General features: G+C 65.3%; 49 protein-coding genes and 4 pseudogenes (2 of these 53 only partly in view). 24 read left to right on the top strand and 29 right to left on the bottom strand.

All coding sequences use genetic code 11. The features are described 5' to 3' along the window. A protein-coding gene (gene hmpA, locus AC3WL2_RS11255; RefSeq protein WP_102682488.1) for an NO-inducible flavohemoprotein crosses the window boundary here: on the bottom strand, positions 1-821 show its 5' portion. It extends 358 nt beyond the left edge of the window; the window shows 821 of its 1179 coding nt (coding positions 1-821); the start codon lies at positions 819-821; the stop codon falls past the left edge of the window. Positions 822-975: 154 nt separating this feature from the next. Between hmpA and norR the strand changes: the two genes are divergently transcribed. Beyond that, entirely contained in the window at positions 976-2526 is a 1551-nt protein-coding gene (gene norR / locus AC3WL2_RS11250; RefSeq protein ID WP_102682489.1) for a nitric oxide reductase transcriptional regulator NorR, read from the top strand. 226 nt (positions 2527-2752) lie between these two features. Next, the gene (locus AC3WL2_RS11245) at positions 2753-3652 is read left to right on the top strand and encodes a chemotaxis protein (protein WP_102682490.1); all 900 of its coding nucleotides are present in this window, start codon (positions 2753-2755) and stop codon (positions 3650-3652) included. A 382-nt stretch (positions 3653-4034) separates the two neighbouring features. Here AC3WL2_RS11245 and AC3WL2_RS11240 read toward each other — a convergent pair whose 3' ends face one another. Beyond that, on the bottom strand, positions 4035-5762 hold the full coding sequence (locus AC3WL2_RS11240) for an anti-phage dCTP deaminase (RefSeq protein ID WP_102682491.1): 1728 nt from the start codon (positions 5760-5762) through the stop codon (positions 4035-4037). 180 nt (positions 5763-5942) lie between these two features. Here AC3WL2_RS11240 and AC3WL2_RS11235 point away from each other — a divergent pair, with 180 nt between their 5' ends. Then, a complete protein-coding gene (locus AC3WL2_RS11235) occupies positions 5943-6254 on the top strand; it encodes a hypothetical protein (RefSeq protein WP_102682492.1) in 312 nt (103 codons plus the stop codon). After that, a complete protein-coding gene (locus tag AC3WL2_RS11230; protein WP_102682493.1) occupies positions 6251-6985 on the top strand; it encodes a YkgJ family cysteine cluster protein in 735 nt (244 codons plus the stop codon). The genes AC3WL2_RS11235 and AC3WL2_RS11230 overlap by 4 nt, the downstream gene beginning before the upstream one ends. 78 nt (positions 6986-7063) lie before the next feature. Here the strand turns inward: AC3WL2_RS11230 and AC3WL2_RS11225 are convergent, their stop codons facing one another. Continuing rightward, positions 7064-8170 (bottom strand): methyl-accepting chemotaxis protein, encoded by a 1107-nt coding sequence (locus tag AC3WL2_RS11225; RefSeq protein WP_371918129.1) that lies wholly within the window; start codon positions 8168-8170, stop codon positions 7064-7066. 195 nt (positions 8171-8365) lie between these two features. Further along, a pseudogene (locus AC3WL2_RS11220) lies at positions 8366-8635 on the bottom strand (PAS domain-containing protein); the annotation flags it as partial. A gap of 233 nt (positions 8636-8868) precedes the next feature. On the opposite strand from AC3WL2_RS11220, the gene AC3WL2_RS11215 reads away from it, so the two are divergent. The 6 genes from AC3WL2_RS11215 to AC3WL2_RS11190 all read left to right on the top strand — a co-directional run bounded on the left by AC3WL2_RS11215 (position 8869) and on the right by AC3WL2_RS11190 (position 17122). After that, a complete protein-coding gene (locus tag AC3WL2_RS11215) occupies positions 8869-10032 on the top strand; it encodes an efflux RND transporter periplasmic adaptor subunit (RefSeq protein WP_102682495.1) in 1164 nt (387 codons plus the stop codon). After that, on the top strand, positions 10029-13118 hold the full coding sequence (locus AC3WL2_RS11210) for a multidrug efflux RND transporter permease subunit (protein ID WP_102682496.1): 3090 nt from the start codon (positions 10029-10031) through the stop codon (positions 13116-13118). Before AC3WL2_RS11215 ends, AC3WL2_RS11210 begins: the two co-directional genes overlap by 4 nt. Before the next feature lie 9 nt (positions 13119-13127). Then, positions 13128-13799: a heavy metal response regulator transcription factor gene (locus tag AC3WL2_RS11205; protein ID WP_102682497.1), complete on the top strand. Its 672-nt coding sequence runs from the start codon at positions 13128-13130 to the stop codon at positions 13797-13799. Positions 13800-13847: 48 nt separating this feature from the next. Continuing rightward, positions 13848-15251, top strand: coding sequence for a heavy metal sensor histidine kinase (locus AC3WL2_RS11200; protein ID WP_102682498.1), 1404 nt, complete (start codon positions 13848-13850; stop codon positions 15249-15251). A 130-nt stretch (positions 15252-15381) separates the two neighbouring features. Continuing rightward, positions 15382-15606: a hypothetical protein gene (locus AC3WL2_RS11195; RefSeq protein ID WP_102682499.1), complete on the top strand. Its 225-nt coding sequence runs from the start codon at positions 15382-15384 to the stop codon at positions 15604-15606. A 205-nt stretch (positions 15607-15811) separates the two neighbouring features. Continuing rightward, complete coding sequence (locus AC3WL2_RS11190; RefSeq protein WP_102682500.1) at positions 15812-17122, top strand: OprD family porin; 1311 nt, start codon at positions 15812-15814, stop codon at positions 17120-17122. A gap of 105 nt (positions 17123-17227) precedes the next feature. On the opposite strand, the gene AC3WL2_RS11185 is transcribed toward AC3WL2_RS11190, so the two are convergent. Further along, positions 17228-17479, bottom strand: a complete 252-nt coding sequence (locus AC3WL2_RS11185) for a DUF3077 domain-containing protein (RefSeq protein ID WP_102682501.1) — start codon at positions 17477-17479, stop codon at positions 17228-17230. Then, a complete protein-coding gene (locus tag AC3WL2_RS11180; RefSeq protein ID WP_102682502.1) occupies positions 17476-17715 on the bottom strand; it encodes a hypothetical protein in 240 nt (79 codons plus the stop codon). Before AC3WL2_RS11180 ends, AC3WL2_RS11185 begins: the two co-directional genes overlap by 4 nt. A 461-nt stretch (positions 17716-18176) precedes the next feature. On the opposite strand from AC3WL2_RS11180, the gene AC3WL2_RS11175 reads away from it, so the two are divergent. Continuing rightward, positions 18177-19673 (top strand): GGDEF domain-containing protein, encoded by a 1497-nt coding sequence (locus AC3WL2_RS11175; protein ID WP_102682566.1) that lies wholly within the window; start codon positions 18177-18179, stop codon positions 19671-19673. A gap of 146 nt (positions 19674-19819) precedes the next feature. Here the strand turns inward: AC3WL2_RS11175 and AC3WL2_RS11170 are convergent, their stop codons facing one another. After that, positions 19820-20296 (bottom strand): ferritin-like domain-containing protein, encoded by a 477-nt coding sequence (locus tag AC3WL2_RS11170; RefSeq protein WP_094010256.1) that lies wholly within the window; start codon positions 20294-20296, stop codon positions 19820-19822. A 202-nt stretch (positions 20297-20498) separates the two neighbouring features. Between AC3WL2_RS11170 and AC3WL2_RS11165 the strand changes: the two genes are divergently transcribed. Together AC3WL2_RS11165 and lepB are read left to right on the top strand one after the other, a co-directional pair. Beyond that, positions 20499-20723 (top strand): DUF3820 family protein, encoded by a 225-nt coding sequence (locus AC3WL2_RS11165; protein ID WP_102682503.1) that lies wholly within the window; start codon positions 20499-20501, stop codon positions 20721-20723. A gap of 66 nt (positions 20724-20789) precedes the next feature. Further along, on the top strand, positions 20790-21566 hold the full coding sequence (gene lepB / locus AC3WL2_RS11160) for a signal peptidase I (RefSeq protein ID WP_102682504.1): 777 nt from the start codon (positions 20790-20792) through the stop codon (positions 21564-21566). Between the two features lie 36 nt (positions 21567-21602). Here the strand turns inward: lepB and AC3WL2_RS11155 are convergent, their stop codons facing one another. The 3 genes from AC3WL2_RS11155 to ptsP are packed head-to-tail and all read right to left on the bottom strand — an operon-like array spanning position 21603 to position 27114. After that, entirely contained in the window at positions 21603-23318 is a 1716-nt protein-coding gene (locus AC3WL2_RS11155) for a PTS fructose-like transporter subunit IIB (RefSeq protein WP_102682505.1), read from the bottom strand. Continuing rightward, positions 23318-24265 (bottom strand): 1-phosphofructokinase, encoded by a 948-nt coding sequence (pfkB, locus tag AC3WL2_RS11150; protein ID WP_102682506.1) that lies wholly within the window; start codon positions 24263-24265, stop codon positions 23318-23320. Before pfkB ends, AC3WL2_RS11155 begins: the two co-directional genes overlap by 1 nt. Beyond that, the gene (ptsP, locus tag AC3WL2_RS11145; RefSeq protein WP_102682507.1) at positions 24265-27114 is read right to left on the bottom strand and encodes a phosphoenolpyruvate--protein phosphotransferase; all 2850 of its coding nucleotides are present in this window, start codon (positions 27112-27114) and stop codon (positions 24265-24267) included. Before ptsP ends, pfkB begins: the two co-directional genes overlap by 1 nt. A 296-nt stretch (positions 27115-27410) precedes the next feature. Between ptsP and cra the strand changes: the two genes are divergently transcribed. Further along, a complete protein-coding gene (gene cra, locus AC3WL2_RS11140; RefSeq protein WP_102682508.1) occupies positions 27411-28406 on the top strand; it encodes a catabolite repressor/activator in 996 nt (331 codons plus the stop codon). A gap of 2 nt (positions 28407-28408) precedes the next feature. After that, positions 28409-29224: a TatD family hydrolase gene (locus tag AC3WL2_RS11135; protein ID WP_102682509.1), complete on the top strand. Its 816-nt coding sequence runs from the start codon at positions 28409-28411 to the stop codon at positions 29222-29224. On the opposite strand, the gene AC3WL2_RS11130 is transcribed toward AC3WL2_RS11135, so the two are convergent. From AC3WL2_RS11130 to AC3WL2_RS11110, 5 genes and pseudogenes are all read right to left on the bottom strand, one after another. Continuing rightward, the gene (locus tag AC3WL2_RS11130; protein ID WP_371919248.1) at positions 29214-29918 is read right to left on the bottom strand and encodes a methyl-accepting chemotaxis protein; all 705 of its coding nucleotides are present in this window, start codon (positions 29916-29918) and stop codon (positions 29214-29216) included. The two genes, AC3WL2_RS11135 and AC3WL2_RS11130, sit on opposite strands and share 11 nt — an antisense overlap. Before the next feature lie 153 nt (positions 29919-30071). Further along, positions 30072-30362, bottom strand: a pseudogene (locus AC3WL2_RS11125) (HAMP domain-containing protein); the annotation flags it as partial. A gap of 996 nt (positions 30363-31358) precedes the next feature. Beyond that, positions 31359-32189 carry a regulatory signaling modulator protein AmpE gene (ampE, locus tag AC3WL2_RS11120; RefSeq protein WP_102682511.1) on the bottom strand — a complete coding sequence of 277 codons (831 nt, stop codon included), beginning with the start codon at positions 32187-32189 and terminating at the stop codon, positions 31359-31361. Next, positions 32186-32752 (bottom strand): 1,6-anhydro-N-acetylmuramyl-L-alanine amidase AmpD, encoded by a 567-nt coding sequence (gene ampD, locus AC3WL2_RS11115; protein ID WP_102682512.1) that lies wholly within the window; start codon positions 32750-32752, stop codon positions 32186-32188. The genes ampE and ampD overlap by 4 nt, the downstream gene beginning before the upstream one ends. 88 nt (positions 32753-32840) lie before the next feature. Further along, positions 32841-34991 carry a DUF1631 domain-containing protein gene (locus AC3WL2_RS11110; RefSeq protein WP_102682513.1) on the bottom strand — a complete coding sequence of 717 codons (2151 nt, stop codon included), beginning with the start codon at positions 34989-34991 and terminating at the stop codon, positions 32841-32843. A 245-nt stretch (positions 34992-35236) separates the two neighbouring features. Here AC3WL2_RS11110 and nadC point away from each other — a divergent pair, with 245 nt between their 5' ends. Further along, positions 35237-36085, top strand: a complete 849-nt coding sequence (gene nadC / locus AC3WL2_RS11105) for a carboxylating nicotinate-nucleotide diphosphorylase (RefSeq protein ID WP_102682514.1) — start codon at positions 35237-35239, stop codon at positions 36083-36085. A gap of 74 nt (positions 36086-36159) precedes the next feature. Here the strand turns inward: nadC and trxB are convergent, their stop codons facing one another. Next, complete coding sequence (gene trxB, locus AC3WL2_RS11100) at positions 36160-37122, bottom strand: thioredoxin-disulfide reductase (RefSeq protein WP_028689829.1); 963 nt, start codon at positions 37120-37122, stop codon at positions 36160-36162. A gap of 327 nt (positions 37123-37449) precedes the next feature. On the opposite strand from trxB, the gene cysZ reads away from it, so the two are divergent. After that, positions 37450-38178, top strand: coding sequence for a sulfate transporter CysZ (gene cysZ, locus AC3WL2_RS11095; protein ID WP_102682515.1), 729 nt, complete (start codon positions 37450-37452; stop codon positions 38176-38178). Between the two features lie 77 nt (positions 38179-38255). Here cysZ and AC3WL2_RS11090 read toward each other — a convergent pair. After that, a pseudogene (locus tag AC3WL2_RS11090) lies at positions 38256-38675 on the bottom strand (methyl-accepting chemotaxis protein); the annotation flags it as partial. A gap of 174 nt (positions 38676-38849) precedes the next feature. Then, positions 38850-39482: pseudogene (locus tag AC3WL2_RS11085) on the bottom strand (PAS domain-containing protein); the annotation flags it as partial. Positions 39483-39751: 269 nt separating this feature from the next. On the opposite strand from AC3WL2_RS11085, the gene AC3WL2_RS11080 reads away from it, so the two are divergent. Continuing rightward, on the top strand, positions 39752-40963 hold the full coding sequence (locus AC3WL2_RS11080) for a glycosyltransferase family 4 protein (protein WP_102682517.1): 1212 nt from the start codon (positions 39752-39754) through the stop codon (positions 40961-40963). On the opposite strand, the gene AC3WL2_RS11075 is transcribed toward AC3WL2_RS11080, so the two are convergent. Then, on the bottom strand, positions 40932-42035 hold the full coding sequence (locus tag AC3WL2_RS11075) for an NADH:flavin oxidoreductase (protein ID WP_102682518.1): 1104 nt from the start codon (positions 42033-42035) through the stop codon (positions 40932-40934). The genes AC3WL2_RS11080 and AC3WL2_RS11075 overlap by 32 nt on opposite strands. A 251-nt stretch (positions 42036-42286) precedes the next feature. Between AC3WL2_RS11075 and AC3WL2_RS11070 the strand changes: the two genes are divergently transcribed. Both AC3WL2_RS11070 and AC3WL2_RS11065 read left to right on the top strand, forming a co-directional pair. After that, entirely contained in the window at positions 42287-42634 is a 348-nt protein-coding gene (locus AC3WL2_RS11070) for an HPF/RaiA family ribosome-associated protein (RefSeq protein ID WP_102682519.1), read from the top strand. A 129-nt stretch (positions 42635-42763) separates the two neighbouring features. Then, positions 42764-43063: a DUF3509 domain-containing protein gene (locus AC3WL2_RS11065; RefSeq protein ID WP_102682520.1), complete on the top strand. Its 300-nt coding sequence runs from the start codon at positions 42764-42766 to the stop codon at positions 43061-43063. Between the two features lie 3 nt (positions 43064-43066). Here the strand turns inward: AC3WL2_RS11065 and AC3WL2_RS11060 are convergent, their stop codons facing one another. Next, a complete protein-coding gene (locus AC3WL2_RS11060) occupies positions 43067-43537 on the bottom strand; it encodes a phosphate-starvation-inducible protein PsiE (protein ID WP_031315617.1) in 471 nt (156 codons plus the stop codon). Between the two features lie 220 nt (positions 43538-43757). On the opposite strand from AC3WL2_RS11060, the gene AC3WL2_RS11055 reads away from it, so the two are divergent. Then, positions 43758-44021, top strand: coding sequence for a YebG family protein (locus tag AC3WL2_RS11055; protein ID WP_102682521.1), 264 nt, complete (start codon positions 43758-43760; stop codon positions 44019-44021). Between the two features lie 78 nt (positions 44022-44099). On the opposite strand, the gene AC3WL2_RS11050 is transcribed toward AC3WL2_RS11055, so the two are convergent. Then, positions 44100-45119 carry a Leu/Phe/Val dehydrogenase gene (locus AC3WL2_RS11050; RefSeq protein WP_102682522.1) on the bottom strand — a complete coding sequence of 340 codons (1020 nt, stop codon included), beginning with the start codon at positions 45117-45119 and terminating at the stop codon, positions 44100-44102. Positions 45120-45242: 123 nt separating this feature from the next. Between AC3WL2_RS11050 and AC3WL2_RS11045 the strand changes: the two genes are divergently transcribed. Further along, positions 45243-46049 carry a SirB1 family protein gene (locus AC3WL2_RS11045; RefSeq protein ID WP_102682523.1) on the top strand — a complete coding sequence of 269 codons (807 nt, stop codon included), beginning with the start codon at positions 45243-45245 and terminating at the stop codon, positions 46047-46049. Here the strand turns inward: AC3WL2_RS11045 and AC3WL2_RS11040 are convergent. The 4 genes from AC3WL2_RS11040 to hmgA are packed head-to-tail and all read right to left on the bottom strand — an operon-like array spanning position 46038 to position 50679. Then, entirely contained in the window at positions 46038-47387 is a 1350-nt protein-coding gene (locus AC3WL2_RS11040; protein ID WP_102682524.1) for an MFS transporter, read from the bottom strand. The two genes, AC3WL2_RS11045 and AC3WL2_RS11040, sit on opposite strands and share 12 nt — an antisense overlap. Before the next feature lie 51 nt (positions 47388-47438). Then, the gene (gene maiA / locus AC3WL2_RS11035) at positions 47439-48068 is read right to left on the bottom strand and encodes a maleylacetoacetate isomerase (RefSeq protein WP_102682525.1); all 630 of its coding nucleotides are present in this window, start codon (positions 48066-48068) and stop codon (positions 47439-47441) included. Positions 48069-48081: 13 nt separating this feature from the next. Continuing rightward, positions 48082-49374: a fumarylacetoacetase gene (gene fahA, locus AC3WL2_RS11030; protein WP_102682526.1), complete on the bottom strand. Its 1293-nt coding sequence runs from the start codon at positions 49372-49374 to the stop codon at positions 48082-48084. Positions 49375-49377: 3 nt separating this feature from the next. After that, entirely contained in the window at positions 49378-50679 is a 1302-nt protein-coding gene (gene hmgA, locus AC3WL2_RS11025) for a homogentisate 1,2-dioxygenase (protein ID WP_102682527.1), read from the bottom strand. A gap of 190 nt (positions 50680-50869) precedes the next feature. Here hmgA and AC3WL2_RS11020 point away from each other — a divergent pair, with 190 nt between their 5' ends. Further along, entirely contained in the window at positions 50870-51649 is a 780-nt protein-coding gene (locus tag AC3WL2_RS11020) for an IclR family transcriptional regulator (RefSeq protein ID WP_094010273.1), read from the top strand. Between the two features lie 286 nt (positions 51650-51935). Here AC3WL2_RS11020 and AC3WL2_RS11015 read toward each other — a convergent pair whose 3' ends face one another. The 4 genes from AC3WL2_RS11015 to AC3WL2_RS11000 all read right to left on the bottom strand — a co-directional run bounded on the left by AC3WL2_RS11015 (position 51936) and on the right by AC3WL2_RS11000 (position 55108). Further along, positions 51936-52850 (bottom strand): SDR family oxidoreductase, encoded by a 915-nt coding sequence (locus AC3WL2_RS11015; protein WP_102682528.1) that lies wholly within the window; start codon positions 52848-52850, stop codon positions 51936-51938. 116 nt (positions 52851-52966) lie between these two features. Further along, positions 52967-53872, bottom strand: a complete 906-nt coding sequence (locus AC3WL2_RS11010) for an alpha/beta fold hydrolase (RefSeq protein WP_102682529.1) — start codon at positions 53870-53872, stop codon at positions 52967-52969. Between the two features lie 173 nt (positions 53873-54045). Beyond that, a complete protein-coding gene (locus AC3WL2_RS11005) occupies positions 54046-54732 on the bottom strand; it encodes an LrgB family protein (protein WP_102682530.1) in 687 nt (228 codons plus the stop codon). Continuing rightward, the gene (locus tag AC3WL2_RS11000; RefSeq protein ID WP_102682531.1) at positions 54722-55108 is read right to left on the bottom strand and encodes a CidA/LrgA family protein; all 387 of its coding nucleotides are present in this window, start codon (positions 55106-55108) and stop codon (positions 54722-54724) included. The genes AC3WL2_RS11005 and AC3WL2_RS11000 overlap by 11 nt, the downstream gene beginning before the upstream one ends. A gap of 102 nt (positions 55109-55210) precedes the next feature. Here AC3WL2_RS11000 and AC3WL2_RS10995 point away from each other — a divergent pair, with 102 nt between their 5' ends. Next, a protein-coding gene (locus tag AC3WL2_RS10995; protein WP_102682532.1) for a LysR family transcriptional regulator crosses the window boundary here: on the top strand, positions 55211-56079 show its 5' portion. It continues 19 nt past the right edge of the window; only the first 869 of its 888 coding nucleotides appear in the window; it begins with the start codon at positions 55211-55213; the stop codon falls past the right edge of the window.

Below are 56079 nucleotides of genomic sequence, written 5' to 3'. Positions count from 1 at the left end.
GTCGGGGTGATGCCCACGCCGCCGCTGATCAGCACCAGCGGCTTGTCGCTGGCGACCAGGGTGAAGTCACCGGAAGGCGGGAACAGTTGCAGGGTATCGCCGACCATCAAGCCATCATGCAGGTAGTTGGAGACCTTGCCGCCCGCCTCGCGTTTGACGCTGATGCGGTACTGCTCACCGTCGCACAGGGCCGACAGCGAATAGTTGCGACGCTGCTCCTGGCCATCGATTTCCAGCTTCAGGCCGATGTACTGGCCCGGCTCGGCCTTGAGCACCGGCTTGCCATCGACCGGCGCGAAGTAGAACGAGACGATTTCGCGGCTTTCCTGCTCGCGGCGCACCAGGCGGAATTCGCGGGTGCCGCGCCAGCCGCCGGCGGCCTCTTCCTTCTGCTTGTACAGGTTCTCCTCGGCGCCGATGAGGATGTCGGCAAGCTGGCCATAGGCCGCCGCCCAGGCAGCGATCACCTCGGCTGTGGCGATCTCCTTGCCCAGCACTTCCTCGATGGCGCGCAGCAGGCAGCTGCCGACGATCGGGTAGTGTTCAGGGAGAATCTGCAGGGCGACGTGCTTGTTGATGATCTGGCCTACCAGGCCGCCCAACTGCTCGAGCTGGTCGATATGCCGGGCGTACATCAGCACGCCGTTGGCCAGGGCACGCGGCTGGTCGCCGCTGGCCTGGTGGGCCTGGTTGAACAGCGGACGTACCTCGGGGTACTCGCTGAGCATCATCTTGTAGAAGTGGGTGGTCAGGGCCTCGCCACCGCTTTCCAGCAGGGGCACGGTGGCTTTGATGATTGCACGTTGTTCGGCATTGAGCATTACGACAACTCCTGAGCCTGAGGCTTCGAATGGTTGCGTAGACCATTTCAGCAATCGTGCCAACTTTGATCGTCAGTAAAACCGGGGGTTTTCATTGATCGATGTCAAAAGGACACACTCAGGCGTATAGTCATTCCGACCAACAGGAGTCCATATGACTGCAAAGCCCCTGCTCACTGCCCTCCTCCCCTTGGTGAGCGACTTGTCCCGCGACCTCCCCGACCAGGAACGCTACCGCCGGCTGCTGCAGGCCATGCGCGATCTGCTGCCATGCGATGCCGCGGCGCTGCTGCGCCTGGACGGCGAATGGCTGGTACCGCTAGCGGTGGATGGCTTGTCGGCGGACACCCTGGGCCGACGCTTCCGGGTCAGCGAGCACCCGCGCTTCCAGGCCCTGCTCAGCCGCCCCGAGCCCACCCGTTTCCCTAGCGACAGCCCGCTGCCCGACCCTTACGACGGCCTGGTCGACGCCGCCCATGTGGATCTCGAGGTGCACGACTGCATGGGCTGCCCGCTGATGGTCGACGAACGCCCGTGGGGCCTGCTGACCCTCGACGCGCTCACCGCCGGCCAGTTCCAGAGCCTCGAACTCGACGCCCTGCAGGCCTTCGCCAGCCTGGCCGCCGCCACGGTAACCGTGGCCGAGCGCATCGAGCACCTGGCCCTGCGCGCCGAAGATGAACACCAGCGCGCCGAGGTGTATCGCCAGGCCAGCGGCCAGGACCGCGAACTGATCGGCCAGAGCAAGGCACACAAGCGCCTGGTCGAGGAGATCCGCCTGGTCGGCGGTAGCGACCTGACCGTGCTGATCACCGGCGAGACCGGCGTCGGCAAGGAACTGGTGGCCCAGGCCCTGCACCATGCCAGCCAGCGTGCCGGCAAGCCGATGGTCAGCCTCAACTGCGCCGCGCTGCCCGACACCTTGGTGGAGAGTGAACTGTTCGGCCATGTGCGCGGCGCCTTTACCGGCGCCCATGGTGAACGCCGCGGCAAGTTCGAGCTGGCCAACGGCGGCACATTGTTCCTCGACGAGGTCGGCGAGCTGCCGCTGGCGGTGCAGGCCAAGTTGCTGCGGGTGTTGCAGAGCGGGCAGTTGCAACGCCTGGGTTCGGACCGCGACCATCAGGTCGATGTACGCCTGATCGCCGCGACCAACCGCGACCTGGCCGAAGAGGTGCGCAATGGCAACTTCCGCGCCGACTTCTACCACCGGTTGAGCGTCTACCCGCTGCAAGTTCCGCCCCTGCGCGAGCGAGGCCGCGACGTGCTGTTGCTGGCGGGCTTTTTCCTCGAACAGAACCGTGCGCGCCTGGGGCTGGGGAGCCTGCGGCTGTCCACCGACGCCCAGGCCGCCCTGCTGGCGTACGGCTGGCCGGGCAACGTGCGCGAACTGGAACACCTGATCGGTCGCTCGGCGCTCAAGGCATTGGGGCAGCACGGACGGCGGCCGAAGATCCTCACCCTGGAAGCGGCGGACCTCGACCTGCGCAACGTGGCGCCGAGCATACTGGCAGAAACCGAGGCACCGTCGGCTGACGCGCCGTTGCCCGAGGGGGGGCTGCGTGAGGCGGTGGATGATTATCAGCGGCAGATCGTCGAAGCGTGCCTGGATCGCCACCAGGACAACTGGGCAGCCGCAGCCCGGGAGCTGGGGCTGGATCGGGCCAACCTGAGCCGGTTGGCCAAGCGCTTGGGGCTGCGCTGACGGGGCCGCTTCGCAGCCCATTCGCCGGCAAGCCGGCTCCCACAGGGATGGCGCTTGGCTGAGCTCAGCGCGGCCAGTGTGGGAGCCGGCTTGTCGTGGCGACGAACCGCGGCGAAAGGGTCGCAAAGCGACCCCACTGCAGATCCAATAGCAAACTAAGCTAAAGCCTGGCGCCAGAAAGCCGATAACCCGGCATCCTCCCCCTCATTCATAGCGAAGGTTGTCCATGGCCACGCAAAAAGCCCGCGCGGACTCGCTGTCCCTGCTGCTGTTCACCCTGCGCAGCGGCAAACTGATGGCAATCAACCTGCTCAAGGTCAGCGAGATCATCCCCTGCCCGCCGCTGACCAAACTGCCGGAGTCCCACCCGCACGTCAAAGGCGTCGCCACCCTGCGTGGCAACTCGCTGTCGGTGATCGACCTGTCCCGCGCCATCGGCGAAATGCCCCTGGCCGACCCCGACGGCGGCTGCCTGATCGTCACCGAGATCAGCCGCTCGCGCCAGGGCCTGCACGTGCAAGCGGTGAGCCGCATCGTCCATTGCCTGAGCACCGACATCAAACCGCCACCCTACGGCTCGGGCAACCGCTCGTTCATTACCGGCGTCACCCGGGTCGACAACACCCTGGTGCAGGTGCTGGATATCGAGAAGGTCATCCACGGCATCGCCCCGCCGCCCCACGAACCGCACCCGGGGGAAGTCAGCGAAGAGGATGCAAGCCTGCTGGCCGCCGCCAACATCCTGGTGGTGGACGACAGCCAGGTCGCGTTGCAGCAGTCGGTGCACACCCTGCGCAACCTTGGCATCGAGTGCCACACCGCGCGCAGCGCCAAGGATGCGATCAATGTGCTGCTGGAGCTGCAAGGCACCGACAGAGAGATCAACATCATCGTCTCGGACATCGAGATGTCCGAGATGGACGGCTTCGCCTTCACCCGCACCTTGCGCGAAACCCCGGACTTCCAGCACCTGTACATCCTGCTGCACACCTCGCTGGACAGCGCGATGAGCGGTGACAAGGCCAAGCTGGCCGGGGCCAATGCCATTCTCACCAAGTTCTCCTCGCCGGAGCTGACCAACTGCCTGGTGACGGCGGCGCGGGCGGTGGTGTTCGAGGAGCGCTGAAAGCCAGAAAGTGAAGAGCCATGCGAGTGTCCTGTCTCGGAAATACGTTCTCTTTTGGCGAGTGGCTTGGGTGTTCGGGCAAGGAGCCGCGACGAGTCATAGCAGGGCTATGGCGAGGAGTGGCAACGCAGGCCGGGCGCCCAAGACGCCGCCAAAAGTGAACAGCTTATTTCCGAGAAAGGACACTCGTGCATGGCTCTTGAAGATTCAGCGGCTATTCGTCGACTGAGGGCGGATCTGCGAAGCTTCCCTGAAAACGACTGGCTCTCGGTTCGGTGCCTTTACAGCCTCTCGCTTCCAGGCCGGCCATTGCTGGACCTTTTCGCGGCACTCATCGAGGTAGCGAAGAAATTCCTCTTTACTTCCGCTCATCGGAATCACCTTATAAGTACGTTGACAAAGTGTGCCCAGCCATATATTCGCGATCGATGTATGAGCAAGGCTGCATCTGGGTTCGCAATTTAGCATTTGCTTCACTCCAGTCAACCGCTTGCCCATCCTCGATCTTACGTATGACAGCGTAGCCACTACCCAGATTCACGGAAAACAGATCAAAGAAACTTCTTGGCCCAACACCTATGAAGGCGTCAAAAAACACCCCTTTACGCGAACGCTCCAGAGAAATCGAGTCCGAATGAAATTTCTGCGCCTTACTCTTTGGATAGGGCTCGACATACACCACACGATCAACACCAGCGGCGATGATGTGCTTTGCGCAGTTATGGCAAGGGTAGGTGGTGCAATACAACGTGCTATCGACCGCACTTACCCCCATCCGGGAAGATGACAACAGCGCTTCCATTTCCGCATGGACAACCCGGCCATACTCGGTTATATCTTTTATTCCACTATTTTTTATCAAGGGCGCCACTTCATCCCGACAGTGCTCGGGGAGTGAACGGATGATGTTTTCTATTATTTCCTTTTTTTGCATGGCATTTGAATCCTCGCCTCGCTTGTAGTCCCTTCCATCCTCCTCATCCACAATTTCATGTGCATCGTTCCTGGCTGGCCAGTACAGGCCGCCGCCTGCCTTGGGTACATCGTTAGCCCCTGTTGCGATGATACAGTCGTGCTTGGTCAATACAGCACCGACCTGCCGTGACAGGTCGGCCGACCTCAGTGAAGCAGAGAAGGCCATGAACATCGCATACTCATCGAAAGTGGGGGTGACATACGGCTTGCCGAACAACAAATCCAGAATGCGCCAGATCTGATTCTTCAGGGCATCTAAATTTCCATCATAGCTGACAAAGAAGTCAGACAAATGGTAAGTGTCTCGAGTGTGCTGCCCGTGTGGTTCTTTTTCGTTTTCATCCCGTGAGATCAGATCCGCCGCCTGCTCCTTGGTCAACCGTAGGTCGTCGAGAAGATAACGGCTTCTACGCTCATGGTCCGCATGCACGCCGATCAAGAAAACCCCCCCGGCATAAATCTTCCGTAATCGCTGCACCTCAAACGGCGTTTTCAATGAATTTATCAGATAGGCATTTCTGCCCGGCTCCGCCTTGCTTTCCTGGTATCTCAATTGGCTGATGGCGACAGCAGCGCCTAATGCCAATATCGAATTATCCCCCGACACCTCCCTTAATCGATTACCCTCACGCATGTACATGTCAATACGCTCAACGCGATTCTCGGTCTGCGGAACATCGCCGATCTTTGTAATGACATCAGTGGATATACGTATGCAATGGGCGGTATAGCGAAACGCCTTGAGCCGATCTTCGACAATTTGGCAGACCACTTTTAGGTCCGTTCCCAGTGCCCCGACGAATCCCAGAACCAACTCGGAATCCGCATAGGAATCATCCAGGAATGACATATTCATGAATTCAGGAGCGTGTGCAAGATTCTCCATGATTGGCCTGGCATCGGGCATGGCTTCACCGTCCTGTGACAGCATGCCTCTTACCAACTGCTCAAGCTCCAGGGAGGACTCCGGCTGCCCCTGGAAACCCAATTCACCCGTGCCCGGATACCATGACATCACGCCACCACTATGGGTGCGAAACTCATACTGGTTAGGGTTAAGTTCCTTCCATGTTCCAACCTGCGCCAACAGTTCCAGGCGCTCCTTCAGTTGCGCGAATGATCCCTCGAAACGCATTCCATGACCTCACAGTTGCCCTTTGGCTTTCGAATCCATACAGGTATAGCCACGAATCATCCTCTTTCCAGCGCGGGTAATGGTTGCTAATAAAGTTTCTGCTTTCAGCTAAATACGTAAGAAAAATCGCAATTTGCGTTGCGTTCATGGGAAGGCATAATTCCCTCTCTTGTTGAGGTCATGCCCATGCTACGTTCGATACTGCTTAGCCTTTCGCTGCTTACCGTTTACGCCCAAGCCTCTACGCCCCATGCCTGGAGCGACCAACGCCAGCACATGCTCAAGGCCTGTCTGGGCGCCAGCCAGCTCAAGGATGGCCACGCCCTGGGCAAACCCGCCGAGTTCGACGACCAGGTCGGTTACAGCGCGCTGCTGCTCGAGGGCACCTACCCCCAGAAGCACATGCAGAATCGCACCGGTACGGAGCTGTGCCTCTATGACCGCCAACGCCAGCAAGCCTTCACCACGGAATGGGAAGCCGGCAAGCGATGAGCGACAGTATTCGCTTCGCCTGCACCGGCTGCGGCAAATGCTGCACGGGCCATCATGTGCCGCTGACGCTTGCCGAGGCCCGGCAGTGGGCGATCTCTGGTGGTCAGGTGGCGGTGCTGATCGAAGGTTTTCTCGCCGATGGCCCTGGCATGCCGACGGACCAGCGCGAGCATGTGCTGCGCCGTTCGCACCCGGTGCCATGCGGTGACGCGCAGTTGCAGGTCTCGGTGACCTTCGCCGCGTTCAATCCAGGGCGCTGCCGCAACCTTGATGACAACGACCTGTGCGGTATCTATGAAAGCCGCCCGCTGGTCTGTCGTATCTACCCGGCGGAGATCAACCCGCACCTGCCGCTGCGCCCGGAAAACAAGGACTGCCCGCCCGAGGCCTGGACGCAAGGGCCGGAACTGATTCACGGCAGCCTGCCGGTGGATGAGGCGCTGCGTGCCCTGATCGAGGCCTCACGCCAGGCCGACCGCGACGATATCGCGGCCAAAGTGGCGATCTGTCAGGCGCTGGGGATGACCACCAGCGCTCTGAAGGGCAATGGATTTACTGCCTGGCTGCCGGACATGGCGGCGTTTGCCTCGGTGCTGGAGCAGGCGCCACGGGCGGTCGATGGACCGTGGGCTTTGCATGTGCAGGACGAGGCGCTTGCGGCCGGTCTGCAGGAACATCGGCTACAGGTGACGGGCGAAGCGCCGGTCTACTATGCGTTCATCGGTTTCTAGATAGATCCAATCGCGGGGCAAGCCCACGCCAAGTACCAAGGTGCCCCGCGATAAGGCCGGCACAGACAACTCAGTCAGTCACTGACAACGCCGCCAGAACTCATCCGCCAGTCGCCGCAGGTCCTTGGCCAGGTCCGCCACGTCACTGGCACTGCTGTGGCTGCGCTGCCCGACGCTGACCGTCGCCTCACTGGCCTGGCGGATGCTGTTGATGTTGCGGTTGATGTTCTCGCTGACCTGGCTCTGCTGCTCCACCGCCGCAGCGATCTGCAGGCTCATCTCGTTGATCTGGTTGACCCGCACGCTGATGCTGTCCAGCGCGTCGCTGGCCAGTTGCGCCTGCTCGACGCTGTGCCCGGCATGCGCGCTGCTCTGCTGCATCACTTGCACCGCCGCGCGAGCCCCATCCTGCAGAGCGCCGATCATGCGCTGGATATCGTGGGTCGACTGCGCGGTGCGCTTGGCCAGGCCACGCACCTCGTCGGCGACCACCGCGAACCCCCGCCCCTGGTCACCCGCCCGCGCCGCCTCGATGGCGGCGTTGAGCGCCAGCAGGTTGGTCTGCTCGGCAATGCCACGGATCACATCAAGCACCCCGGAAATCTCGCTGCTGTGGTTTTCCAGTTGCTGGATCACCTCGCTGGCCTCCACCAGCGAGCCCGCCAGGTCCTGGATCGCGCAGCGGTTGCGGTTGACCAGCTGATGCCCGGACTGGGTCTCGTCTTCCGCCTGGTCGGCCGCCATCGCCGCCATCTGCGCGCTGCTGGCTACCTGGGCGACGCTGGCGCTCATCTGCTGGATCGCCGTGGCCACCTGGTCGGCCTCGTTCTGCTGCTCCAGGCTGTTGGCGTGGCTGCTGTGCAGTGCCTCGGCCAGGGAGCCCGAATGCCCGGCCAGGCGCGACGAGGTGTCGCCGATACGTCCGACCACCGCGCCCAGCTGCGCCTTGAGCATGCGCATGGCGAACTCGATCTGCCCCAGGCCGTCGCGCCGGCCGGTATACAGCCGCTGGCTGAGTGGGTTGTCGGCAATCGCCTGGGCCTGTCGGCGCAGCCGCTCGTACGGGCGTAACAGCAACCGGATCGCCAGGCTGCTCAAGCCGACCGCCGCCGCCACCTCCAACACGGATTCCAGCAACGGTGCCCCCAGCCACCACTGCCCGGCGCCCAGCACCAACGCCAGCACGGCGCCGACCGCCAGCGACAAGCGGGTGCCCAACCCGATCACCGGCAGGCGCTCGCGCCAGCCACGCCGGCCCTCGCGCAAGCGCGCATAGGCACGCTCGGCCGCCGCCACCTGTTCAGTGCCAGGCTTGGTCCGCACCGACTGGTACTCCAGCACCTGCCCGCCGCTGCTGATCGGCGAGACAAACGCGCTCACCCAGTAGTGATCGCCATTCTTGCAGCGGTTCTTCACCAGCCCCATCCACGAGCGCCCGGCCTTGAGCGACTGCCACATCTGGGCGAAGGCCTGGGGCGGCATGTCCGGGTGGCGGACGATGTGGTGGGGATTGCCCAGCAGCTCCTCGCGCAGGAAACCGCTGACCCGCAGGAAATCGTCGTTAGCATAGGTGATGCGGCTGTCCAGGTCGGTGGTGGACAGGATGTTGGCGTCGCCGGGGTAATCCACTTCGCGACCGGTAACAGGCATATTGCACTTCATCGGAGGCACTCGTTGTTGTACGGGAGATCGGCAGGGCGTACGACTCTAGGGGCAAACGCCGACGTAACATTGATCCATGGCAGGATATTGGCACTTGGCCATCAACCCACCGAAACTGACAGCCGTGACAGCCTGGCGTCACGCTGCCGACCCGGTCGGCGCGCTATAACCCTGAATAGCCGAATCCATTTCCCTGCCCCTTGGCCAAGGTGCCCACCCCGATGCGACGTCCGTCCCGCCTCCTCGTACTCGCCGCCCTGGCCCTGGTCCTGCTGGTCGCCATCGGCGCCTGGCTGGGGTCGCGCCGCGAAGCGCCGGCCAACCGCGCCGCCAGCACGATACCGGTGCGAGTGATCGCCGTGGCCCAGCAGGACGTGCCGCGCTACCTCAGCGCCATCGGCTCGGTGCTGTCGCTGCACAGCGTCGAGGTGCGCCCGCAGGTCGAGGGCGTGCTGACCCAGGTGCTGGTCAAGGAAGGCCAGTGGGTCAAGCAGGGCGACCTGCTGGCCACCCTCGATGACCGGGCGATCCGTGCCAACCTCGACCAGGCCCGTGCCCAGCTCGGCCAGACCCAGGCGCAGTTGCAGGTGGGCAAGGTCAACCTCAAGCGCTACCAGTTGCTGAGCAGCGACGACGGCGTGTCCAAGCAGACCCTCGACCAGCAGCAGGCGCTGGTGAACCAGTTGCAGGCGACGATCAAGGGCAACCAGGCGGCCATCGACAATGCCGCGGTGCAGCTCAGCTACACGCAGATCCGCTCGCCGGTGAGCGGTCGCGTCGGCATTCGCAACGTCGACCCTGGCAACCTGGTCCGCACCAGCGACACCCAGAGCCTGTTCAACGTCACCCAGATCGACCCGATCGCCGTGGAATTCGCCCTGCCCCAACAGCAGCTCCCAGTCCTGCAGGGCCTGTTGAACTCAACCACGCCCGCCGAAGTGGAGACCTACCTGGACGCCGACGGCGAACGCAGCCTGCTCGCCAAGGGGCACTTGATGCTGATCGACAACCAGGTCTCGGCCACCACCGGCACGGTGCGGGTCAAGGCCGAGTTCGCCAACCAGGACGGACGTCTGTGGCCGGGCCAGCTGGTCACCGTGCGCCTGCGCACAGCGGTGGACGAGGACGCCCTGGTGGTGCCGCCACCGGTGGTACAGCGCAGCATCGACGGCCACTTCGTCTACCGTCTGGACGGCGACAAGGTCAGCGCCGTACCGGTCAAGGTGGTGTACCAGGACAGCACGCTGAATGTCATTGCCGGGGTCAAGGCCGGCGATCGCCTGGTGCTGGACGGTCAGTCGCGACTCAAGCCCGGCAGCACCGTGGAGGTCACCCCCGACACCCCTGCCCCGGCGGAAATGGCCGAAAGCAGGAGCCAGCCATGAACACCCGCAACGGGGTCTCGGCCTGGTGCATCGACCACCCCATCGCCACCTTGCTGCTGACCTTCGCCCTGGTCCTGCTCGGTGCCATCGCCTTCCCGCGCCTGCCGGTGGCGCCGCTGCCCGAGGCCGACTTCCCGACCATCCAGGTCACCGCCCAGTTGCCCGGCGCCAGCCCCGAGACCATGGCCTCGTCGGTCGCGACGCCCCTGGAGGTGCAGTTCAGCGCCATCCCCGGCATGACCCAGATGACCAGCAGCAGCGCCCTGGGCTCGACCAACCTGATCCTGCAATTCACCCTGGACAAGAACATCGACACCGCCGCCCAGGAGGTCCAGGCGGCGATCAACACCGCCACCGCGCGCCTGCCCCAGGACCTGCCCAGCCCGCCCACCTGGCGCAAGGTCAACCCCGCCGACAGCCCGGTGCTGATCCTCACCGTCAGCTCGGCGCAGATGCCCGGCAACCAACTGAGCGACTACGCCGAGACCCTGCTGGCCCGCCAGCTCAGCCAGATCGACGGCGTCGGCCTGATCAACATCACCGGGCAACTGCGCCCGGCCATCCGCGTGCAGGCCCAGCCCGAGAAGCTCGCCGCCATCGGCCTGACCCTGGCCGACATCCGCCAGGCCATCCAGCAGACCAGCCTCAACCTGGCCAAGGGCGCGCTGTACGGCGAGCACAGCGTGTCGACCCTCGCCGCCAACGACCAGCTGTTCCACCCCGAGGACTACGCGAAGCTGATCGTCAGCTACCGCAACGGCGCCCCGGTGCACCTGGCCGACGTCGCCAAGGTGATCGACGGCGCCGAGAACGCCTACGTCAGGGCCTGGTCCGGCGAACAGCCGGGGTTGAACCTGGTGATCTTCCGCCAACCCGGGGCGAACATCGTCGACACCGTGGACCGGGTGATGGCCGCCCTGCCCCGCTTGCAGGAAATGCTGCCGGCAGCGGTCGAAGTATCGGTGCTGCAGGACCGCACGCAGACCATTCGCGCCTCGCTGCACGAGGTGGAGCTGACCCTGCTGATCGCCGTGGCCCTGGTGATCGGGGTGATGGCGCTGTTCCTGCGCCAGTGGTCGGCGACCTTCATCGTTTCCAGCGTGCTCGGCGTGTCGCTGATCGCCAGTTGCGCATTGATGTACGTGTTCGGCTTCAGCCTCAACAACCTCACCCTGGTGGCCATCGTCATCGCTGTGGGTTTCGTGGTGGACGATGCCATCGTCGTGGTGGAGAACATCCACCGCCACCTGGAGGCCGGCGACGACAGCCGCACGGCCGCGCTCAAGGGCGCCGGCGAGATCGGCTTCACCGTGGTGTCGATCAGCTTCTCGCTGATCGCCGCGTTCATTCCGCTGCTGTTCATGGGCGGCGTGGTCGGCCGGCTGTTCAAGGAGTTCGCCCTGACCGCCACCGCGACCATCCTGATTTCGGTGGTGGTCTCGCTGACCCTGGCACCGACCCTCGCCGCGCTGTGCATGCGCAGCCCCGAGGCACAGCATGACGGTTTCGGCCAGCGCCTGGTGCGCTGGTACGAGAAGGGCCTGGACCGGGCCCTGGCGCACCAGCGTGTCACCCTCGGCGTGTTCGGCCTGACCCTGGCACTGGCGGTGGTCGGCTACGTGGCCATCCCCAAGGGCTTCTTCCCGTTGCAGGACACCGGTTTCATCCTCGGCACCAGCGAGGCGGCGGCCGATGTGTCCTACCCCGCGATGATCGAGAAGCACAAGGCCCTGGCGAAGATCATCGAAGCCGACCCGGCGGTGCGCGCCTTCTCCCATTCGGTCGGTGTCACCGGCAGCAACCAGACCATCGCCAACGGGCGCTTCTGGATCTCCCTCAAGCCCCGTGGCGAGCGCGACGTGTCGGCCAGCGAATGGATCGACCGCATGCGCGCGAAACTGGCGCAGGTTCCCGGCATCGTCCTGTACCTGCGCGCAGGGCAAGACATCAACCTCAGTTCCGGGCCGTCGCGCACCCAGTACCAGTACGTGCTCAAGAGCAACGACGGCGTCGCGCTGAACCTGTGGACCCAGCGCCTGACCGAACGCCTGCGCGAGAATCCGGCGTTCCGTGACCTGTCCAACGACCTGCAACTGGGCGCCAGCGTCACCCGCATCGACATCGACCGCCAAGCCGCCGCGCGCTTCGGCCTGACCACCACCGACGTCGACCAGGCGCTGTACGATGCCTTCGGCCAGCGGCAGATCAGCGAGTTCCAGACCGAGACCAACCAGTACAAGGTGATCCTCGAACTGGACGCCCGCCAGCGTGGCAAGGCCGAGAGCCTCAACTATTTCTACCTGCGCTCGCCGCTGTCCGGCGAAATGGTGCCGTTGTCGGCCCTGGCCCATGTCGCGCCACCCAGCACCGGCCCTTTGTCGATCAGCCACGACGGCTTGTTCCCGGCGGCCAACCTGTCGTTCAACCTGGCCCCCGGGGTGGCCCTGGGCGATGCGGTGCAGATCCTCGAACGCACCCAGCGCGAACTGGGCATGCCCGACGCCATCGCCGGCAACTTCCAGGGCGCCGCCCAGGCCTTCCAGAGTTCACTGTCGAGCCAGCCCTACCTGATCCTCGCCGCGCTGGTGGCGGTGTACATCATCCTTGGCGTGCTCTACGAGAGCTTCGTGCACCCGCTGACCATCATCTCCACCCTGCCCTCGGCGGGCCTGGGCGCGCTGATCCTGCTCTGGGCGATGGGCCAGGACTTCACCATCATGGGGCTGATCGGCGTGGTGCTGCTGATCGGCATCGTCAAGAAGAACGGCATCCTGCTCATCGACTTCGCCCTCGAAGCCCAGCGCAACCACGGCATGACGCCGGAGCAGGCGATCCACCAGGCGTGCCTGGTGCGCTTCCGCCCGATCATCATGACCACCCTGGCCGCGCTGCTCGGCGCACTGCCGCTGATGTTCGGCTTCGGCGCCGGCGCCGAGTTGCGTCAGCCACTGGGCATCGCCGTGGTCGGCGGCCTGCTGGTGAGCCAGGCCCTGACGCTGTTCACCACCCCGGTCATATACTTGGCCCTGGAGCGCCTGTTCCACCGCCGCCGGGCCACCGTCGCCCCCGCGCCGACCGCCAGTTGAGACAAGACCATGCGTGTGCTGATCATCGAAGACGAAGAAAAAACCGCTGACTACCTGCATCGCGGCCTCACCGAGCAGGGCTTTACCGTCGACCTGGCACGCGACGGCATCGACGGCCTGCACCTGGCCCTCGAAGGTGACTACGCGGTGATCGTGCTCGACGTGATGCTGCCTGGCCTCGATGGTTACGGGGTGCTGCGTGCGTTGCGGGCGCGCAAGCAGACGCCGGTGATCATGCTCACCGCCCGCGAGCGGGTCGAGGACCGCATCCACGGCCTGCGCGAAGGCGCCGACGACTACCTGGGCAAGCCGTTCTCGTTCCTCGAGTTGGTGGCCAGGTTGCAGGCCCTGACCCGACGCAGCGCGGTTCATGAACCGTTGCAGATCCAGGTCGCCGACCTGTGGATCGACCTGATGGCGCGCAAGGCCAGCCGCGCCGGCCAGCGCCTGGACCTGACCGCCAAGGAGTTTTCGCTGCTCAGCGTGCTGGCCCGGCGCCAGGGCGAGATCCTGTCCAAGACAGCCATCGCCGAACTGGTCTGGGACATCAATTTCGACAGTGACGCCAATGTCGTCGAGGTAGCGATCAAGCGCCTGCGCGCCAAGCTCGACGGGCCGTTCGACAACAAGCTGCTGCATACCATCCGAGGCATGGGCTATGTCCTGGAAAACCGTGTCTGAAGCCTGCGGCAGTACCCGCTCCCACGCGTCGGCCCCAGGTGCCGCCCCATGAATCCTTTACGCAACTCCATCGCCCTGCGCCTGTCGGCACTGTTCGCCATGGTCGCCCTGGCCGTGTTCGTGCTGATCGGCAGCGCGCTGTACCGCCAGGTCGATCGCAGCCTCGACCTGTTGCCTGAAGCCGAGCTCGATGCGCGCTTCAGCGTGCTCGAATCGACCCTCAATCGCTACGGCACCCCCGAGCACTGGGCCAAGATCAACAACAAGCTCAACCTGCTCGGCGAAGAAGACCGGCGCATCCGCTTCTGGGTGGTGAGCGGCGACCCGGCCTTCGAGTACGGCCATCCCAGCGAACAGGTGCGCGGCTTCGCCAAGGGCCCTGTAGGCATGCGCGAGCTGCGCCTGTCCGACAGCCCCTACCCCTACAAGGTGCTGGTCAGCGAGCTGCCCGCGCAGGGTGAGCGCCCGCCCCTGCGTTTTCTGATCGGCATCGACACTGAAACCTTCTGGCAGGCCCAGCACAGCCTGCTGGTGGCCATCGTTGGCCTGGCGGCTTTCGGCGTGCTGCTGGCTTCGCTGCTCGGTTACTGGGTCGCACGTATTGGTCTGCGGCCCCTGCTCGCCCTCTCCGAAGAAGCCCAGGCCCTGGCGCCGCCACGCCTGGACGGTCGCCTGCAGACCCGCGACCTGCCGCCGGAACTGGCGCGATTCGCCGGCACCTTCAATGCCGCCCTCGACCGCGTCAGCCAGGCCTATTCGCAACTGGAAGCCTTCAACGCCGACGTCGCCCACGAACTGCGTTCGCCGCTGACCAACCTGATCGGCCAGACCCAGGTCGCCCTCACCCGCGGGCGCAGCGCCGAGCACTACTTCGAGGTGCTGCAATCGAACCTCGAAGAACTCGAGCGCCTGCGCAGCATCATCAACGACATGCTGTTCCTGGCCAGCGCCGACCAGGGCAGCAAGGCCACCGCCCTTACCCAGGCCTCACTGGCCGAGGAAGTGGCCACCACCCTCGACTACCTCGACTACATCCTCGAAGACGCCCACGTCAGCGTCACCGTCAGCGGCGATGCCCAGGCCTGCATCGAAAAGGCCCAGTTGCGCCGGGCACTGATCAACCTGCTGAACAACGCCGTGCAGCACACCGCACCGCACCAGGCGATCCAGGTGCGCATCGAGGCTAATGAGGAGCAGGTCAGCATCGCCGTGAGCAACCCGGGGCCGGCGATCGACGACGAACACCTGCCGATGCTGTTCGAGCGCTTCTATCGGGTGGATGCGGCCCGCGCCAACAGCAGCGGCGGCAACCACGGACTGGGCCTGGCCATCGTCAAGGCAATCGCCCTGATGCACGGCGGCAGTGTTTTCGTGCACAGCGAGGCCGGGGCCAATACCTTCGGTATCAACTTGCCGAGCGCTCAACTACGCGGGTTTGCGGTAAAAGTCTGAGTGTTTTTGCCGCGATCATTACTTTTTGCGCAACAGTGCTTATCTGAACAGCCTCTGTTTCCCCGCTGTTTACAGGACTAACTTTAGCCCTGTCTCCATTAGCACTTGCCCCGCAAGAAGGTTGTTCCAAATGTCCAACAGTATGGGTATTGCCAGCGTCTTCATCCTGTCTTCCCTGTTGTTGTCGCCCCTGGCCATGGCGGAAGAATCCCCGGCCTTCGTCGCCCGCAACGCCGAACTCGCCGCGGTTCACCAAGAGGCGCGTGACGCCTACGCCGCGCAGCAGTCGGCTGCGGCTAAAGACGCACAGCAGACCGCTTCCAAGGTATCTGTCGATACCGATGCCGATAGTTGACCGGCCACGTCAGCTGTTTCCAGTTTTCCCTGGGCTACACCATGGGCACTGCCTGTGACGATATGTTAGCCTTTCAAAGCCGCTGCCTTTCAGCGGCTTTTTTTATGCGTCGAAAATCTCAGCCAGGCTGTTACGTCTCTAATAAGAACTTGCAGACACGACAATAAAAAACTGCCCCATCGCTTGACCAAAGGAGTTTGTACCGGTGTCTTTCGCGTTTCGTTTCACCCCGTTGTTCGTTGCATTGGCCGCAACGATGCCCGTGGCCGCACAGGCCGATGAAGACAAGGCTGATGGCTTCATCGAGGGTTCCACGCTGAACCTGCATTTGCGTAATGCCTACTTCAATCGCAACGAGAAGAATGCCTCGATCAAGGACAAGCGCGAGTGGGGCCAGGGCGCCGTCGCACGCTTCGAGTCCGGCTACACGCCTGGCGTGATCGGCTTCGGCCTCGACGCCCACGCCATGGTCGGCCTGAAGCTCGACGGCGGTGATGGCCGCGCCGGCACCTCGATCCTGCCGAGCGCGCCAGAAGACAAGGCGCGCCACGCCTTCTCCACTGCCGGCGGCGCGATCAAGCTCAAGGGCTTCGACACCGAGTTCAAGGCCGGTGACCTGTTCCTCACCAACCCGGTGATCGCCGGTGGCGAAAGCCGCATGCTGCCGCAGACCTTCCGCGGCGTCGCGCTGACCAACAACAGCATCGACGGGCTGATGCTCGAAGGCGGCAAGGTCAGCTTCACCAAGCCGTACAACCAGAGCGGCCACCGCCGCATCAACACCTACTACAGCAACCAGACGCCCGAGCAGGACAGCCAGAACCTGAGCTGGGCCGGCGCGTCGTGGAGCGGCACCGAGGGCGTCACCGCCAACCTCTACGCCGCCGAGCTGAAGGACATCTGGAACCAGTACTACGCCGACTTCGACTACACCTACGCGGTCAACGACCTGGTCAGCCTGAACCCGGGCGTGCACTTCTATCACACCCAGGACACCGGCCAGTCGAAGCTGGGCAGCATCGACAACAACACCTGGAGCGTGCACTTCACCGTCGCCGCCGGGTACCACAGCGTTACCGCCGCCTACCAGCGGGTCAATGGCGACACGCCGTTCGACTACATCAACCTGGGCGACAGCATCTTCCTCGACAACTCGCGCATGTACTCGGACTTCAACGCGCCGAACGAGCGCTCGTGGAAGCTGCAGTACGACTATGACTTCGCCGGCCTCGGTATCCCAGGCCTGACCTCGTCGCTGTCGTACTCGCGCGGCAAGGCCGACCTGACCAAGGCCAGCCAGGACACCCAGTACTACGCCTTCTACAACGCCGACGGCGAAAATGCCCGGCATTGGGAGCGCGACTTCGACGTGAAGTATGTGTTCCAGGAAGGTCAGATGAAGGACCTGTCGGTACTGCTGCGCTATGCCACGCACCGGGCCAACGCGGCCTACTCGACGATTCAGGACAACAACGAATTCCGCGTGATCGTGGATTATCCGTTGAACGTGTTCTGATCCATCATCGCGGGCGAGGGCTACGCCCTCGTTTCGCCGGCAAGCCGGCTCCCACAGCTACAGCGCTATTTTTTGTGGGAGCCGGCTTGCCGGCGATGCTCTGATTCAACTGTTTCTTTTCAGTCCTGTTTCCAGGTCATTGATCAGCGCCTTGGCCATGGCACTGAGCATCCGCGCCGCACTCCCCGCTTTCAGGTCCCCTTCCATTTCCGCCTCGGTGGTCAGGTGCAGGATGCAATCCTGCAATACCGACAGCTCATCGAATGCCCGGCTCAAGGGCACACCCGGCAGCACGCGATAACATTCCAGGAAAGTCTCGTCGCCAGCGGTGACGGGCATATCGGGCTGCTCGCTCATGGCTGCTCCTCCAGCGAGCTGGCGTGGGCCATCAGGCAGCTCAGCAGCCGGCTGAGGATGGAAATGTTCTCCACCAGGATCTCCGGACGCTCATCCACGGGAAAGGCCATGTAGACATCGCAGGTGCGGGTCATCATGGTCATCAGGACTGCGGCATGCTCCCAGACTTCGGCGAGGGGCAGATGGTCGATGATGGAGATGTAGGGGATGGGTGGGTCAGGTACTAGCTTTTTCATTCAAAATCGCTCATGTCGATTGAAGAAATTCGCCACTTGAACCTTTCTCACGGGATTAGGTGGCAACCGTGTACGGGGTGAGAAACCGAGGACATGAAACCCGGCCAGACCAGAGGTCTGCCCGAACACGGCTGCCATTGAAATGGCCGAAAGACATATCGTCAGGTTCTCACACCCGGTCACCAAATTTGGCGACCCGACGACATTAGCCCTGATGCATTTCCCGGCCTATCCAGACCCTTCCGGCAAGCGCGTAGGATAGGTCCCAAGCACAGCCCAACTGAAGCATTTGGTTTCAGATTCGGAAATGTCGTACATCCCATCGCAGGCCCACTGAATCAATTCCGTCGGGCAAAACACCTTTGATCTTGTCCGACAATCCCACCTTGCCTAAAATACCGCCGCCGCTTTCCGGCCCACTCCCCATGGATCCCGGGGCTTATGCAGTTGCGAGCATGACGTTGCCCACCCGATCACCACGATCCGCCCTGTACAAGTCACACCCCGAGCTGGTCCTCAACCTGGGCAGCTGCCTCGCCGTGCTCGCCATAGTGGCCATCGTCGGCTACCTGCTGGCCCGCGAGCGCGACAGCGTCGAGCAATCGGAAATGCGCTCGTCGAGCAATATCGTGCAACTGATCGAAAGCGACATCCTGCGTAACGTCGAGCTCTACGACCAGTCGCTCAACGGCCTGATCTGGGCCGTGCAGCACCCCGAGCTGCTCAACGTGCCGACCAAGCTGCGCCAGCAGATCCTGTTCAACCAGGCCTTCTCCGCGCCGGTGCGCGGCGACATTCTCTGGCTCGACGCCAAGGGCGACGTGCTCGGCGACTCCACCAGCGCGGTGCCGCGCCAGGCCAACTTCGCCGACACCGTGGCCTTCCAGGCGCACCGCGACCGCCCGGGCCTGGGCCTGCTGATCAGCCCGCCGTTCAAGGCACGGCTGGGCAACCTGGACTGGTGCATCAGCTTCAGCCGGCGCATCTCCGGCGCCAACGGCGAGTTCCAGGGCCTGGCCGCCGGGGCCTTGCGTCTGTCCTATTTCAACGAACTGTTCCAGCGCCTGGACATCGGCGTGGACAGCAGCATCAACCTGCTCAATACCGATGGCCAGCTGCTGGCGCGCCAGCCGACCCGGCCGCAGGATCCACTGATCGGCACCAGCTTCAGCGAGCGCCCCAACTTCAAGCGCATCCTCAGCGAACGCAGCGGCAGCTTCACCGCCCGCTCGACGGCCTATGAGGGCCAGCGCCTCTACACCTTCGCCCGGGTCGCCGACCTGCCGTTGATCGTGCTGGTGGCCCACTCGGCCGATGAAGTGTTCCAGTCGTGGCGGCGTACCGCGATCGTGGTCAGCGTGGCCACTGGCGTGTTGTGCATTGGCATCCTCTGGCTGACCTTGCTGCTGGGCCGCGAGCTACGTCGGCGCCACGATGCCGAACTGGGCCTGGCCACCCTCGCCGCCACCGACAGCCTCACCGGCCTTGCCAACCGCCGCCGCCTCGACCAGGTGCTGCGCCAGGAATGGGCGCGCGCCCAGCGCAACCGCAAGCCGCTGGCGGTGTTGATGGTGGATGTGGACCACTTCAAGGCCTTCAACCAGCGCCATGGCCATGCCGGTGGCGACCATGTGTTGCGCGAGGTGGCCACCACCATCGAGCTGTGCATCCGCCGCCCTGCGGACCTGGCGGCGCGTTACGGCGGGGAGGAGTTCCAGGTGGTGCTGCCGGAAACCGAGCTGGCCGGCGCCCGGTTGCTGGCCGAGCGGATTCGCGCCAGTGTCGAGGCGATGCCGCCATTCGGCGATGACGAGCGGTCGGTGACGGTCAGTGTGGGGATTGGCCTGCATATCCCCGGTACCCATCAGGACCTGGCGGCGCTGCTGGGCGATGCGGACGAGGCGCTGTATCGAGCCAAGGCCAATGGGCGGAATCGGGTGGAAGGACCCGAGGGGTGAGTCATGGGGCCGTTACACGGCCCTTTCACCGCGGTTCGTCGCCACGACAAACCGGCTCCCACAGGGTTCGCTCCAGCTTCAAGCCATGCGCGATCTTGTGGGAGCCGGCTTGCCGGCGAAAGGGCCGCTCAGCGGCCCCTTGCTACTTACGACCGAGCGCGGGCTGCGTTACGCAGAGCCTTCACCTGGTCATGATTGCGCTGCACGCCCTGCAGCTGTTTCTCCACCAAGGCATACGAAGTGTCATTGGCCGAGCGCCCCAGTTTGACCAGCTTCTCGCGGGCTTCCTTGTAGGCCTTCAGCGCATGGTCTTCACCACGCTCCACTTCATTGAGCACCGCCTCTTCATCCTTGCCGGTGACCATCGACTTGAGGTTGACCCAGCCACGGTGCAGGTCGCCGCTGATGCTGGTGCTGGTTTCCGGATCGCCGCCCAGGCGGCGCACTTCGCCTTGTAGCTCGGCTGCGGCGCTGGCGCACTCGCTGGCGCGTTGCACGAAGAACGCTTTCAGTTCAGGGTTCTTCACATCCTCGGCGGAGGTCTTGAAGCCTTTCTCACCATCCTTGCTGTACTCGATCAGGTCGTTGAGTACGTCGATCGTGTCTTTGTTGGGGTTACTCATGGCAACAACTCCTTGGCAGGTGATAGTCACCTTGATCGGAGCAGGCTTCGTGCCAGGCCCAGAAAATAAAATTAACTTATATAAATCAGTAACTTGAAGATTTAATAAACACTCCGTTAAACGGCGTTCTGCATGATCGCCGCTTGGGTCGTCGTGCAGTTTGCAGTAAGGTCGCGCTTCAACCACCACCGGCCACCGCCCGATGAAACCCGAAACCCTGCAACTGCTGGTCACCCGCACCATGCCTTTTGGCAAGTACCAGGGGCGGATCATCGCCGACCTGCCCGGGGACTACCTGGCATGGTTTGCCCGTAAAGGCTTCCCGCCCGGGGAGCTGGGCGGGTTGCTGGCGCTGATGCACGAGATCGACCACAACGGCCTGGGCGACCTGCTGGTGCCGCTGCGGGCAAAGATGCCACGCCGCTGAACGGTCAAGAACCCACGCCAGCTGCCGAGACAATTACATCGTTAATTCAAGGACGAACCACTGCTCATGCAAGCTCGCCAATCCGCCTCCTCGGCTTTCGTCATCTCGCTGCTCGTCGCCGGGTGGGGGCTTTTCTACGTGGGCCGGCTGCGCTGGGCATTGATACTGCTGGGCCTGATCCTCGCCGACTTTTTGCTGATCGGCCTGTTCGCCACGCCCAGGGCATTGATCGTCGGCCTGGGTGTCGCTCTGGCGCTGAAGTTCGGCTCGGCGTGCCTGGCCGCAGGCCTTGTGTGGCGCGGCCGCGCCGGGGCTGAACCCGCCGGCGTACGCCTGGTTGCCTACGCTGCGGCGGTGATAGGCGTGGCCGCCCTGCTGCTGGTGCTGCGCGGGCCACTGTTCGGTTACCAACTCAGCCAGATCCCTTCAGGTTCGATGGAGCCGACGCTACAGATCGGCGACCACATCATCAGCGACACGCGCTTGAGCGCAGCGCCCAAGGTGGGGGATATCGTGCTGTACCGCTATCGCAATGGCGAGGCATTCAAGCGTGTGGCGGGGGTTGCCGGCGACCGGCTGGAGATCGTCAATGGCGAAGTGATCGTCAATGGGCGCAACCTGGGGCTGTTCCATGCAGCGCCCGAGCATGTACGCCGTCCCGAGTCGCTGAGCCTGGCACCGACGGTGATCGAGCCCGGGCACATCTACCTGCTCGGTGACCGCCGCGACAACAGCAACGACAGTCGCTATGACGGCCAGGTCGCGGTAGCGGACGTGACGGCAAAAATCACCGGGATCTGGTACTCGAAGAACCGCCAGCGTATCGGCACCACCTTCGAGTAACCAGCACGGACCTGCCCCGCGATGGAGTCTGCCGGCCTAGCCCTTGGCCGGCGCCACCACCATCTCCACCTGCTCGCTCTTCTTGATCAGCGCGTACACCACCGCCGTCAGCAGGCTGCCGGCGACGATGGCCAGCAGGTACAACAGCGCATGGTTGATTGCGTTGGGGATCAGCAGCACGAACAGCCCGCCATGGGGCGCCATCAGCTTGCAGCCGAAATACATCGACAAGGCCCCGGTCAGCGCGCCGCCGGCGATGCTCGCCGGAATCACCCGCAGCGGGTCCTTGGCGGCGAACGGGATCGCGCCCTCGGAGATGAAGCACAGGCCCAGCGCCAGCGCCGCCTTGCCGGCCTCGCGCTCACTCTGGGCGAACTTGCGCCGGGCCAGGAAGGTGGCGATGCCCAGGCCGATCGGCGGCACCATGCCGGCGGCCATGGTCGCGGCCATCGGCGCGTAGCTCGACGAGGCCAGCAGCCCCACCGAGAAGGCATAGGCGGCCTTGTTGATCGGCCCGCCGAGGTCGACGCACATCATGCCGCCGAGCAGCAACCCGAGCAGCACGGCGTTGGTGGTGCCCATGCTGTCGAGGAAGTGGGTCAGTCCCGCGAGCATGGCCGCCACGGGCTGGCCAACCACGTAGATCATCACCAGGCCGGTGAACAGGCTGGCCAGCAGCGGGATGATGAGGATCGGCTTGAGCGCGTCGAGGCTGCTGGGCAGGCGCACCCAGCGGGCGATGGCCTTGGCGCTGTAGCCGGCCAGGAAGCCGGCGACGATGCCGCCGATGAACCCCGCCCCGAGCGTGCTCGCCAACAGGCCGCCGATCATCCCGGGCGCCAGGCCCGGGCGGTCGGCAATGGACCAGGCGATGTAGCCGGCGAGCAACGGCACCATCAACTTGAACGCCGCCTCGCCGCCGATCTGCATCAAGGCGGCGGGCAGCGTGCCGGGCTCCTTGTAGGCCTCGATGCCGAACACGAACGACAAGGCGATCAGCAAACCGCCAGCCACCACCATCGGCAGCATGAACGAGACTCCGGTCAGCAGGTGCTTGTAGACGCCGGTCTTCTCGGCCGGCGGCATCGCGCCGGTCGCCCCCGCTGCCTCCACCTTGCCCTCGGCCAGTGCCTTGTCCAGCGTGGCGCGGGCCTGCTTGAGGGCGATGCCGGTGCCGCAGCGGTAGATGCGCTTGCCGGCGAAGCGCGCGGCCGGTACTTCGATATCGGCGGCCAGCAACACCACATCGGCTGCGGCGATGGCCTCGGCCGGCAGCGGATTGCGTGCGCCGACCGAGCCCTGGGTTTCCACGGTGAGCTGGTAGCCCATGGCCTGCGCCGCCTGTTGCAGGGCTTCGGCGGCCATGAAGGTGTGGGCCACGCCGGTCGGGCAGGCGGTCACAGCGACAATCTTCGGCGCACCCTGCACCGGGGTTTGCGCCACCTGCACCTGGGCGCCGGCAGCGGCCTCGTCGAGGAAGCCTTCACGGTCGGCCAGGGCCTGGGCCGGCGTGCTCTGGTACAGGCGTTTGCCGGCGAAGCGCGCCAGGTCCACCGGCCCGGTGCTGACCACCAGCACCCAGTCGGCATCGGCGATCTGCGTTGGCGTCAGGCGCAGCTCCGGGTGTTCGGCGTCGTGCACCTCGACGCAGGTTTTCCAGCCCCGACGCTGGGCTGCGGCGGCCAACAGGCGGGCGCTGAGCACGCTGGACACCTGGCCGTTGGGGCAGGCGGTGACAATGGCAATGTTCATCAGCAGCCCTCTTCTTGTTGTTCTGTAAGGCGCACGGCGGCTTCCAGGCGCTCCAGTTGCTCACGGTCGTGAATGCCGAAGCCGACCTGGGTGACTGCCTGGGCGGCGATGGCGGTGGCGCGACGCAACGTAGCGGCGGGCGCTTCGGCCTGGAGCAGGCCATGGACCATGCCCGCGACCAGCGAATCACCGGCGCCGACGGTACTGGCGATGCGCACTTTCGACGGTTGCGCATGCAGCGCCAGGCCAGCGGCGAACCAGTTCACGCCCTGCTCGCCCTGGGACACCACCACATGCTCGACGCCAGTGGCGAGCAGCCGCCGTGCGGCCGCGCGTTGCTCGTCCGCGCCCTGCACCGGCAGCCTGAGGACTTCACCCAGCTCCTCGGTGTTGGGCTTGACCAGCCAGGGCGCGGCCTGCAGGCCTGCGCGCAAGGCTTCGCCGCTGCTGTCCAGGGCCACCTTCAGGCCCTGCGCCTTGAGCATCAGCAGCAGCTCGCGCAACCACTCGGGGCTGATCCCCCGTGGCAGGCTCCCGGCCACCACCACGGCGTCATGCCCCGGGGCTACGTGTGCCAGACGTTGCAACAAGGCGTTGCGGGCGGCCTCGTCGACCTGCGGCCCTGGCCCGTTGATATCGGTGACCTGGCCATCGGCCTCGACCAGCTTGATGTTGCTGCGGGTCTCGCCGGGCACGCGGACGAAGCAGTCGGCGAACCCACGCCAGGCAATCAGCGCCTCGAACGGCGCCAGGTTGTCGAGTCCTAGAAAACCGCCGACGGTCACGCTGTGGCCCAGGTCGGCCAGCACCTGGGCGACGTTCAGCCCCTTGCCGGCGGCATGGCTGTGCTGGGCCTGGCTGCGGTTGACCGCGCCGGGTCGCAGGCGGTCGAGGCTGATGGTGATATCCAGCGCCGGGTTGAGGGTGAGGGTGAGGATCTTGGCCATCAATAACGCTCCACCAGCGCCCGGACTGCCTCGGCGCTGTCTTGTTGCAGGGCCTCGCGCGCCAGGGCGCGGGCCGTCGAAAGGTCGGCCTGGCGTACCAGGGCCTTGACTTCAGGAATGCTGCGGGCGGCGACGCTCAGCTCGTCCACCTCCAGGCCCAGCAGCACGGCGACCGCCTGCGGGTCGGCCGCCAGCTCGCCGCACACGCCCACCCACTTGCCCTGGGCATGGGCGGCGCGCACGGTCATGTCGATCAGGTTGAGCACTGCCGGGTGCAGGCCGTCGGCCTGTGCCGACAGGCTCGGGTGACCGCGGTCGATGGCCAGGGTGTACTGGGTCAGGTCGTTGGTGCCGATGCTGAAGAAGTCCACTTCACGGGCCAGTTGCGGCGCCAGCAAGGCGGCCGACGGTATTTCGACCATGATGCCTACCTGCAAGTCGGCCACCGGGATCTCCTGGCGCAAGCGCTCGACCATGGCTTTGGCGGCGCGCCATTCATGGAGCTGGCCGACCATCGGGAACATGATACGCAGCGGGCGGTTGTCCGCTGCACGCAGCAAGGCGTGCAGCTGGTCTTCCATCACCTGCGGGCGTTGCAGGGTCAGGCGCACGCCGCGCACGCCCAGAAAGGGGTTTTCCTCAGCCGCGATCGGCCAGTACGGCAAGGGCTTGTCGCCCCCGACGTCGAGCGTGCGCACCACCAGTGGCCGTCCGTCCAGGCCATCGAGCACCCGACGGTACTCGGCTTCCTGGGTCGCCACGTCGGGCAGTTGCGGGTGGGCCATGAAGATCAGTTCGGTGCGCAACAGGCCGATGCCTTCGGCACCTTGCTCCACCACCTTGTCGATGCCGTTGCTCTGGCCGATGTTGGCGAACACTTCGACCGCATGGCCGTCGCGCGTCCGCGCGGGCTCATGGCGGTTGGCCCAGGCGATCTGCAGCCGACGCTCGCGGGCATCACGCTCTGCCAGGGCTCGTTGCAACTCGGACTCGGCTGGCGCAACCACGACCTGCCCGCGCTGGCCATCAAGCAGCAGCGGCGTGCCGCTCTCCAGCAACAGCACGGCCGCCCCGGCCCCGACCACCGCCGGGATGCCCAGGGCCCGGGCGACGATGGCGCTGTGGGCGGTGGCGCCACCCTGCGCGGTGACGATGCCGGCGACCCGTGCCGGGTCCAGGCGCGCCACGTCCGAAGGGCCGACTTCGACCATCACCAGCACATAGGGCTGCTCTGGCTCGGCGCTGTCCTTGACGCCGCACAGTTGCGCCAGCACCCGACGACCGATATCGCGCAGATCGGCGGCGCGCTCGGCCAGCAGCGCATCGTGCAGGGCCTCCTGCTGACGGGCGGCGGCTTCGATCACCGCCATCCACGCAGCGGCGGCGCTTTCGCCCTGGGCCAGGCGCAGCTCGACGTCGTCGGTCAGGGCCGGGTCGGCGAGCATTTCCTGATGGGTGACAAAAATTTCGCCGATGGCCTTGTCGCTGCGTTGCACCAGGGCCTGAAGATCGGCGTGTACCGTGTCGATGGCCTGGCGCAGCCTGGCCCGCTCCTGGGCAGGCGACTCGCCGCGCAGCGGGTAGTCGATATCGCGCTCGACCTGGACATGGGCCGGACCGCTGGCGATGCCCGGCGCCGCAGCGACGCCTTGCAGCGTGCTGCCTGGCGTCGGGGCCTGCAGGGCGGACATCGGCGCCTCGTCCTGCACCGCTGTGGGCGGCAGTGGGTCCACCTCCTCGCCCAGGCCCTGCTCGATGGCTGCCAGCAGTACCGGCAAGGCATCGGCGGCGATATCGGGCTCGGCGATCAGTTCCAGCACCTGGCCACGGCGAGCGCCGAGGCTGAGCAGCTTGCTCAGGCTCTTGACCGAAACGGCGGGCTGGGCGCTGTCGTGCAGCCGTATGCGGATCTCGCCCTCGAAGCCCTTGGCCAGCTGCGCCAGTACCTTTGCAGGGCGAGCATGCAGGCCATGGGCGTTGGCCAACACTATCCGGGCGCTGGGCCAGTCGGCGGGCGCCTCGCCGCCGAGCACTTCGAGCACGGCGCGGCTGCTGGTGGCCTGGTAGAGCATCTGCCCACGGCCCTCGATCAGCACCTCGCACAGGCGCTCGAGCAGGGCTTGATGCGCCGCTCCAAGGCTGGCCAGGCAGAACAGGCCATTGAGCGGTTGATCGCGGTAGCGCAACGGTTGTTGCGGGGTGACGAAGGCCAACCCCGGTTGGCGCACCTCACGTTCGCTGTGCAGCCACCACAGCCCTTCACCCAGCGGCAGCGGCTCGGTCTGCTGCAGCACGGCGGCAAAGCCGCTGTCGGCACAACCGGCGCGTTGCAACAGACGAGCGCCGCGCCAGGCCAGTTCGTCGAAGTCTTCCGCCGCCAGGTTGAGGCCGACCAGCTGGGCATCCAGCGCCAGCTCGCGTGGCGCTCCTTGCAGTAACTTGAGCAGTGCCTCGGCGCTACCGGAGCGACGCAGCGCCTCGGCCAGGTCGGTTTCACCGAGGGCGCGGGTCAGCAGTTGCAGCAGGCGCAGATGTTCATCGGAGCGGGCGGCGATGCCGATGGCCAGGTAGACGATCTGGCCGTCGCCCCAGTCCACGCCGTCGGGAAACTGCAGCAGGCGTACGCCCGTGGCAAACACCAGCTCGCGGGTCTGCGGCGTGCCGTGGGGGATGGCGATGCCCTGGCCGAGGAAGGTCGAGCCCTGTGCCTCCCGGGCTTGCAGCCCCGCCAGGTAACCCTCGGCGACCAGACCATCGGCAACCAGTCGATCGGCCAGCAGCGCCAGTGCCTCGCCTTTGTCGGCGGCACGCTGGCCCATGGCAATCTGCTCAACGGCAAGCTCGAGCATGACCCTCTCCTTTTGCGGCAGCCCCGTCGGCTACCGAGGTATTGTTGTGGAATTCGACGGCAAAAGCCGCCGAAACGATCAGCACAACCGGCGAAGACTGATTTTCAGGCAGGAAAATTCGCCTTGCTGAAACGTTTAATCTGACCAAGCGGCCACGTTACTCGATAATCTGCCAACGAAAAAGCCCCATCCTGTCGGACAATTGCGACAATGGTCGTCTGCGCGCGGGTCCGTCGATGGGTGAAACTAGCCGGTCAAGCCCCGCAGGCAGTCCCGGAAACAACAAGGAAAATTCGGTGAAACTCAGCGATATCGCCCGTCTGGCCGGTGTGTCCGTGACCACCGCCAGCTACGTCATCAATGGCAAGGCCGAACAGCAGCGCATCAGCAGCAGCACCGTCGAGCGCGTGCGTGCGGTGGTCGAGGCCCACGGCTTCACCCCGAACCCGCAGGCCGCCGGCCTGCGCAGCCGCCACACCCGCACCCTGGGCTTCATTCTCCCGGATCTGGAGAACCCCAGCTACGCCCGCATTGCCAAGCAGCTGGAGCAAGGCGCCCGTGCCCGTGGCTACCAACTGCTGATCGCCAGCAGCGACGACCAGCCCGACAGCGAACGCCAATTGCAGCAGCTGTTCCGTGCCCGGCGCTGCGACGCACTGTTCGTCGCCAGTTGCCTGCCGCCGGAAGACGAGAGCTACCGCGAGCTGCAGGCCAAGGGCCTGCCGGTGATCGCCATCGACCGGCGCCTGGACCCGGCGCACTTCTGCTCGGTGATCAGCGATGACCGCGACGCCAGCCGCCAGTTGGCCCAGAGCCTGTTGAAAACCCGCCCGCGCAGCATCGCCCTGATCGGCGCCCGCCCCGAGCTGTCGGTGAGCCAGGCCCGCGCCGGTGGCTTCGACGAAGCCTTGCAAGGTTTCGACGGCGAAGTGCGCCGCTACCAGGGCGAAGCCTTCAGCCGCGAGTGCGGCCAACGCCTGATGCAACAGCTGATCGATGAACTGGGTGGCCTGCCGGATGCATTGGTGACCACTTCGTACGTGCTGCTGCAAGGTGTGTTCGACACGCTGCAGGCGCGCCCCGACGACTCACGCCAGCTGCAGCTGGGCACCTTCGGCGACAATCAGTTGCTCGATTTCCTGCCGCTGCCGGTCAATGCCATGGCCCAGCAGCACGGCCTGATCGCCGCCACCGCGCTGGAACTGGCCTTGGCCGCCATCGAGGACAAGCGCTACGAGCCCGGCGTGCACGCCATCGGTCGCACCTTCAAGCAGCGGATCGCCAAGGCCTGACCATGCGCCTGATCGACACCCACACCCACCTCGACTTCGCCGATTTCGACGCCGACCGCCCGCGCCTGCTGGCCAACGCGGCGGCGCGCGGGGTGGAGCGCATGGTTGTGCTGGGGGTGTACCAGGACAACTTCCAGCGAGTCTGGGACCTGGCCTGCGCCAACGAAGGCGTGTACGCGGCGCTGGGGCTGCACCCGATCTACCTCGAGCAGCACCTTCCTGAGCACCTGGCGCAGTTGCGCGACTGGCTCGAACGCCTGCGCGGCAATCCACGTCTGTGCGCGGTGGGTGAGTTTGGCCTGGACTTCTACCTGCCCGAACTGGACCCGACGCGCCAGCAGGCGTTGTTCGAGGCCCAGCTGCAACTGGCCTGCGACTTCGAGCTGCCGTCGCTGCTGCACGTGCGCCGCAGCCACGCCCAGGTGATCGCCACGCTCAAGCGCTACAAGCCGGCGCGGGCTGGGATCATCCATGCCTTTGCCGGCAGCTACGAGGAGGCGCGGGAATACATCAAGCTCGGTTTCAAGCTGGGACTCGGCGGCGCCGGCACCTGGCCCCAGGCATTGCGCCTGCGCAAGACCCTGCCGCGCCTGCCGCTGGACAGCGTGGTGCTGGAGACCGACGCGCCGGACATGGCGCCGGCGATGTTCCCGGGGCAGCGCAACAGCCCCGAGCACCTTCCCGAGATTGCCGGGGCGCTGGCCGAAGTCATGGGGATCGAGACAACGCTGCTGGCAGAGGCCAGCAGTCGCAATGCCTGCGGGGTGTTTGGCTGGCAGTCCGACACAGGATCCACGTCGGCCTCGATCACACCCTGAACGCCCCGATCAACCGCTTGAGCTCCACCACCTGCGCCGACAACGCCCGGCTGGCATCTTCGGTCTGACAAGCGCCTTCGGTGGTGTCCTGCGCCGCACGGTTGATCGCCACAATGTTCTGGTCAATGTCATGGGCCACGGCGGTCTGCTGCTCGACGGCGGCGGCGATCTGCTGGTTCTGTTCGACGATCCCGCCGACCGCGCCAAGGATGTTGCCCAGTGCCTGCTGCACCTGACGTGCTTCGTCCACGGTGCCAGCGGCCATCTGGTGGCTGCTGCCCATCACCCGCACCGCCGCGCCCACGCCTTCGCGCAGGCGCTGGATCATCTGCGCGATCTCCTCGGTGGAGTCCTGGGTGCGCCTGGCCAGGGTGCGCACCTCGTCGGCGACCACGGCAAACCCCCTGCCCTGCTCACCGGCCCGGGCCGCTTCGATGGCAGCGTTGAGGGCCAGCAGGTTGGTCTGCTCGGCGATGCTGCGGATCACCTCCAATACCCGGCCGATGGCCTGGCTGTCGCCCGCCAGCTGGTTAACCGCCGCCACGCTCTGGTCAATCTCGCCGGCCAGGCGGGCGATGCTGCCCTGCTGGCTTTCCACCAGGTCGCGGCCCGAGGCACTCTCATGGTTGACCCGCTGCGCGCCTTCGGCGGCCAGCGCCGCGCTGCGGGCGACCTCCAGCGCGGTGGCGCTCATCTGGTTCATGGCCGTGGCCACCTGCTCGATCTGCTCGCGCTGGCCACTGACCGCCTGGTTGCTGCGGCTCGACACCGAAAGCACCTGGCCGGCCTGCTCCTCGACCGTGGACACGGTCTTGCCGACCTGTTCGATCAGCCCGCGAATGCGCCGCACGGTCTCGTTGAAACCACGCCCCAGTTCGCCCAGTTCGTCCCGGCTGCTGGCCTGGAAGCTGATGGTCATGTCGCCTGCGGCCACCTTGTCCATGGCGGTGCCCAGGTTGCCGAGGGTTTCCCGGGTGGAGACGTAGAAGCCGCTGTAGAGGTAGATGATCAATGCGAAGACGCAGGCCAAGGCCGCCACCAGCGCGACCGTGCGCAGGCGGTGCTGGCCGAGGCGCTCTTCCAGTTGCCCATGCAGATGGGCCAGCACGGCATCGTTCAAGCGGTAAGTCTGCGCCATCAGGTCGCTGGTCTGCTGGTAGAAACCGGCCCACGGCGCGTCCAGGCTCTCGGCCACCACCACCTGGTCCTCGAACAGGGTCGCCGCCTGCTTGACGGTGGCCTGGCTGGCCTGGGCGCTACCGGCGAGCGCGAGCTTGAGCCCGGCATCGGTTGCCAGGGCGTCATCCAGGCGAATGGCGTAATCGGCGGACAAGCGCTCCAGGCGCTGCAGCAGGTCTTCGAAACGCGCGCTGCCCGAGGAGTCCATGAAGCCACGGCCCAGGGCCACCGCGCCCATTGCCCGGCCCTCACCGATGGCCTGGGTCACCTGGGCGGTGGCATTGCCGAGCAGCTCGCTCAACTGACGCACCGAGGCCTGACTGTCCTGGCTGAGCCCCGACTGGCTGGCCATCAGCTTGCCCAGCACCTGGGCCTGGGCCAGCAACTTGTCGAACAGCGCCGCCTTGTTCTGCAGCGAGCTTTCGTCACGGGCACTGGCAAAGGCCTCGGCCAGCTCGGCACGCTTGGCCTCGAACACAGGGTCGCTACCCTTGAGGCCATCGAGCCGGGCCTGGACCTTGTCCTGCAGCGCCGCGATGCGGCTTTCCACATCGCCGGCCTGGCCCGACTGGCCCAGCACGGCGTTGATCTGCAGCAGGTTGCCGAGGGTCTCCAGGTCGCCGCGCAACGTCAGGCTCTCGGACAACGGCGCCAGCCCCTGCAATTCGCCACGGGTGGCCTGGAGCTGGCTGTAGGCGTCGCGTACCAGATAAAAGCTGGTGACCAGCATGGGCAGGAAAAACAGGACGCTGATCAGGCTGAACTTCATGCCGAAGCTCAGCCGATTCATCAGTGCGATGGCCGGATAGAGCAGACGCTTCACAGGTCACCTCCTTGAATTCTTGTTGTTCTGCGGGGTAGCACTAGGCCATCTAGGGCCAGTGGCCTTGTATAGCGCAGATTGGAATCAAGGTTTGTAACTTATGGTTAAGCGATCAGTTCGGTAGCGAACTGCTCAGACCAACACGGTCCACAGGGCAAAGCAGGCATACCACAGCACCGCGCAGCGCAGCAGCAGCTCCCACAGGCTGTCCAGCCGCTCAAGACCGCGCTGGCGGTCCTCTTCCTCAGGGATGTCGTCGGCCACCCGGCCGACCTTGGCCACCAGGTGCCCGGCGCTGACGTGCCAATCGAGCAGCTCGTGCAGCATCACGCGGGTCACCGCGACGAAGTTGCCGACCAGGGCGAAACTCACCGTCATCACCCGTACCGGCAGCCAGTCCATGGCGTGGCGCAGTTGCCCGGCCAGGCTCTGCAAGGCGGGCTGGCGGCTGTTGTCCATGGTCAGCGCCAGCAGGCGGTAGGCCAGCGCCGCCGCCGGGCCGAGCAGGAAGAACCAGAAGATCACCGCGAAGAAGCTCTGGTAGGCCTGCCACAGCAGGTGGCCCTGAACCCGCTTGATCAAGCTCTGGGCATCGTCGGCGGCCAACCCCAGGTCGCGCTCGGCCACGTGCAGCGCGGCCTGTTCGTCACCCCGGCGCCAGGCGTCGCGAAACGGGCCCAGCGCCGCCTTTACATCGCCGCGCCCCAGGCTGTAGATCAATACCAGCAGGTGCACCGGCAACGCCAGCAAGCCATAGGCCACCGGCTCCAGCACATGCAAAAGCAGCACGAGCAGCGCCACCGGTGCCAGGATCAGGATACTCAGCGTCCACCACGGGTGGACCTTGCCGCTGCGCTCCAGGCGCACCAGCTCGCCCAGATAGAAGCTGTCGCGCTGCAACCGCTGGCGCAGGGCCGAGAACTTCTCGACCCACAATGCCAGCACCAACACCAGAAAACTCATGCCTTGTCCTCGTTGCGTTGCAGGGCAGCCCGGTAGCGCAGCCAGTCGAAGGCCGGGCCCGGGTCGGTCTTGCGCTGCGGGGCGATATCGTTGTGGCCACAGATGCGCTGGGCGTCGATCACTGGCCAAGCCGCGCGGATCTCGCGGGTCAGCCGCTCCAGGGTGGCGTACTGGGCATCGGTGTAGGGCAGTTCGTCGGTGCCCTCCAGCTCGATGCCGATGGAAAAATCGTTGCAGCCCTCGCGCTCGCCGAAGCGCGACACGCCGGCATGCCAGGCGCGGTCGAGCAACGAGACGAACTGGGTCACCGCGCCATCACGCTCGACGAACAGGTGCGCCGAGACGGTCAGGTGGTTGATGGTCGCGAAGTACGGGTGCTCGTCCGGGTCCAGGCGGTTCTGGAAGAACTGTTGCACCTTGCCGGTGCCGAAGCAGGCCGGAGGCAGGCTGATGTTGTGGATGACCAGCAGCGCAATGGCCTCACCTTCGGGGCGGGCGTTGAAGTTCGGCGAGGGGCAGTGGCTGACGCCGGTGAACCAGCCGGTCGCGCGGTCCAATTGCATGGTGCAGATCCTGAAATGACGCCCGAGACAGATGGTCAGTATGCCGTGGGCGGCCAGTGCTTGCATGTAAATGATTGTGCAGGAGGCTTCAGCTTTGCTGTGCCTGCTGCCCACGCAATTGCTCCAGCACCGCCTCCAGCGCCCGCTCGAACAGCAGGCCATCGTCCAGCAGGCGTACCTCGCCACGACGCAGGGCCATGGCCAGGCCCATGCGGTTCCATTCGCGCACCTTCATGCCGGTGCGGTTGCTGAAGACCAACCGGTCATTGCTGTCGATACGCGCCACCAGCTTGCAGCGCAGCGGCTCGTCGTCGTCCATCACCTCGACCCAGGTGCCGACCTGCAACCGCTGTACCTGATGAACGGCAGGGTCATGCTCGTCGAGCGGCAGGCCAGCGTCCAACTCGGACTCATCGCTGACGACCAGCACGATATCGTCCTCCACCCACACTTCGTCCAGCGCGGCATCCGCCTCCGGCGTGCCGCCACAGGCGCGCTGGTGCAGCTTCTCCAGTTGCAGGAAGAAATCACGGGTGGCGGCGGAGTCCAGCGCCACCCCCGCCAGACCGTCGCGCAGCGCCTTGAGCAGGCCCGGCACCTGCTCCAGCAGGCGCTGCGGCTCACGGTACGGGGCAATGCTGACCAGCAGGTCGTCCACAGTCGCCAGGGCCTCGGCCCAGGCTGGCGAAGCCTCTCCCTGCTTCAGCCAGGCCAGCAGCAGCACCTGGCTCCAGGATTGAACCAGCATCTGCACCACCACCTGCGGCAGCACCCGGCCATGCAGGCGGTCGTTGAGCTCCTGCTGCACACGCTGGCGGGCCAGCAGCGTACGGGCGCGGCCCTCCTCGGCGTCACGGGTACGCTGCTCGAGCAGTTCGTTGCGCCGACGTTCATCCTGGCTGAAAGCGAGAAACTCATCGAGCAGTTCGTCGAACAGGGCGCAATCGTCGGAAAAGTCATTGAGCAGGCGCTGCACGATCCGTTCGACGCGCAGGTGCAGGCTGTCGCGCAGCCCCTCGGCCTCGGTCTCCCAGCCAATGGCCGCGGCGGCGATTTCGTTGAGCAGGCGGCGCGCCGGGTGGCTGCCACGGCTGAACATGCCCTTGTCGATCAATGCCACCTTGAGCACCGGGATGTGCAGGCGGACGATCAACGCGCGCAGGCTGGCCGGCAGGTTGTGGTCACCCTGGATGAAGGTGAACAGCAGGTCGACCAGGTTGATCGTGTCTTCGTCGTCGGTGGCAATGCGCCGCCGCGTGCCGCTGCGCACGCTGACCCGCAACAGCAGTTGCTCCAGCTGCTGGCCGAGGTTGAAGTCATCCGGCTCGCCAGGGGCCGGCACATAGTGCTGCAAGTGGGTGAGCAGGCGCAGCAGGTCGCCGGTACTGGTCGGCTGGGCCGCACCGGCCGCCTGCAAACGCGGCGTGACCCGCCCGCGCACCGGCGCCAGCAGCGCCTGCACCGAGGCGAAGAACGCCTGGCCGGCGGAGTCGGGCAGGCCGCCCGGCATGACGCTGGCCGGCACGCGCCTGGCAATGCCGCGCCGGTCCTCGGCACGGCGCCGTGGCGCGGGCAGCAGGTCCGGCAGCACGCCGGCACTGGCGAGCAACTGGCTGGCCTCGCCGTAGAGCAGGTCGAGGTCGCGCAGCACATAACGCTCGTACAGCTTGAGCAGCACCATCTTGACGTTGGCGCCGACCCCCAGGTTGCGCCCGGCATCCAGGAAGTAACCGCAGAGGTTGCCTGGCCCGAGTGGGTTGTGCGCGGTCTCCAGCGGCACTTCCAGCAATGTGGTGAAGCGCAGGTTCAGTTGATCGAGCAGAAACCCGTCACGCGACAGCACCCGATCGACCATGGCCTGCACGGCCACGGTTCGCTCCAGCGCCGACCTGTCCTGGGTCTGTGACCTGACCAGGGCCTCGAGCCCACCGCCCTGGCCGATACGGGCAAAGGCGTCGTAGAAGGTGTCGAGGAACCCGCGCTCGATGCTCTTGCGCTTCAGGCGCAGGTCGCGCATGGCTTCGAAGTACAGGTTCTGGTCGAGTCGGCCACTGGCCTTGTCGGCCATTTCGAAAAGGGTGTCGTCAGCATTGTCGAACAGCGCCTGCAAGCCCTGGCGCAATTGCAGCGCGGCTTTGTCGCGCACCTGCAGGAGCAGGACCGGAAGGCATGGCGAGGGCGCGCGCGCACCCCGGTCGATGGCCGCCGCCAAGGGCACCACCTTGCCTTCATCATGCATCCCGGACTCCTTGCTGGATGTTGCGTTGTTCGACTGGAAGATAAATCGTCAAAGCTATGACGCCAATTACAAGGCGCCATTATCGGTGAAAATTCTGGCAGCTGCCAGCACGCCTTTCGCACGCCTCAACGGACAATGCATTTGCAGAATTGCTCAAACCGCCTGACCAAAGGTCATCGGCACGGCAGCTGTACACGCCGCCCCCCTGCCCTATAATCGCCGGCACCTAGCTTGTGGAGCCGACCATGCCGAACCTACGCCTCGCCGACCTGACCGCCGAAATCGAAGCCAACGTGCGCCGCGCGCTGCTCGAGGACATCGGCGGCGGCGATATCACCGCCCAGTTGATCCCGGCCGAGCGCCTGGCCAAGGCGACCATCATCACCCGCGAGGACTGCGTGATCGCGGGCACCGCCTGGGTCGATGCGGTGTTCCGCCAGCTCGACCCGCGGGTGGCGGTGCACTGGCAGGTAGCCGATGGTGAGCGCGCCACCGCCAACCAGGCGCTGTTCCACCTCGAAGGCCCGGCGCGCTCGTTGCTCAGTGGTGAACGCTCGGCGCTGAACTTCCTGCAACTGCTCTCGGGCGTTGCAACCCGCGCGCGCTTCCTGGCCGACCTGGTCGAGGGCACCCAGGTGCGCCTGCTCGATACCCGCAAGACCCTGCCGGGCCTGCGCCTGGCGCAGAAGTACGCGGTTACCTGCGGCGGCTGCCACAACCACCGCATCGGCCTGTACGACGCGTTCCTGATCAAGGAAAACCATATCGCCGCCAGTGGTGGCGTGGCCGAGGCCGTGGCGGCGGCGCACCGTATCGCCCCGGGCAAGCCGGTGGAGATCGAGGTGGAAAGCCTGGACGAGCTGCGCCAGGCGCTGGCGGCGGGCGCCGATATCGTGATGCTCGACGAACTGAGCCTGGATGAAATGCGCGAAGCGGTACGTATCACTGCTGGCAAGGCCAAGCTCGAGGCCAGCGGCGGGGTCAACGAGACCACCCTGCGAGTGATCGCCGAGACCGGTGTCGACTACATCTCGATCGGTGCGATGACCAAGGATGTGAAGGCGGTTGACCTGTCGATGCGACTGAGCCTGTGAGCTGAATCGCAGGTACAAAAAAACCGGCCAGATGGCCGGTTTTTTCATTGCGAGGCAAGCCCGCAGGGGCTGGATCAGTGCGCGGCGTTGGCCAGGCCGTCCAGGTAACGCTCGACGTCCAGGGCCGCCATGCAGCCAGCGCCGGCGGAGGTGATGGCCTGGCGGTAGACGTGGTCGGCCACGTCGCCGGCGGCGAAAACGCCCTCGACGTTGGTGGCGGTGGCGTTGCCTTCACGGCCGCCGTGGACCACAAGATAACCGTCCTTCAGGGTCAGCTGGCCTTCGAACAGCGAGGTGTTCGGGGTGTGGCCGATGGCGATGAACACACCGTCAACCTTGATTTCGTCGAAGCTGCCGTCGTTGTTCTTCAGGCGCGCACCGGTCACGCCCATGTTGTCACCCAGCACTTCGTCCAGGGTGGCGTTGAGCTTGAGTTCGATCTTGCCTTCGGCGACACGGGCGTGCAGCTTGTCGATCAGGATCTTCTCGGCGCGGAAGGTGTCGCGACGGTGTACCAAAGTCACCTTGCTGGCAATGTTGGCCAGGTACAGCGCCTCTTCCACGGCGGTGTTACCGCCGCCGACGACCGCCACCGGCTTGTTGCGGTAGAAGAAGCCGTCGCAAGTGGCGCAGGCCGACACGCCCTTGCCCATGAAGGTTTCTTCCGACGGCAGGCCCAGGTAGCGAGCGCTGGCACCAGTGGCGACGATCAGCGCGTCGCAAGTGTAGGTGCCGCTGTCACCGCGCAGGGTGAACGGCTTGTTGGCCAGGTCGACGGCGTTGATGTGGTCGAAGACGATCTCGGTCTCGAAACGCTCGGCGTGCTCCTGCATGCGCTGCATCAGGGCCGGGCCGGTCAGGCCGTGGGGGTCGCCCGGCCAGTTGTCGACTTCGGTGGTGGTGGTCAGCTGGCCGCCCGCCTGCATGCCGGTGATCAGCAGCGGCTTGAGGTTGGCGCGGGCGGCATACACCGCGGCGCTGTAACCGGCAGGGCCGGAACCGAGAATGATGACGCGCGAATGACGTACTTCGGACATGTCGAACTCCTGTCGAGCGGGCCGCACGGGGCCGGCGTCTGTGCGCCGGTTGCGCCAGCTGGAATTAAAAGGGACCCACGCAGCACTTGGGGAAGGCTACAACGCGTTGGTCCAAAACCAAAAAAGTTGAGCGCACTGTAGCGAGGCCGCAGAGATTAAGGAAATATCCTTCGACAATCCACCTTATAGACAGTCTCTATCCGCAGAGGAAACCGCCAGGCATTGTGCCTGTGCTTTGTTACACGCCGTTTCCCGGAGGCGCGGCGCCTTTCGTCGGCGCGCCAAACTCGGTAAGGTCAGCGCGTTTTCCTCAAGCGGAGCACTCCGATGCAAGCCCCCGTCCTGTCCGGCCCGCAGTACCTGCGCGAAGGCCTGAAACTGGTCCTGAGCCCCAGCCTGCGCCTGTTCGTGCTGCTGCCCCTGGCGGTCAACCTGCTGCTGTTCGGCGGCCTGATCTACTTTGCCGGCCACCAGTTCAGCCTGTGGGTCGATGCGCTGATGCCCACCCTGCCCGACTGGCTGGGCTTTCTCACCTACATCCTGTGGCCGCTGTTCGTCGCCCTGGTGCTGTTGATGGTGTTCTTCACCTTCACCCTGCTGGCCAACGTCATCGCCGCGCCGTTCAACGGTTTCCTGGCGGAAAAGGTCGAAGTGGTGGTGCGCGGCCAGGACAACTTCCCGCCCTTCAGCTGGAGCGAGCTGATGGCCATGGTGCCACGTACCCTGAGCCGCGAGATGCGCAAGCTCGGCTACTTCCTGCCACGGGCCATCGGCCTGTTCATCCTGTCGTTCATCCCGGTGGTGAACGTGATCGCCGCGCCGCTGTGGCTGGTGTTCGGTATCTGGATGATGGCCATCCAGTACATCGACTACCCGGCGGACAACAACAAGATGAGCTGGCAGGACATGCTCGCCTGGCTGCGCGCCAAGCGCTGGCAATCGATGGGCTTTGGCGGGATCACCTACCTGGCGCTGATGATTCCGGGGGTCAACGTGCTGATGATGCCGGCGGCGGTGGCCGGGGCCACGTTGTTCTGGGTGCGTGAGCGCGGCTGAATGAGTGCCATCGCGGGGCAAGCCCGCTCCCACCGGATCCGTGGGAGCGGGCTTGCCCCGCGATGGCTTGAGTTCGGTCAGTGGCTCAGCTGGCTGGAAAACTGCCCCACCGCATCCACCACCTTCTTCGCCCCCTCCTGGATCTCGACGATCACCCCGCCGGTATCGGCGGCCAAGGCCAGGCCCTGCTCGGCCTGACGCTTGCTGGTGTCGATGATGTCCACCGCGGCCTGGGCCAGCTGTTCGTTCTGCTGCACCACCTTGGCGATTTCCTCGGTGGCGCTGCTGGTACGCGAGGCCAGTTGGCGCACTTCGTCGGCGACCACGGCGAAACCACGGCCCTGTTCGCCGGCCCGGGCGGCTTCGATGGCGGCATTGAGCGCCAGCAGGTTGGTCTGCCCGGCGATGTCGCTGATGGTCTTGATGATCGCGCCGATCACCTTCGACTGCTTGTCCAGTGCCTGGATGCCCTCGGCGGCTTCCTGCATTGAGCCCTCCAGCCCACGCATCACCTCGACAGTCTGGGTTACCACGTCGGTGGCCTTGCGCGCGCTGTCGTCGGTTTCCAGCGAGGTGGTGTAGGCGATGTCGGCGGCCTGGGCCACGGCCAGTTCCTGGTTGACTTGGTCGGTGATCACGGTGGCGAACTTGACCACCTTGTAGAGCACGTCGTGGGCGTCGATGATCGGGTTGTACGAGGCTTCCAGCCACACCACGCGGCCATGGGCATCGACGCGCTTGAAGCGCTCGGCAACGAATTCGCCGCGGCGCAGCCTGTTCCAGAACTCCTGGTAGCCCGGCGAATTGGCTTCTTCCGGCTCGCAGAACATGCGGTGCGACTTGCCGCGGATCTGTTCGAGGGTGTAGCCCATGGTCTGCAGGAAGCGGTCGTTGGCGGTCAGCACCTGGCCTTCGAGGTTGAACTCGATCACCGCGGTGGAGCGCATCAGGGCCTTGATCAGGCTCTCATGCTCACGGGACGTCTCGATGGTGCGGGTCAGGTCGCTGGAGTGCAGGGAGAAGTACTTGATGCGCCCGTCGCTGTCCTTGACCGGTTGCAGGATGGAGCGCAGCCAGGCCTCTTCGCCGTTGCCACGCAGCAGGCGGAAGGCGCCGTTGAGGTGCTCGCCCCGGGTGATGGCGTGTTTCATGCGCTGATAGAAATCGAGCTTCTTCACATGGGCCGGGACGATCTCCTCGATATTGCGCCCGATGAGCTGCTCGGCGCGGTAGCCCATTTCGGCCTCGAAGTTGCCGTTGACCGACTCGATGCGCCCCTGCGGGTCGAGCTGGAGCACCAGCATCTCGCTGTCGAGGCTGTTCTTGACCTGCTCGATGGACATCAGTTCTTCGCGCAGTTGCTGGATTTCTTTCTTCAGTTTGCTGTTGAACATGGCCGCTCTCCCGGAGCGTATTCCCGTAGTCGAATGCATCTGCATCGGCTGCGTCCCGTGAGTTCTTGAGTGCGTTGCAAGGAAATATTCATACGGATGAAACTGCCGGAAATCAGGCGTCATCCGCACGTCACAAAGGCGTCATATGGCCGCAACGGGGGCGGCGGACACTTTTTGTCATGAACACACCGTCCTTGCGCATCACCCTGGTCAGCGAAACCTTCCCACCCGAGATCAATGGCGTGGCCAACACCCTTGGCCGCCTCAGCGAGGGTCTGCGCCAGCGCGGGCATCAGGTCGAACTGATCCGCCCGCGACAGGCCGCCGACAGCGCAACGGGCAACGATGACGAACTGCTGCTGTGCCGTGGCTGGCCACTGCCCGGTTACCCCGGCCTGCAGTGGGGCGAAGTGTCGATGCACACGCTATGGCGTCGTTGGCGTCGGCAGCGTCCGGACGTGCTGTACATCGCCACCGAAGGCCCCTTGGGCCTGAGCGCCCTGCGCGCCGCCCGGCGCCTGGGCGTGGCGGTGGTCAGTGGCTTTCACACCAACTTTGCGCAGTATTCGGGGCAGTATGGCCTGGGGCTGCTGTCGCGACTGCTCACCCACTACCTGCGCTGGTTCCATCGGCGTACCGCCATCACCCTGGTGCCCAGCATCAGCCAGCGCCTGGAGCTGGAACGCCGCGGCTTCGAACGCCTCGGCCTGATGGCCCGCGGTGTCGACTCCGGCCTGTTCAACCCGGCACGGCGCAGCCAGGCCCTGCGCGGGCAGTGGGGGCTGGGCGCGGATGACCTGGCCGTGCTGCACGTCGGACGCCTGGCCGCAGAGAAAAACCTGGCCTTGCTGCGCCCTTGCATGGAAGCCCTGCGCAAGGCCTACCCGCACCGGCGGCTGCGCCTGGTGATCGTCGGCGATGGCCCACTGCGCGGCCAGCTCGAACAGCAGTTGCCCGATGCGGTGTTCTGCGGTGCGCGGCGCGGCGAGGTACTGGCCGAGCACTATGCCAGCGGCGATTTATTCCTGTTCCCGAGCCTGACCGAGACCTTTGGCAACGTGGTGCTCGAGGCGCTTGCCTCGGGCCTTGCCGTGGTCGCCTACGATGAAGCCGCCGCCGCCCAGCACATCCGCCACGGCCATAGCGGTGTGTTGGCCATGCCGGGTGACCAGGCGGCATTCATCGACGCCGCTTGCTGGTTGCTGGAGGAAAGCGAAACCCTGCGCCGGGTGCGCCTCAACGCTCGCCAGCACGCCAGCCGCCAGGGCTGGCCGGCGATCATCGAACAGTTCGAGGGTTACCTGTACGGAGCCTGCCGCGAGTTGCAGAGCACCCGCGAACAGACGCCGCCCCTGGTGATCAAGCCAGGTTCGTCAGCGCCTCACGGCTGAACGGCAGCACGTCTCCCTCACGCCCCTCGCGAACCTTGCGCGCCCATTCGGCATCCACCAGCAAGGCGCGGCCCACGGCCACCAGGTCGAACTCCTGGTCTTGCAAGCGTTGCAGCAAGCCTTCGAGGCTGGCCGGCCTGGCCACCTTGTCGGTAGCGACCATGAACTGCAGGAACTCGCCATCCAGGCCGACACTGCCCACGGTGATGGTCGGCTTGCCGGTGAGCTGGCGGGTCCAGCCGGCCAGGTTCAGCTCGCTGCCCTCGAATTCTGGCTCCCAGAAACGCCGGGTAGAGCAGTGGAAGATATCCACACCCGCCTCGGACAAGGGCTTGAGGAACGCTGCCAGGGCCTCGGGAGTCTGCACCAGGCGTGCGTTGTAGTCCTGCTGCTTCCATTGCGAGAAGCGCAGGATGATCGGGAAATCCGCGCCCACGGCCTGGCGCACGGCCTGGATCAGTTCGATGGCGAAACGCGAGCGTCCGGCCAGGTCACCGCCGTATTCGTCGTCGCGACGGTTGCTGGCCTCCCAGAAGAACTGGTCGATCAGGTAGCCGTGGGCGCCGTGGATTTCCACACCGTCCATGCCGATGGCCTGGGCATCGCGCGCGGCCTGGGCGAAGGCGGCGATCACCTCGCGAATGTCGTCGTGGCTCATCTCCTGGACCAGTACCTGACCATCCTTCTCCTTGCCGCTCGGGCCATAGCCCGGCACCTCGGCATCCGGCTCGGTGCCCAGGCGGCGCACACTGCCCACGTGCCACAGTTGCGGCACGATGCGCCCGCCTTCGGCATGGACCGCGTCGACCACACGTTTCCAACCGGCCAGGGCATCTTCTCCATGGAAGCGCGGCACATTGGGGTAGCCATTGGCGGCCTTGTGCCCGACTGTGGTGCCTTCGGTGATGATCAGCCCGACCCCGGCTGCGGCACGACGGCGGTAGTAATCGACCACACCGTCATGGGGCACGCCCCCCGGGCAGAGGGTACGGGTCATCGGCGCCATGACCACGCGGGTCGGCAGGTCAAGGGAGCCTAGGGTGAAAGGCTGGAACAGAGGGTTGCTGGACATGCGGCGCTCCCGACGGGTGAGGAAATGCGCCTGAGCTTAGGGACCGCCTGGCGGATGGCCCAGCATTATTGATTGCAGTGATCGGCCGTCATCGTTGTGAGCAGAGCGAATTGCAACAGGAAATTTATTTTCAGAAAGGGCTTGAATTCATCCGACAGTTGCCTGACTTTAGAGTCAAGAGGCGCAGGAAAACCAACGCCCTCAGTGGCCTAGGCGCGCCTCTCGCGAGCAAGCTGAATAAGGATTGAATCATGCAAATCCAGGTCAACAGCAGCAACCATATCGAAGGCAACATCCGTCTCGACCAATGGGTCCGCAGTACCCTGCAAAGCAGCCTCGAACGTTACGAGGACGACCTCACCCGCATAGAAGTCCACCTGCGTGACGAAAACGGCGCCAAGTCCGGTCCCCACGACAAACGCTGCCAGATGGAGGCTCGCCCGAAGGGTCACCAGCCGATTTCCGTGACCCACACCGCCACTTCGCTGGAGCACGCCGTCGATGGCGCGGCCAGCAAGCTGAACCACGCCCTGGAGCATTTCTACGGCAAGTTGCGTAGCAAGCGCGGCGCCCTGGAACTGAGTGATCCAGACGCCTGACCGACAATGGTTCAGACAAGAACGCCCGGCCTTGCGCCGGGCGTTTTCGTTGTTCACCGATCAGCGGGCCTGAACCAACCTCGGTCGAGCCCGGTCAACTTCTGCAATCATTCACTGCAGAACCCGACCATGAACAATCCCTTCGATCAGATCAGCGCCGCCTTCGCCCCGGAGTACCGGGTCAACCTGAGCATCGAACGCCTGGACGGCAGCATCATGCTGACCCTCTCCGACGACAGCGGCGTGGTCGCCAAGCGCCTGATCAGCCAGGCCCAGCGCAACGACCCGGTACGCCTGCAGCGGGTCATCGACAGCATCCGCCTGGGCCTGGCCATCGAGCTGGGGCAAAACCCGCTGGAAGTGCTCGCAGCCCTGACCCGCCCCGCGCAGGGCGAGCGCCGCGTCCCTGTCGCCGGCCTGGCAAACTGAGGGTTATTTGCCCTCGTCCACTTCCTTGCCGCTGGCATCCAGCGCCTTGGTCGACGGGTAGCGGTACGACGCATAGCGCACCACCAGGATGGCGAAGGCCAGCAGCAGGATACCGCCGCACACATACAGCAAGCCGACATCCGGCGCCTTGTGGTGCGAGACATCGCCGATCAGCAGGCGGGTCAGCGCGGTGATTGCCACGTAGAGCAGGAAGCGGATCGGCATGTGGTTGGTCTTGAAGTAGATCCCCACCATCGCCCCCAGCTCCAGGTAGATGAACAGCAGCAGGATGTCATCCACGCTCACCCCACCCTTGCCCAGCATGTCCAGGAAGGTCACTACCGCCGCATAGGCGGTGATCGCGCCGATACCGAACAGCGCCAGGTAATGGAAGGCCTCCACACACAGGTTGCCCAGCGAGTCGGCGGAGCCGTGCAGGCCCTTGCGCAGCTTTTCTGCCCATTTGATGTTCACGATGTTCGATTCCTGATACTGAAGGTCTTGGTTGCCATGCAGTTAAAGGGCCATGGCCCCTGTCTTGGAAGGCGGTCGATTGCCGCAAGACACCTGTGGGCTACGCTGATTTTCAGTTTGCCTGGCCATCATTGCGGTTGCAGGGTGATGGCCTGACGATGTACTGTATAAAAACACAGTTATGCGCAATCCAATCAGCAAAAAGGCACAGAGGTGATGAATGGCCGTCGAAGTGGTGTACCGCAGCAGCCGCGACCCGGAGCGCTTGTTCATGGATAAGGCCGAAGCAGACCGTCACGACAAGATGCTCGAACTGGCCGAACGCCTGGCCGAGGTACTGCACAAGGCCGTGCCTTCGATGAGCGAGCAGCAGGTAGAGGAAGCCGGCATCTACATGGCGAAGAACCGCGATGTGTTCGCCCGAGCGTTCAAGAGCCAGCCCGATGCGCTGGCGGAGCTGCTCGAAGGCGGCGCGGTGGACTGACGCCATCGAGGGGCAAGCCCGCAAGGCTCGCATCCATGGAAAATCTCGTGGGAGCGGGCTTGCCCCGCGAAATGGCTTTCAGCCGTACAACAATCTTTCCGCCAACATCTGTGCCACCCGTGCCGGCGAACGTTTCTCCGCCTGGGCATGGGCGAACACTTCGGTCAGCCGCGAAGGTATCCGCGCCAGGTGCGCGGTAATGGTCCCCAGCCCCTCGCCCCGATGGGTCAGCGCCACATAGATCAGCCCACCGGCATTGATCACATAGTCCGGCGCATACAGGATGCCCCGGCTCTCCAGCTGGTCGGCCACCTGCAAGGTAGTCAGCTGGTTGTTCGCCGACCCCGCCACCGCCGCGCAGCGCAGTTGCATCACGCTCTGCCCGTTCAGCACCGGCCCAACGCCACACGGCGCAAAGATGTCGCACGGAGTGCTGATCAAGGCTTCATGGGCCACCGGGTGGGCATTGAGCTGCTCCACCGCCAGGCGCACCTTGCCGGCATCCAGGTCGCTGACCAGCAGCTCGGCGCCGGCCGCATGCAGTTGCTCGGCCAGCGCATAGCCAACGTTGCCCAACCCTTGCACCGCCACTCGCAATCCCTCCAGGTTGTCACTGCCCAACCTGGCCATGGAGGTGGCGCGGATGCCGGCGAACACGCCCATCGCCGCATGTGGCGATGGATCGCCCGAGGCGGTGGTACTGGTGACGTAGGGGGTGGCCTGGGCAATGCAGTCCATGTCGAGGGTCGAGGTGCCACTGTCCACCGCCGTGATGAAGCGGCCCTGAAGGGTGTCGACGAAGCGCCCGAACGCCTCGAACAGCGCTGCACGGTTCTCCACATGCGGGTTACGCACGATCACCGCCTTGCCGCCGCCCATCGGCAACCCGGCCAGGGCCGCCTTGTAACTCATGCCCTGGGCCAGGCGGATGGCATCGGTCATGGCGCTTTCGTCGTCGGCATAGGGCAGGTAGCGACAACCGCCCATGGCCGGACCCAGTTGTTCGCTGTGAATCGCCACCACGGCCTTCAGCCCCGTAGGCGGGTCGATGAACAAGTGCAGTGACTGCGTGCGAGTGCTTTGCATGAGCGCGAACATCGACGGGCTCCCCAGCGAGGTGCTGCTACCAGTATAAACAGGTCAAGGCAGCACACCGTGCGGGCGGACCACTGGACGAAAAGCCTCGCCAGGGCTACAAGTTAAGCGTGATGGAGAAGTCCGATGAACTCACGCCAAGCCTGCCTGGCCTGCCTGGAACGCGAGCCGGTCGCCCTGCTGGAAGCCACGCTGTGGATTGCTGCGGAGCATGACCGCACTGTCGAGCTCTCGGCCAGCCTGGCCAGGCTGCATGAGCTGCAACGCGAAGTCAGCACCAGCCTGCCGATGCTGCCGGTCAACGAACTGGCCCAGCCCTTGCTGCGCCAGCTCAACGCACTGGGCTTTCAGCAGGACGAGTACCACCCGTTGCGCCCGCACGTGGCCTTGATGGACAAGGTGCTGCAACGTCGGCGTGGCCAACCACTGCTGCTGGCAATCCTTGCCCTGGAGCTGGCACGGCGGCTGTCGATCCCCCTGGAAGGCGTGAACTTTCCCGGCCACTTCCTGCTGCGGGTACCCGGTGCCGACCACCTGCTCGACCCTTGTGGTGGCCGCCGCCTGTATCCCAACGACTGCCGCGAACTGCTCGCCCGCCAGTTCGGCCCACAGGTGCCACTGTCCGCCGAGCACCTGCTCAGCGCATCGCCGCGGCAGATGCTCCAGCGCCTGTCGCGCAACCTTCGCCAGTTGCATATCAGCAACGACAACGACCTCGCGGCGCTGATCGATGCCGAGCGGGTCATGCAACTGGGCCCGGTGCAGGTCGGCGACTACCTGGCCCGGGCCACGCTGTACCAGCACCTGGACTGTCCCCAGGCAGAGCGCTTCGACCTGGAGCACGCCCTGCTGCTGACCGACGACCCGGTGCAGCGCCTGAAACTCACGGAACGCCTCGGCCAGTTGCCCAACGGCAAACGTTCAATCCATTAATGCCTCGCCCTTGGCCGTCGCTTCGCGCGGCTGCGGTGCGCGTACCCGGCTGATCAGCAGCGCGCCGAGCAGCGCTGGCACGGCGCAGAAGAAGAAGATCTGCTCCACTGGCATGTGCAACGTCAGCAGCAGACTGCCGAGCAACGGTCCGAGGATCGAGCCGAAGCGCCCCACACCCAGGGCCCAGCCGGTGCCGGTGGCGCGCACCTGGGCCGGGTAGAAGTTGCTGACGAAGGCATTGAGCGTCAACTGCCCGCCAATGATGCAGAACCCGGCGGCGAACACACTGGGCACCAGCCAGCGCGGATCGTCATGGTTAATGCCGACCAGCACGCTGAACAGCGCCGCGCCCAGCAGCACGCCGGCCAGCAGGTGAGCCTTGTTGGCCATGCGGTCGGCGCACCAGGCCAGGCACACCGCACCGAAGGTGCCGGCAAACAGGAACAGCGAAGTCACCAGGTTGGCCTGGTTCAGCGCCAGCCCGCTTTCCTGCAGCAGCGACGGCAGCCAGCTGATCATGAAGTACAACAGGATCAGGCTGACAAAGAAGGTGCTCCACAGCAGCAGCGTGGGCCGGGCGAACCCCTCGCGAAACAGTGCCACCACGGTGAGCTTGCTGTCAGCCGGCTCGTCGGGGGCGATGCGCGCCGCCGGTACCTGCCAGCCCGGCAGCAGGCGAGCGGTGACCCGCTGCAACCGCGCATAGGGCGGAGCGTCACGCAGCAGGCGCGGCAGCGACTCGGGCAGGAACAGTGCCAGGAACGGGAACAGCAGCAAGGGCGCCACGCCGCCGGCAAGGAACACTGCCTGCCAGCCGTAATGGTCAATGAAGCCCGCGGCGACGAAGCCCCCCGCAGCGCCACCCAGCGAGAAACCGCAAGCCGCCAGGGTGACCATCAAGGTGCGCAGTCGGGGCGGCGCGTAGTCGGCCATCAGCGCCATGGCGCTGGGCATCGCGCCGCCCATGCCGATACCGCAGAGAAAGCGCGCCAGCATCAGGCTGTCGAGGGAAGTGGCGAACATCATCAGCAGCGTCAGGCTGGCGTACAGCAGCACGCAGCACAGCAGCACCCGCCGCACGCCGAAGCGGTCGGCCAGTGGCGTCACCGCCAGCGAACCGACCGTCAGCCCCAGCAGGTTGGCGCTGAACACCGGCCCGAAAGCGGCCTTTTCCAGGCCCCAGTCCTGGGCCAGCGCGGGGATCACATAGCCCAGCACCTGGGCGTCATAACCATCGGTGACCAACAACAGGATCAACAGCAGCAGCAGGCGCCACTGGTAGGGTGACACCGGGCGCGCGTCGAGCGCCGCGCGAAAGCTGGCTATCTGGTTGTGCATCGCAAGGTCCCTGTCTTTTGTTGTTATGAGTGCAGGTGCGGGCGGTGGCGATCAGTCGGGCGTGTCGGGCTGCCTCGCCGGGTGGGCCTGATGGAAGGCCGGGTGCTGCTCAGCCAGGGCGGCCACCCGGCGAATGCGCGGGTAGCCACCGAGGTCGATGTTGAAACGCTCTGCTGCGTACAACTGCGGGATCAGGTAGACATCGGCCAGGCCCGGCGTCGCACCGAAGCAGAAGCCATCGTCGCCGATCAACTGCTCGATCGCCGCCAGCCCCTGGCCGATCCAGTGGCCGATCCACTGGTTGACCTGTGCCTCATCGTGCCCCAACTGACGCAGCTGGTTGAGCACGCTGACGTTGTGCAGCGGGTGGACATCACAGCCGATGATCGCCGCCACGCCACGCACCTTGGCCCGGGCCTCGGCTGCGGTCGGCAGCAGCGCTGGCTGCGGGTGCGCCTCTTCGAGGTATTCGATGATCGCCGGCGACTGCACCAGCAACTCGCCATCGTCAGTACGCAGGGCCGGCACCCGCCCCTGCGGATTGAGCGCCAGGTAGTCCGCGCCGCGCTGCTCGCCCTTGAGCAGGTTCACCGGCAGGGCCTGGTAGGCCAGGCCCTTGAGCGCCAGGGCGATGCGCACCCGATACGACGAGGTGGAGCGGTAGTAGGTGAACAGTTCCATCGCCCTGCCCTCCTCAGTTGGCCGCGACGATGGTGCCACGGCATTCGCCGAAGCCGATGCTGGCCACGCCATCGCGCACGCAACGGGCGCGCAGGATGATCTCGTCGCCGTCCTCGAGGAACTTGCGCACTTCGCCGCTGGCCAGTTCCACCGGCTGCTTGCCGCCTTCGGTGATCTCCAGCAGGCTGCCGAACGAGCCTGGCGCCGCGCCCGACAGGGTGCCCGAGCCGAACAGGTCGCCCGGTTGCAGCTGGCAGCCGTTGACGCTGTGGTGGGCAACCATCTGTGCCACGGTCCAGTACATGCTGCGGGTGCTGCTCAACGTGAGGCGATGCGCCGGCAGGTTCTGCTCGCGCATGCGTTCGGTCAGCAGCAGCACTTCCAGTTCGATGTCGAAGGCGCCGGCGGCCTGGTCGCGCTTGTCCAGCAGGTATGACAGCGGCTGCGGGTCACCCTCCGGACGGGCCGGCTGGGCGCAACGGAACGGCTCCAGGGCCTCGGCAGTGACCACCCATGGCGACACCGTGGTGATGAAGCTCTTGGACAGGAACGGGCCCAGCGGCTGGTACTCCCAGGCCTGGATATCGCGCGCCGACCAGTCGTTGAGCAGGCAGAAGCCGGCCACGTGTTCGGCGGCGTCGCCGATCGGGATCGGCTGGCCCATGTCGTTGCCCTGGCCAATCCAGATGCCCAGTTCCAGCTCGTAGTCCAGGCGCGCGCAAGGGCCGAAGCTCGGCTCGGTCTGGCCCGCCGGCAGGGTCTGGCCCTTGGGGCGGCGCACGTCGGTGCCGGACGGGCGGATGGTCGAGGCGCGGCCGTGGTAGCCGATCGGCACGTGCTTGTAGTTGGGCAGCAGCGGATTGTCCGGGCGGAACAGCTTGCCGACGTTCTTGGCGTGCTCGATGCCGACGTAGAAGTCGGTGTAGTCACCGATCTTCGCCGGCAGGTGCAACTGGCATTCGCCGGCCGGGTACAGCGCGGCCTTCAGGGCCGCCTGGTGCTCGCTGCCCTCGCCCAGCAGCGCCAGCAGGCGCTGGCGCAGGGCAACACGGGCCTCGCGGCCAAGGGCGAAGAAGGCATTCAGCGCGCCGCCCACTGTCGCTTCGACGGCAGCCTTGGCCGCCCCCTCGAACAACCCGGCGGCCAGCACGGCCTCGAGGTCGAGGATCGCGTCGCCGATGGCTACGCCGCAACGTGGCGCCTGCCCCGGGCGGCTGAAGATGCCCAGGGGCAGGTTCTGCAGCGGGAAGTCGCGGTGCCCGTTGGCGTGCTCGACCCAACTGCGGGCAATGGCGGTGTGGTTCATCGGTTATCTCCGGTTCGGGTTGAAGGTGCTCGGCAAGGTGGCCCAGCAACTATCGTAGTCGGCCTGCAACTGCGGGCTTTCGAGGGCCTGGCGGCTCGGGCGCAGCACCTGGCTGGTCTCGAACATGAAGGCCATGGTGTTGTCGATCTTGTGCGGCGCCAGGTCCACCGAGATGGCCTTGTCGCAGGTCTCGGCGTCGGGGCCGTGGGCGCTCATCACCCCGTGCAGCGAAGCGCCGCCGGGCAGGAAGCCTTCGGCCTTGGCGTCGTAGGCGCCCTGGATCAGGCCCATGAACTCGTTCATCAGGTTGCGGTGGAACCATGGTGGACGGAAGGTGTTCTCGGCCACCATCCAGCGCGGCGGGAAGATCACGAAGTCCATGTTGGCCATGCCATGCACGCTGGTGGGTGAGGTCAGCACGGTGAAGATCGACGGGTCGGGGTGGTCGAAGCTGACCGTGCCGATGGTGTTGAAGCGGCGCAGGTCGTATTTGTAAGGCACGTTGCTGCCGTGCCAGGCGACTACGTCCAGGGGCGAGTGCTGCAGCTCACAAGCCCAATGTTCGCCGAGGAACTTCTGCACCAGCTGCACAGGGCCGGTGCTCTCTTCGTAATGGGCGACCGGGGCGAGGAAGTCACGCGGGTTGGCCAGGCCATTGCTGCCGATCGGGCCAAGGTCCGGGATGCGCAGCGGCGCGCCGTGGTTCTCGGCAATGTAGCCCCGGGCCTGCGCATCGAGCAGTTCGACCCGGAACTTCATGCCGCGCGGGATCACCGCGATCTCCAGCGGCTCGACCTCGAGCACGCCCAGTTCGGTGGCGATGCGCAGGCAGCCTTGCTCGGGCACCAGCAGCAACTCGCCGTCGGCGTTGAAGAACACCCGCTCCATGGAGCGATTGGCGCGGTAAATGTAGATACTCACGCCGGCCGGTTTCTCCGATGCCGAGTTGGCCACCATCGGCAGCCAACCGTCGATGAAGTCGGTCGGTTCGGACGGGATCGGTTGCGGGCTCCAACGCAGGCGATTGGGATTGACGCCTCCCAACGGCCCGGTCAGCGGCTGGCGCTCCAGGCGCTCGAAACGCGGGTGCAGGGCCGAGGGGCGAATGCGGTACAACCAGGTGCGTCGCAGTTCGCTGCGGGTCATGGTGAACGCGGTGCCCGACAGCAGCTCGGCGTACAGCCCATAGGGAGCCTTCTGCGGCGAGTTCTGCCCGACCGGCAGGGCGCCGGGCAGGGCTTCGCTGGCGAATTCGTTGCCGAAGCCGCTCAGGTACTGGAGCTCAGGGGATGTGTCGCGGGTCATCGGTGCCTCCGGGCTGCTGGGAGCCGTTTCGGGCAGCTGGCTGCGGAGCCCGATCCTGAAACCGGCACCAAGGGCGGCAGCGCGTCTGCATTGTTTTTATCGTAATCAGATTACGAATAACGTAATTTGCCCGAGCGCAGGCGTCAAGCTATAAAGGCGCCACCCCATGAAATCTGCATAGAAGTCCCCCATGGCCAAAGCCAGCAGCACCGACAACGGCAAACAGAAAGTCCGCTCGGCGGAAGTCGGCACCGACATCCTCAAGGCCCTGGCCGAACTTTCCCCCTCCACCTCGCTGTCGCGCCTGGCCGAGCATGTCGACATGCCGGCGAGCAAGGTGCACCGCTACCTGCAGGCGCTGATCGCCAGCGGCTTCGCCGAGCAGGACCCGGCCACCAACCACTACGGACTGGGCCGCGAGGCACTGCGGGTAGGCATGGCGGCACTGGGCAGCATCGATGTGCTGAAGGTGGCGGCGTTGCCGCTGTCACAGTTGCGCGACGAGCTCAACGAAAGCTGCTTCATCGCCGTGTGGGGTAACCAGGGGGCGACGGTGGTGAGCATCGAACCGGCGGTACGTGCAGTGACGGTGGTGACGCAGATCGGTTCGGTGCTGCCGTTGCTCAGTTCGTCCACCGGACTGGTGTTCGCCGCGCACCTGCCCGAACGCGAGACCGTGGAGCTGCGCGACCGGGAACTGGCAGCGCTCGGCCAGACGGCGGATGACTATGCCGCCCTGCTCGAACAGATCCGCCAGCGCGGCCTGCACCATGTGCACGGTTTGCTGATGCCGGGGGTGGACGCGCTGTCCGCGCCGGTGTTCAACGCCATGGGCCAGGTCGCCGCCGTGATGACCGTGGTCGGTCCGACCTCGATCTTCCATGCCGACGAGCACGGCCCGGCCGCCCGGCGCCTGCTCGCCGCCACCCAGGCCACCAGTTGGCGAATGGGATACGGCGCGGATCAGTGAAAGGACTTACAAAGCATTACGGACTTTTCCTGCGAGAGCGGCCTATAGTCCGCCTCGCACTTTTACTCGAAACGTAAAGGTGAATGTCATAAGCGGGTATTTTTCCCACGGGATCATGCGCTTATTCTGACCTCACTGGCCGGCACGAAGGGCTCTCCCCCCTGCTTTTCGCGCCCGCCCAGGTTCACCGACGTTGATTTTGAAGCTCCTTGATCTAACGTCTCGATTGGCCGCTGCGATTGCAGCGGCCTTTTTTATTTCTGCAAGAATCGCAAGATCGGCGCAATCAACCCAACGGATACCTCTGCAGGTTCGCCATCATCTGCTGCAACGCCTGCAGGCTGTCCTGCGGGTGCTCCGCGCCCTCGAAATCACCGATCCGCACCCAGTTGTCCGCCACCTGCTCGGGGGTGAACCCTTCACGCGGGTCGAAGCCCACGCCCTGGCTACGCTCCCAGCGCACCTTGCCCACCCAGCCGCCGCCCACCTCGAACAGTTCGCCGCTGTCCTGGCACTGCTCGCTGCCCAGGTACACCACCAACGGGCTGATCAGCTCGGGCTGCAGACGTTCGAACACCTGCGGCGGGATCAACCCCTCGGTCATTCGCGTGCCGCCGGTCGGGGCGATGGCGTTGACCAGGATGCCGTGCTTGCGGCCCTCGATGGCCAGGGTGCGGGTCAGCCCATAGAGGCCGAGTTTGGCCATGCCATAGTTGGCCTGGCCGAAATTGCCATAGATGCCAGAGGTGGACGAGGTGAAGATCACCCTCCCCCAATTCTGCGCCCGCAGGTGCGGCCAGGCGGCGTGGGTAACCTTGTAGGCGCCCTCGACGTGCACCCGGTAGACCAGCTCCCAGTCGCTGTCTTCCATCTTGTGGAAGGTCTTGTCGCGCAGGATGCCGGCGTTGTTCACCAGCACATCGACCCGGCCGAAGGTATCCAGGGCCTGCTCGACGATGCGCGCGCCATCGGTGACCGAGTCATGGTTGGCGATGGCCGTGCCGCCCGCGGCGCGGATCTCCTCCACCACGCGGTCGGCCGCCGAGGCGTTGGCGCCTTCACCATGTGTAGACCCACCCAGGTCATTGACCACCACGTGAGCGCCGCGCGCGGCGAACAGCAGCGCATGGGCCCGGCCCAGGCCGCCGCCGGCCCCCGTGACGATCACCACTCGATCCTGCAGACGTACCGGCTCGCTCATGCTCAAGGCTCCTGGCAATGAAGGGATGCAACGCAGTTTCCGCCAGCCGCCCGGGCCGGGCAATCAAGCGCACCGTGGCGAATGCCGCCCGATAACGCCCGGCGATGGTCGCCCGGTCAGGACCAGGCGACCTTCAGCGGTACATAGCTCAGCGGTTGTTCACGAAAGGCCAGGTAGTGGCGCAGCACCTGCACCGGCGCTTCGGTGTGCGGGTAATGGCCGATGCCCTGCAACACCACGGTGTCCGGGTCCGGGACGATTTCCCGGTAGCGCTCGACCATGTGCGCGCCGGACAACGGATCGACCGCGCCATTGATGAAGCGCAGCGGCACGCCCGGGCGTTGCAGCGCGGCGACCCAGCGCTCGCGCTGGGCCCGGCGTTCCGGCAGGAAACTGACCAGCTTGTGCAGGATCCGTGGGCCACGGTTGGAGGCGATCAGGCTCCAGTAGTCGTCCAGGGCGCTCTCGCTGGGATGGGTGCACGGGCCATAGACCTGGGTGACGTTGCGCACCAGGTCGTCGCGCCCGAACGAGCGCCCGACCAGCCAGCCCAGGCGGCTGAGCAGCAGCTTCTGGACCAGCAGCACCCGGCAGCTCTCGGGGAACAGCCCGCTGTTGAGGAACACGCAACTGGCCACCTCCAGCCGCCGTTCGTGGTGCCGGGCCAGCAGCTCCTGGGCGACGCTGCCGCCGTAGTCGTGGGCCAGCAGGTGCACCGGCTGGTCGATGTGCAGGTGCGCCAGCAACGCCTGCTGCAGGTCGGCCTGCTCGAGCAGGCTGTAGTCGTGGTCCGCGGGCTTGGCCGAATCGCCGAAGCCGAGCATGTCGCAGGCCACCACACGAAAGCGCTGGGTCAGGGGTGCCCACAGGTAGTGCCAATCCCAGCTGGCCGTGGGGAAACCGTGAAGCAATAGCAGGGGCTCTCCTTGCCCTGCCGTCCAGTAGCGGATGCTCTGGCCCCGGAAAGTGAACCCCTGGCTCCGGGTGCGCCAGACGCACAATGGAATTTCGGCCAGTGGCATCACGGTCGTCTCGGTGGATAAGGGTTGGAAGAGGGCAAGGCTGCGTTCATTGCATGTCACCTCGGCACTTACATGTGCTCTCTATGTCGAGGCTCAGTCTAGAAGCCTATACGAAGGTGATAAGTCGCCTTGGCAGCCAGCCTGATGACCGTGCGAGTCAGTGGCACGAACGGTCAGATCAACCTCATCAGCAACGGCGCGGCCAACAGGTTGAGCAGCCCGGTCAGGACCATGACCAGGCCGGCCACCGAGCCTTCCTCGCGCCCGACTTCCTGGGCGCGGCTCACCCCCGCGCCATGGGCACCGACACCGAACAGAGCCCCCCGCGCCAGCGGTGTGCGCAAGGGCAGCCAACGCAGGAGAATGCCGCCGAACATCGCCCCGAGCACCCCGGTAAACATCACGAACACCGCCGTCAGCTCCGGCACGCCGCCCAGGTCCTGGGCCACGGGCATGGCGAACGGCGTGGTGATCGAACGCGGCAGCAACGACAGGCTGACCGCATCGTCCAGCGCGAGCAGGTGCGCCAGCGCCCAGGAGCTGCCGATAGAAGCCACGCTGCCGGCGAGCATGCCGACCAGCAGCGCCGGCCAGTGCCGCGCCAGGAGTGCCCGTTGTTGCCAGATCGGCACCGCGAAAGCGACGGTGACCGGGCCCAGCACGCCCATCAACCAATGCGTGTTGCGGGCGTACTCGGCGTAGGCGGTGTGCAGCGGCACGGCCACCGCCAGCAGCAAGGCCGGCACCAGGATCAGCGGCGACAGCAGGTAGCGCCCGCTGCGCCGGTACAGCCAGCGGCTGCCCAGGTAGGCGCCCAGGGTCAGGGCCAGCCAGAACAGCGGCATGGGTTCAAGGCTCATGGCGCAACCTCCAACGGCACACCAGCTCGACGGTGACCGCGGTGACCACCATCACCAGCAGGGTGCTCAGCGCGATCACCAGCAGGATGCGCCAGCCCTCGCTGCGCAGCAGGCTGCCGTAGTCCAGCAGGCTCATCAGCGCCGGAATGAAAAACAGCAGCATTTCGGCCATCAGCCAGCCGGCACCCAATTGCAGCGTGGCAGGTTTGAGCAGCCCGGTGGCGAACAGCGCCAGCAGCAGCGCCAGGCCCATCACCCCACCGGGAATCGGCCAGGCGAGCCAGGCGGCCAGCTGGCCACCGATCAGGAACAGCGCCAGCAACACCGTCAGTTCGGCGAAAAGGCGCAGGGTCTTCTTCAGTAATGCAGGATTCATGGGCGGGAGTTCCTCGACAACGGGCCCATTGTAAAAGTCGGCCACCTAGGCCAGAAGCGAATTGTTAGACTGACAGCCATTCCAAAATAGAATCCGGCATACATGGAATTCAAACAGCTGCGCAGTTTCATCGAAGTCGTCCACAAAGGCGGCTTCACCCAGGCGGCGGGTACCCTGCACGTCAGCCAGTCGGCGGTTAGCAAGCAGGTCGCCCAGCTGGAACAGGACATCGGCCAGCCGCTGCTGGAACGCCAAGGCTCGCAGTTGCTGCTGACTGCCGCCGGGCGCATCGTCCTGGAACGCGGCGAAGCGCTGCTGCGCCAGCGCCAGGAGCTGCTGAGCGAACTCGACGATCTCAGCCAGATGGCCCGCGGCGAATTGCGCCTGGGCCTGCCGCTGCTGGGCAGCGATGCGCTGTTCGCTGGGTTGTTCGCCGAGTATCGGCGGCGCCATCCGAATATCTCGATCCAACTGCTCGAAGGTGGCAGCCGCATGGTCGAGCAGGCCGTCAAGAGTGGCGAGTTGGAGCTGGGCGGCAGCCTGACGCCGAACGATCCGGCGTTCGACTACCAGCCGTTCTGCAATGAGCCACTGGAAGCCTTGCTGCCCGCCGGCCACCCGCTGGCCGGGCAGGTCGACGTCGCCCTGGCACAACTGGCCGACACGCCGTTTCTGCTGTACCAGCGCAGCTTCGTGCTCAACGATCGATTGCTCAGCGCCTGCCAGCAGGAAGGTTTTACACCCAAGGAGGGTGGGCGTAGCGGCCAGGCAGACTTTCTTGCCGCGTTGGTGGCGGCCGGGCAAGGCGTGGTGCTGCTGCCGGCGATCGTCGCACGGGCGCTGGAACGGCCCGGGGTGGTGCGCTTGCCGTTGCGGGCGCCGGAGTACCTGAGGTGGGACATCGCCTTCATCTGGCGGCGCGGGGCATATCTGTCACGGGCGGCGCAGGCGTGGCTGGCATTGTTGCGTGA

Source organism: Pseudomonas sp. FW305-96 (assembly GCF_058783825.1).
This window is presented reverse-complemented; position numbering and strand designations above follow the sequence as displayed.

What these genes read in the sequence shown, in the direction of transcription:
- norR (WP_102682489.1), top strand. Translation starts at nt 976, where the DNA reads ATGACTGCAAAGCCCCTGCTCACTGCCCTCCTCCCCTTGGTGAGCGAC.
- AC3WL2_RS11245 (WP_102682490.1), top strand. Translation starts at nt 2,753, where the DNA reads ATGGCCACGCAAAAAGCCCGCGCGGACTCGCTGTCCCTGCTGCTGTTC.
- AC3WL2_RS11240 (WP_102682491.1), bottom strand. Translation starts at nt 5,762, where the DNA reads ATGCGTTTCGAGGGATCATTCGCGCAACTGAAGGAGCGCCTGGAACTG.
- AC3WL2_RS11235 (WP_102682492.1), top strand. Translation starts at nt 5,943, where the DNA reads ATGCCCATGCTACGTTCGATACTGCTTAGCCTTTCGCTGCTTACCGTT.
- AC3WL2_RS11230 (WP_102682493.1), top strand. Translation starts at nt 6,251, where the DNA reads ATGAGCGACAGTATTCGCTTCGCCTGCACCGGCTGCGGCAAATGCTGC.
- AC3WL2_RS11215 (WP_102682495.1), top strand. Translation starts at nt 8,869, where the DNA reads ATGCGACGTCCGTCCCGCCTCCTCGTACTCGCCGCCCTGGCCCTGGTC.
- AC3WL2_RS11210 (WP_102682496.1), top strand. Translation starts at nt 10,029, where the DNA reads ATGAACACCCGCAACGGGGTCTCGGCCTGGTGCATCGACCACCCCATC.
- AC3WL2_RS11205 (WP_102682497.1), top strand. Translation starts at nt 13,128, where the DNA reads ATGCGTGTGCTGATCATCGAAGACGAAGAAAAAACCGCTGACTACCTG.
- AC3WL2_RS11200 (WP_102682498.1), top strand. Translation starts at nt 13,848, where the DNA reads ATGAATCCTTTACGCAACTCCATCGCCCTGCGCCTGTCGGCACTGTTC.
- AC3WL2_RS11195 (WP_102682499.1), top strand. Translation starts at nt 15,382, where the DNA reads ATGTCCAACAGTATGGGTATTGCCAGCGTCTTCATCCTGTCTTCCCTG.
- AC3WL2_RS11185 (WP_102682501.1), bottom strand. Translation starts at nt 17,479, where the DNA reads ATGAGCGAGCAGCCCGATATGCCCGTCACCGCTGGCGACGAGACTTTC.
- AC3WL2_RS11180 (WP_102682502.1), bottom strand. Translation starts at nt 17,715, where the DNA reads ATGAAAAAGCTAGTACCTGACCCACCCATCCCCTACATCTCCATCATC.
- AC3WL2_RS11170 (WP_094010256.1), bottom strand. Translation starts at nt 20,296, where the DNA reads ATGAGTAACCCCAACAAAGACACGATCGACGTACTCAACGACCTGATC.
- AC3WL2_RS11165 (WP_102682503.1), top strand. Translation starts at nt 20,499, where the DNA reads ATGAAACCCGAAACCCTGCAACTGCTGGTCACCCGCACCATGCCTTTT.
- lepB (WP_102682504.1), top strand. Translation starts at nt 20,790, where the DNA reads ATGCAAGCTCGCCAATCCGCCTCCTCGGCTTTCGTCATCTCGCTGCTC.
- AC3WL2_RS11155 (WP_102682505.1), bottom strand. Translation starts at nt 23,318, where the DNA reads ATGAACATTGCCATTGTCACCGCCTGCCCCAACGGCCAGGTGTCCAGC.
- pfkB (WP_102682506.1), bottom strand. Translation starts at nt 24,265, where the DNA reads ATGGCCAAGATCCTCACCCTCACCCTCAACCCGGCGCTGGATATCACC.
- ptsP (WP_102682507.1), bottom strand. Translation starts at nt 27,114, where the DNA reads ATGCTCGAGCTTGCCGTTGAGCAGATTGCCATGGGCCAGCGTGCCGCC.
- AC3WL2_RS11135 (WP_102682509.1), top strand. Translation starts at nt 28,409, where the DNA reads ATGCGCCTGATCGACACCCACACCCACCTCGACTTCGCCGATTTCGAC.
- AC3WL2_RS11130 (WP_371919248.1), bottom strand. Translation starts at nt 29,918, where the DNA reads ATGAGCGCCACCGCGCTGGAGGTCGCCCGCAGCGCGGCGCTGGCCGCC.
- ampE (WP_102682511.1), bottom strand. Translation starts at nt 32,189, where the DNA reads ATGAGTTTTCTGGTGTTGGTGCTGGCATTGTGGGTCGAGAAGTTCTCG.
- ampD (WP_102682512.1), bottom strand. Translation starts at nt 32,752, where the DNA reads ATGCAATTGGACCGCGCGACCGGCTGGTTCACCGGCGTCAGCCACTGC.
- AC3WL2_RS11110 (WP_102682513.1), bottom strand. Translation starts at nt 34,991, where the DNA reads ATGCATGATGAAGGCAAGGTGGTGCCCTTGGCGGCGGCCATCGACCGG.
- nadC (WP_102682514.1), top strand. Translation starts at nt 35,237, where the DNA reads ATGCCGAACCTACGCCTCGCCGACCTGACCGCCGAAATCGAAGCCAAC.
- trxB (WP_028689829.1), bottom strand. Translation starts at nt 37,122, where the DNA reads ATGTCCGAAGTACGTCATTCGCGCGTCATCATTCTCGGTTCCGGCCCT.
- cysZ (WP_102682515.1), top strand. Translation starts at nt 37,450, where the DNA reads ATGCAAGCCCCCGTCCTGTCCGGCCCGCAGTACCTGCGCGAAGGCCTG.
- AC3WL2_RS11080 (WP_102682517.1), top strand. Translation starts at nt 39,752, where the DNA reads ATGAACACACCGTCCTTGCGCATCACCCTGGTCAGCGAAACCTTCCCA.
- AC3WL2_RS11075 (WP_102682518.1), bottom strand. Translation starts at nt 42,035, where the DNA reads ATGTCCAGCAACCCTCTGTTCCAGCCTTTCACCCTAGGCTCCCTTGAC.
- AC3WL2_RS11070 (WP_102682519.1), top strand. Translation starts at nt 42,287, where the DNA reads ATGCAAATCCAGGTCAACAGCAGCAACCATATCGAAGGCAACATCCGT.
- AC3WL2_RS11065 (WP_102682520.1), top strand. Translation starts at nt 42,764, where the DNA reads ATGAACAATCCCTTCGATCAGATCAGCGCCGCCTTCGCCCCGGAGTAC.
- AC3WL2_RS11055 (WP_102682521.1), top strand. Translation starts at nt 43,758, where the DNA reads ATGGCCGTCGAAGTGGTGTACCGCAGCAGCCGCGACCCGGAGCGCTTG.
- AC3WL2_RS11050 (WP_102682522.1), bottom strand. Translation starts at nt 45,119, where the DNA reads ATGTTCGCGCTCATGCAAAGCACTCGCACGCAGTCACTGCACTTGTTC.
- AC3WL2_RS11045 (WP_102682523.1), top strand. Translation starts at nt 45,243, where the DNA reads ATGAACTCACGCCAAGCCTGCCTGGCCTGCCTGGAACGCGAGCCGGTC.
- AC3WL2_RS11040 (WP_102682524.1), bottom strand. Translation starts at nt 47,387, where the DNA reads ATGCACAACCAGATAGCCAGCTTTCGCGCGGCGCTCGACGCGCGCCCG.
- maiA (WP_102682525.1), bottom strand. Translation starts at nt 48,068, where the DNA reads ATGGAACTGTTCACCTACTACCGCTCCACCTCGTCGTATCGGGTGCGC.
- fahA (WP_102682526.1), bottom strand. Translation starts at nt 49,374, where the DNA reads ATGAACCACACCGCCATTGCCCGCAGTTGGGTCGAGCACGCCAACGGG.
- hmgA (WP_102682527.1), bottom strand. Translation starts at nt 50,679, where the DNA reads ATGACCCGCGACACATCCCCTGAGCTCCAGTACCTGAGCGGCTTCGGC.
- AC3WL2_RS11020 (WP_094010273.1), top strand. Translation starts at nt 50,870, where the DNA reads ATGGCCAAAGCCAGCAGCACCGACAACGGCAAACAGAAAGTCCGCTCG.
- AC3WL2_RS11015 (WP_102682528.1), bottom strand. Translation starts at nt 52,850, where the DNA reads ATGAGCGAGCCGGTACGTCTGCAGGATCGAGTGGTGATCGTCACGGGG.
- AC3WL2_RS11010 (WP_102682529.1), bottom strand. Translation starts at nt 53,872, where the DNA reads ATGCCACTGGCCGAAATTCCATTGTGCGTCTGGCGCACCCGGAGCCAG.
- AC3WL2_RS11005 (WP_102682530.1), bottom strand. Translation starts at nt 54,732, where the DNA reads ATGAGCCTTGAACCCATGCCGCTGTTCTGGCTGGCCCTGACCCTGGGC.
- AC3WL2_RS11000 (WP_102682531.1), bottom strand. Translation starts at nt 55,108, where the DNA reads ATGAATCCTGCATTACTGAAGAAGACCCTGCGCCTTTTCGCCGAACTG.